Origin of the sequence: Pseudarthrobacter sp. NPDC058362, from assembly GCF_042723515.1 — a bacterium.
In the GTDB taxonomy this organism is placed as follows: domain Bacteria; phylum Actinomycetota; class Actinomycetes; order Actinomycetales; family Micrococcaceae; genus Arthrobacter.
Window position 1 is genome coordinate 396,357 of record NZ_JBHXIW010000001.1, and the last position, 54,267, is coordinate 450,623.

Annotated in this window: 57 protein-coding genes (2 of these 57 running past the window's edge); 25 read left to right on the forward strand and 32 right to left on the reverse strand. The window is 67.3% G+C overall.

The features are described from left to right. The 5 genes from ACFWIX_RS01790 to ccsB form a co-directional block, all read left to right on the forward strand. Positions 1 to 468 carry the 3' portion of a histidine phosphatase family protein gene (locus ACFWIX_RS01790; RefSeq protein ID WP_377214393.1) on the forward strand. It extends 213 nt beyond the left edge of the window, so the window shows 468 of its 681 coding nt (coding positions 214–681); its start codon lies beyond the left edge, outside the window; the stop codon is at positions 466 to 468. A gap of 94 nt (positions 469 to 562) precedes the next feature. Then, positions 563 to 1,141, forward strand: coding sequence for a TlpA family protein disulfide reductase (locus ACFWIX_RS01795; RefSeq protein ID WP_377214914.1), 579 nt, complete (start codon positions 563 to 565; stop codon positions 1,139 to 1,141). 6 nt (positions 1,142 to 1,147) lie between these two features. After that, entirely contained in the window at positions 1,148 to 1,903 is a 756-nt protein-coding gene (locus tag ACFWIX_RS01800; RefSeq protein WP_377214394.1) for a cytochrome c biogenesis CcdA family protein, read from the forward strand. Then, complete coding sequence (locus tag ACFWIX_RS01805; RefSeq protein WP_377214395.1) at positions 1,903 to 3,663, forward strand: cytochrome c biogenesis protein ResB; 1,761 nt, start codon at positions 1,903 to 1,905, stop codon at positions 3,661 to 3,663. The genes ACFWIX_RS01800 and ACFWIX_RS01805 overlap by 1 nt, the downstream gene beginning before the upstream one ends. Continuing rightward, on the forward strand, positions 3,663 to 4,775 hold the full coding sequence (ccsB, locus tag ACFWIX_RS01810) for a c-type cytochrome biogenesis protein CcsB (protein ID WP_377214396.1): 1,113 nt from the start codon (positions 3,663 to 3,665) through the stop codon (positions 4,773 to 4,775). Before ACFWIX_RS01805 ends, ccsB begins: the two co-directional genes overlap by 1 nt. A 30-nt stretch (positions 4,776 to 4,805) precedes the next feature. On the opposite strand, the gene ACFWIX_RS01815 is transcribed toward ccsB, so the two are convergent. Next, complete coding sequence (locus tag ACFWIX_RS01815) at positions 4,806 to 5,210, reverse strand: PLDc N-terminal domain-containing protein (RefSeq protein WP_377214397.1); 405 nt, start codon at positions 5,208 to 5,210, stop codon at positions 4,806 to 4,808. 61 nt (positions 5,211 to 5,271) lie between these two features. On the opposite strand from ACFWIX_RS01815, the gene ACFWIX_RS01820 reads away from it, so the two are divergent. Next, positions 5,272 to 5,583, forward strand: a complete 312-nt coding sequence (locus ACFWIX_RS01820; protein ID WP_377214398.1) for a DUF4229 domain-containing protein — start codon at positions 5,272 to 5,274, stop codon at positions 5,581 to 5,583. 44 nt (positions 5,584 to 5,627) lie between these two features. Here ACFWIX_RS01820 and ACFWIX_RS01825 read toward each other — a convergent pair whose 3' ends face one another. From ACFWIX_RS01825 to ACFWIX_RS01845, 5 genes are all read right to left on the reverse strand, one after another. Beyond that, a complete protein-coding gene (locus ACFWIX_RS01825) occupies positions 5,628 to 6,509 on the reverse strand; it encodes a 1,4-dihydroxy-2-naphthoate polyprenyltransferase (RefSeq protein ID WP_377214915.1) in 882 nt (293 codons plus the stop codon). A 76-nt stretch (positions 6,510 to 6,585) separates the two neighbouring features. Further along, positions 6,586 to 7,797 (reverse strand): AMP-binding protein, encoded by a 1,212-nt coding sequence (locus ACFWIX_RS01830; RefSeq protein WP_377214399.1) that lies wholly within the window; start codon positions 7,795 to 7,797, stop codon positions 6,586 to 6,588. 14 nt (positions 7,798 to 7,811) lie between these two features. Then, entirely contained in the window at positions 7,812 to 8,765 is a 954-nt protein-coding gene (locus tag ACFWIX_RS01835; protein ID WP_377214400.1) for a 1,4-dihydroxy-2-naphthoyl-CoA synthase, read from the reverse strand. A gap of 22 nt (positions 8,766 to 8,787) precedes the next feature. Further along, positions 8,788 to 9,228 (reverse strand): VOC family protein, encoded by a 441-nt coding sequence (locus ACFWIX_RS01840; RefSeq protein ID WP_377214401.1) that lies wholly within the window; start codon positions 9,226 to 9,228, stop codon positions 8,788 to 8,790. A 71-nt stretch (positions 9,229 to 9,299) separates the two neighbouring features. Continuing rightward, positions 9,300 to 10,061, reverse strand: a complete 762-nt coding sequence (locus ACFWIX_RS01845) for a CPBP family intramembrane glutamic endopeptidase (RefSeq protein WP_377214402.1) — start codon at positions 10,059 to 10,061, stop codon at positions 9,300 to 9,302. 131 nt (positions 10,062 to 10,192) lie between these two features. On the opposite strand from ACFWIX_RS01845, the gene ACFWIX_RS01850 reads away from it, so the two are divergent. The 4 genes from ACFWIX_RS01850 (at position 10,193) to ACFWIX_RS01865 (ending at position 14,462) form a co-directional block, all read left to right on the forward strand. Next, positions 10,193 to 11,179 (forward strand): metal ABC transporter substrate-binding protein, encoded by a 987-nt coding sequence (locus ACFWIX_RS01850; RefSeq protein WP_377214403.1) that lies wholly within the window; start codon positions 10,193 to 10,195, stop codon positions 11,177 to 11,179. Continuing rightward, a complete protein-coding gene (locus tag ACFWIX_RS01855) occupies positions 11,176 to 11,937 on the forward strand; it encodes a metal ABC transporter ATP-binding protein (protein WP_377214404.1) in 762 nt (253 codons plus the stop codon). Before ACFWIX_RS01850 ends, ACFWIX_RS01855 begins: the two co-directional genes overlap by 4 nt. Next, on the forward strand, positions 11,937 to 12,809 hold the full coding sequence (locus ACFWIX_RS01860; RefSeq protein ID WP_377214405.1) for a metal ABC transporter permease: 873 nt from the start codon (positions 11,937 to 11,939) through the stop codon (positions 12,807 to 12,809). The genes ACFWIX_RS01855 and ACFWIX_RS01860 overlap by 1 nt, the downstream gene beginning before the upstream one ends. A 189-nt stretch (positions 12,810 to 12,998) precedes the next feature. Next, complete coding sequence (locus ACFWIX_RS01865; RefSeq protein ID WP_377214916.1) at positions 12,999 to 14,462, forward strand: amino acid permease; 1,464 nt, start codon at positions 12,999 to 13,001, stop codon at positions 14,460 to 14,462. Positions 14,463 to 14,541: 79 nt separating this feature from the next. On the opposite strand, the gene ACFWIX_RS01870 is transcribed toward ACFWIX_RS01865, so the two are convergent. Next, positions 14,542 to 15,096 (reverse strand): YceI family protein, encoded by a 555-nt coding sequence (locus ACFWIX_RS01870; RefSeq protein WP_377214406.1) that lies wholly within the window; start codon positions 15,094 to 15,096, stop codon positions 14,542 to 14,544. A gap of 264 nt (positions 15,097 to 15,360) precedes the next feature. Further along, positions 15,361 to 15,537 carry a CsbD family protein gene (locus ACFWIX_RS01875; RefSeq protein WP_377214407.1) on the reverse strand — a complete coding sequence of 59 codons (177 nt, stop codon included), beginning with the start codon at positions 15,535 to 15,537 and terminating at the stop codon, positions 15,361 to 15,363. A gap of 110 nt (positions 15,538 to 15,647) precedes the next feature. Between ACFWIX_RS01875 and ACFWIX_RS01880 the strand changes: the two genes are divergently transcribed. The 4 genes from ACFWIX_RS01880 to ACFWIX_RS01895 all read left to right on the forward strand — a co-directional run bounded on the left by ACFWIX_RS01880 (position 15,648) and on the right by ACFWIX_RS01895 (position 19,119). Continuing rightward, a complete protein-coding gene (locus ACFWIX_RS01880) occupies positions 15,648 to 16,106 on the forward strand; it encodes an SRPBCC family protein (RefSeq protein ID WP_377214408.1) in 459 nt (152 codons plus the stop codon). A 126-nt stretch (positions 16,107 to 16,232) separates the two neighbouring features. After that, positions 16,233 to 17,459: a thiolase family protein gene (locus ACFWIX_RS01885; protein WP_377214409.1), complete on the forward strand. Its 1,227-nt coding sequence runs from the start codon at positions 16,233 to 16,235 to the stop codon at positions 17,457 to 17,459. Beyond that, a complete protein-coding gene (locus tag ACFWIX_RS01890; protein ID WP_377214410.1) occupies positions 17,459 to 18,241 on the forward strand; it encodes an enoyl-CoA hydratase/isomerase family protein in 783 nt (260 codons plus the stop codon). The genes ACFWIX_RS01885 and ACFWIX_RS01890 overlap by 1 nt, the downstream gene beginning before the upstream one ends. Beyond that, positions 18,238 to 19,119: a 3-hydroxyacyl-CoA dehydrogenase family protein gene (locus ACFWIX_RS01895; RefSeq protein ID WP_377214411.1), complete on the forward strand. Its 882-nt coding sequence runs from the start codon at positions 18,238 to 18,240 to the stop codon at positions 19,117 to 19,119. Before ACFWIX_RS01890 ends, ACFWIX_RS01895 begins: the two co-directional genes overlap by 4 nt. Here ACFWIX_RS01895 and ACFWIX_RS01900 read toward each other — a convergent pair. From ACFWIX_RS01900 to ACFWIX_RS01910, 3 genes are all read right to left on the reverse strand, one after another. Further along, a complete protein-coding gene (locus ACFWIX_RS01900; RefSeq protein ID WP_377214412.1) occupies positions 19,116 to 19,349 on the reverse strand; it encodes a DUF6480 family protein in 234 nt (77 codons plus the stop codon). The genes ACFWIX_RS01895 and ACFWIX_RS01900 overlap by 4 nt on opposite strands. Before the next feature lie 73 nt (positions 19,350 to 19,422). Further along, positions 19,423 to 20,304, reverse strand: coding sequence for an SGNH/GDSL hydrolase family protein (locus ACFWIX_RS01905; RefSeq protein ID WP_377214413.1), 882 nt, complete (start codon positions 20,302 to 20,304; stop codon positions 19,423 to 19,425). Between the two features lie 88 nt (positions 20,305 to 20,392). Next, positions 20,393 to 20,824, reverse strand: a complete 432-nt coding sequence (locus ACFWIX_RS01910) for a PaaI family thioesterase (protein ID WP_377214414.1) — start codon at positions 20,822 to 20,824, stop codon at positions 20,393 to 20,395. A gap of 150 nt (positions 20,825 to 20,974) precedes the next feature. Here ACFWIX_RS01910 and paaZ point away from each other — a divergent pair, with 150 nt between their 5' ends. Both paaZ and ACFWIX_RS01920 read left to right on the forward strand, forming a co-directional pair. Next, positions 20,975 to 23,086 carry a phenylacetic acid degradation bifunctional protein PaaZ gene (gene paaZ / locus ACFWIX_RS01915; protein WP_377214415.1) on the forward strand — a complete coding sequence of 704 codons (2,112 nt, stop codon included), beginning with the start codon at positions 20,975 to 20,977 and terminating at the stop codon, positions 23,084 to 23,086. Between the two features lie 131 nt (positions 23,087 to 23,217). Further along, positions 23,218 to 23,625: a VOC family protein gene (locus ACFWIX_RS01920; RefSeq protein ID WP_377214416.1), complete on the forward strand. Its 408-nt coding sequence runs from the start codon at positions 23,218 to 23,220 to the stop codon at positions 23,623 to 23,625. A gap of 94 nt (positions 23,626 to 23,719) precedes the next feature. On the opposite strand, the gene ACFWIX_RS01925 is transcribed toward ACFWIX_RS01920, so the two are convergent. The 4 genes from ACFWIX_RS01925 to ACFWIX_RS01940 form a co-directional block, all read right to left on the reverse strand. Further along, positions 23,720 to 24,025: a hypothetical protein gene (locus ACFWIX_RS01925; RefSeq protein WP_377214417.1), complete on the reverse strand. Its 306-nt coding sequence runs from the start codon at positions 24,023 to 24,025 to the stop codon at positions 23,720 to 23,722. Between the two features lie 293 nt (positions 24,026 to 24,318). Then, positions 24,319 to 24,945, reverse strand: coding sequence for a TetR/AcrR family transcriptional regulator (locus ACFWIX_RS01930; protein WP_377214418.1), 627 nt, complete (start codon positions 24,943 to 24,945; stop codon positions 24,319 to 24,321). A 31-nt stretch (positions 24,946 to 24,976) separates the two neighbouring features. Beyond that, the gene (paaK, locus tag ACFWIX_RS01935; RefSeq protein WP_377214419.1) at positions 24,977 to 26,350 is read right to left on the reverse strand and encodes a phenylacetate--CoA ligase PaaK; all 1,374 of its coding nucleotides are present in this window, start codon (positions 26,348 to 26,350) and stop codon (positions 24,977 to 24,979) included. 7 nt (positions 26,351 to 26,357) lie between these two features. After that, positions 26,358 to 26,840, reverse strand: coding sequence for a hotdog fold thioesterase (locus ACFWIX_RS01940; RefSeq protein ID WP_377214420.1), 483 nt, complete (start codon positions 26,838 to 26,840; stop codon positions 26,358 to 26,360). Between the two features lie 279 nt (positions 26,841 to 27,119). On the opposite strand from ACFWIX_RS01940, the gene pta reads away from it, so the two are divergent. From pta to ACFWIX_RS01955, 3 genes are all read left to right on the forward strand, one after another. Next, positions 27,120 to 29,183 (forward strand): phosphate acetyltransferase, encoded by a 2,064-nt coding sequence (gene pta, locus ACFWIX_RS01945; protein WP_377214421.1) that lies wholly within the window; start codon positions 27,120 to 27,122, stop codon positions 29,181 to 29,183. A 143-nt stretch (positions 29,184 to 29,326) separates the two neighbouring features. Further along, on the forward strand, positions 29,327 to 30,397 hold the full coding sequence (locus ACFWIX_RS01950; protein WP_377214422.1) for a LacI family DNA-binding transcriptional regulator: 1,071 nt from the start codon (positions 29,327 to 29,329) through the stop codon (positions 30,395 to 30,397). Next, on the forward strand, positions 30,397 to 31,392 hold the full coding sequence (locus ACFWIX_RS01955; protein WP_377214423.1) for an aldo/keto reductase family protein: 996 nt from the start codon (positions 30,397 to 30,399) through the stop codon (positions 31,390 to 31,392). The genes ACFWIX_RS01950 and ACFWIX_RS01955 overlap by 1 nt, the downstream gene beginning before the upstream one ends. Positions 31,393 to 31,443: 51 nt before the next feature. Here ACFWIX_RS01955 and ACFWIX_RS01960 read toward each other — a convergent pair whose 3' ends face one another. Then, on the reverse strand, positions 31,444 to 31,770 hold the full coding sequence (locus ACFWIX_RS01960; protein WP_377214424.1) for a hypothetical protein: 327 nt from the start codon (positions 31,768 to 31,770) through the stop codon (positions 31,444 to 31,446). 208 nt (positions 31,771 to 31,978) lie between these two features. Between ACFWIX_RS01960 and ACFWIX_RS01965 the strand changes: the two genes are divergently transcribed. After that, entirely contained in the window at positions 31,979 to 33,145 is a 1,167-nt protein-coding gene (locus tag ACFWIX_RS01965; RefSeq protein ID WP_377214425.1) for an acetate kinase, read from the forward strand. Positions 33,146 to 33,196: 51 nt separating this feature from the next. On the opposite strand, the gene ACFWIX_RS01970 is transcribed toward ACFWIX_RS01965, so the two are convergent. Next, positions 33,197 to 34,390: an NAD(P)/FAD-dependent oxidoreductase gene (locus ACFWIX_RS01970; RefSeq protein WP_377214426.1), complete on the reverse strand. Its 1,194-nt coding sequence runs from the start codon at positions 34,388 to 34,390 to the stop codon at positions 33,197 to 33,199. Positions 34,391 to 34,435: 45 nt separating this feature from the next. Next, the gene (locus ACFWIX_RS01975) at positions 34,436 to 36,676 is read right to left on the reverse strand and encodes a S9 family peptidase (protein WP_377214427.1); all 2,241 of its coding nucleotides are present in this window, start codon (positions 36,674 to 36,676) and stop codon (positions 34,436 to 34,438) included. Between the two features lie 633 nt (positions 36,677 to 37,309). Here ACFWIX_RS01975 and ACFWIX_RS01980 point away from each other — a divergent pair. Further along, a complete protein-coding gene (locus ACFWIX_RS01980; protein ID WP_377214428.1) occupies positions 37,310 to 37,732 on the forward strand; it encodes an Hsp20/alpha crystallin family protein in 423 nt (140 codons plus the stop codon). 179 nt (positions 37,733 to 37,911) lie between these two features. Here ACFWIX_RS01980 and ACFWIX_RS01985 read toward each other — a convergent pair whose 3' ends face one another. Further along, entirely contained in the window at positions 37,912 to 38,895 is a 984-nt protein-coding gene (locus ACFWIX_RS01985; RefSeq protein ID WP_377214429.1) for an NAD(P)H-hydrate dehydratase, read from the reverse strand. After that, positions 38,873 to 39,658, reverse strand: coding sequence for a histidine phosphatase family protein (locus ACFWIX_RS01990; protein WP_377214430.1), 786 nt, complete (start codon positions 39,656 to 39,658; stop codon positions 38,873 to 38,875). Before ACFWIX_RS01990 ends, ACFWIX_RS01985 begins: the two co-directional genes overlap by 23 nt. Before the next feature lie 133 nt (positions 39,659 to 39,791). Here ACFWIX_RS01990 and ACFWIX_RS01995 point away from each other — a divergent pair, with 133 nt between their 5' ends. After that, entirely contained in the window at positions 39,792 to 40,136 is a 345-nt protein-coding gene (locus ACFWIX_RS01995) for a PadR family transcriptional regulator (RefSeq protein WP_377214431.1), read from the forward strand. A 3-nt stretch (positions 40,137 to 40,139) separates the two neighbouring features. After that, positions 40,140 to 40,526, forward strand: a complete 387-nt coding sequence (locus tag ACFWIX_RS02000) for an HAAS signaling domain-containing protein (protein ID WP_377214432.1) — start codon at positions 40,140 to 40,142, stop codon at positions 40,524 to 40,526. Between the two features lie 103 nt (positions 40,527 to 40,629). On the opposite strand, the gene ACFWIX_RS02005 is transcribed toward ACFWIX_RS02000, so the two are convergent. The 8 genes from ACFWIX_RS02005 to ACFWIX_RS02040 all read right to left on the reverse strand — a co-directional run bounded on the left by ACFWIX_RS02005 (position 40,630) and on the right by ACFWIX_RS02040 (position 49,682). Further along, positions 40,630 to 42,366 (reverse strand): alkaline phosphatase D family protein, encoded by a 1,737-nt coding sequence (locus tag ACFWIX_RS02005; RefSeq protein WP_377214433.1) that lies wholly within the window; start codon positions 42,364 to 42,366, stop codon positions 40,630 to 40,632. 192 nt (positions 42,367 to 42,558) lie between these two features. Then, complete coding sequence (locus tag ACFWIX_RS02010; protein WP_377214434.1) at positions 42,559 to 43,659, reverse strand: LCP family protein; 1,101 nt, start codon at positions 43,657 to 43,659, stop codon at positions 42,559 to 42,561. A gap of 31 nt (positions 43,660 to 43,690) precedes the next feature. Continuing rightward, entirely contained in the window at positions 43,691 to 44,863 is a 1,173-nt protein-coding gene (locus ACFWIX_RS02015) for an LCP family protein (protein WP_377214435.1), read from the reverse strand. Between the two features lie 138 nt (positions 44,864 to 45,001). After that, positions 45,002 to 45,685 (reverse strand): low molecular weight phosphatase family protein, encoded by a 684-nt coding sequence (locus ACFWIX_RS02020; RefSeq protein WP_377214436.1) that lies wholly within the window; start codon positions 45,683 to 45,685, stop codon positions 45,002 to 45,004. A 177-nt stretch (positions 45,686 to 45,862) separates the two neighbouring features. Next, positions 45,863 to 46,486: a DUF305 domain-containing protein gene (locus ACFWIX_RS02025; protein WP_377214437.1), complete on the reverse strand. Its 624-nt coding sequence runs from the start codon at positions 46,484 to 46,486 to the stop codon at positions 45,863 to 45,865. 53 nt (positions 46,487 to 46,539) lie between these two features. Next, a complete protein-coding gene (locus ACFWIX_RS02030) occupies positions 46,540 to 46,941 on the reverse strand; it encodes a hypothetical protein (RefSeq protein ID WP_377214438.1) in 402 nt (133 codons plus the stop codon). A gap of 94 nt (positions 46,942 to 47,035) precedes the next feature. Further along, positions 47,036 to 49,192 (reverse strand): heavy metal translocating P-type ATPase, encoded by a 2,157-nt coding sequence (locus tag ACFWIX_RS02035; RefSeq protein ID WP_377214439.1) that lies wholly within the window; start codon positions 49,190 to 49,192, stop codon positions 47,036 to 47,038. A 52-nt stretch (positions 49,193 to 49,244) separates the two neighbouring features. Next, positions 49,245 to 49,682: a heavy-metal-associated domain-containing protein gene (locus ACFWIX_RS02040; RefSeq protein ID WP_377214440.1), complete on the reverse strand. Its 438-nt coding sequence runs from the start codon at positions 49,680 to 49,682 to the stop codon at positions 49,245 to 49,247. 99 nt (positions 49,683 to 49,781) lie between these two features. Here ACFWIX_RS02040 and ACFWIX_RS02045 point away from each other — a divergent pair, with 99 nt between their 5' ends. After that, positions 49,782 to 50,198, forward strand: a complete 417-nt coding sequence (locus ACFWIX_RS02045) for a four-helix bundle copper-binding protein (RefSeq protein ID WP_377214441.1) — start codon at positions 49,782 to 49,784, stop codon at positions 50,196 to 50,198. Between the two features lie 7 nt (positions 50,199 to 50,205). Here the strand turns inward: ACFWIX_RS02045 and ACFWIX_RS02050 are convergent, their stop codons facing one another. From ACFWIX_RS02050 to ACFWIX_RS02060, 3 genes are read right to left on the reverse strand one after another with little or no spacing between them, the layout of a single operon-like run. Then, positions 50,206 to 50,817: a hypothetical protein gene (locus ACFWIX_RS02050; RefSeq protein ID WP_377214442.1), complete on the reverse strand. Its 612-nt coding sequence runs from the start codon at positions 50,815 to 50,817 to the stop codon at positions 50,206 to 50,208. 19 nt (positions 50,818 to 50,836) lie between these two features. Continuing rightward, positions 50,837 to 51,520 carry a class F sortase gene (locus ACFWIX_RS02055; protein ID WP_377214443.1) on the reverse strand — a complete coding sequence of 228 codons (684 nt, stop codon included), beginning with the start codon at positions 51,518 to 51,520 and terminating at the stop codon, positions 50,837 to 50,839. 27 nt (positions 51,521 to 51,547) lie between these two features. Then, on the reverse strand, positions 51,548 to 52,327 hold the full coding sequence (locus ACFWIX_RS02060; RefSeq protein ID WP_377214444.1) for a hypothetical protein: 780 nt from the start codon (positions 52,325 to 52,327) through the stop codon (positions 51,548 to 51,550). A gap of 293 nt (positions 52,328 to 52,620) precedes the next feature. Here ACFWIX_RS02060 and nhaA point away from each other — a divergent pair, with 293 nt between their 5' ends. Then, positions 52,621 to 53,958, forward strand: coding sequence for a Na+/H+ antiporter NhaA (nhaA, locus tag ACFWIX_RS02065; protein ID WP_377214445.1), 1,338 nt, complete (start codon positions 52,621 to 52,623; stop codon positions 53,956 to 53,958). A 171-nt stretch (positions 53,959 to 54,129) separates the two neighbouring features. On the opposite strand, the gene ACFWIX_RS02070 is transcribed toward nhaA, so the two are convergent. Beyond that, positions 54,130 to 54,267, reverse strand: the final stretch of a protein-coding gene (locus ACFWIX_RS02070) for a DUF1540 domain-containing protein (protein ID WP_377214446.1). The gene runs 147 nt beyond the window's last position; only the last 138 of its 285 coding nucleotides appear in the window; its start codon lies beyond the right edge, outside the window — the gene reads right to left on this strand; its stop codon occupies positions 54,130 to 54,132.

Here is a 54,267-nt window from a genome sequence, read left to right on the forward strand (position 1 = left end):
CCCACGGCGGAGGCGCTGGGCCTGGAGATCCACACGGACGGACGGATCATCGAGGCGGAAAATTACTTCGAGGGCCTGAAGGTCACCAAGGCCGAGCTGCGCAAGCCCAAGCACTGGCCCCACCTCGTCAACCCCCTCCGCCCGTCCTGGGGTGAACCGTACAAGGAGCAGGCGGCCCGGGTCATGGCCGCGGTCCAGGAAGCACGGCTTCGTGCCATCGACCTGGCCGGCAGCGATTACGGCGCGGCGGGTCCCGAAGCCATCATGGTCAGCCACCAGCTCCCCATCTGGGCTACCCGGCTCAGCGCTGAGGGCAAGCCCCTCTGGCATGATCCGCGCAAGCGCGAGTGCACGCTGACCTCCATCACCTCGTTGGTGTTCGACGACGGCGGCTCGCTTCTGCGCGTCGAGTACACCGAGCCGGCAGCCTCCCTTCTTCCCGGTGCGGCCAGCACGCCGGGAGCCTGATCGTGATGACTGAGGGTAAGTAGTGAGCGAGACGAACAACGGCAATCACGGCACCGGGCGCGCGCCTTCGGCGCCGGCCGCCTCCCGGCGCAGCATCCTGGCTGCCGGCGGCCTCACGCTCGCGGCCCTGAGCCTGGGCCTGTCCGCCTGTGCGCAGGAAGACGCGCTGGCCAAGCAGGCCCGTGCCGGGGACAACAAGAACTACGTGGCCGGAGATGGCTCCGTCACCGAATTCGCTGCGACGGACCGCAAGGCCCCGGTACAGGTGACCGGAACGCTCTTCAACGGCACGGCAGTCACCCCCGCGGATTTCCAGGGCAAAGTCACCGTGCTGAACTTCTGGTTCGCAGCCTGCGCCCCCTGCCGGGTGGAAGCCCCCATCCTTGAAGACCTGCACCAGGAGTTCAAGGATCAGGGCGTCCAGTTCTTTGGCGTGAACCTGCGCGATGAGAAGGCCACCGCCGAAGCGTTCGACAAGACGTTCGGCCTGACCTACCCCAGCTTCGACGACAAGGACGGCGGCGTGCTGCTGGCCGTCTCCGGCATCGTCCCGCCCGGAGCTGTTCCCACCACCCTGGTCCTGGACAAGCAGGGCCGCGTGTCCGCCCGCGTGCTTGGCGAGATCGAGCGCGGCACCCTGAAGGCCCTCATCGCCGCGGCCGTGGCAGAGTAGCCAGCCGTGAACAGTCCATTCGCCGAAGCAATCCTCAACGGTTCGCTGCTGCTGGCCATCCCGGTGGCGCTGTTGGCCGGGCTGGTCTCTTTCCTGTCCCCCTGCGTGCTGCCGCTGGTTCCCGGATACCTGGGCTACGTCACGGGCCTGAGCGGCGTTGACCTCCAGAAGCAGAAGCGCGGCCGGATGCTGGCCGGGATCGGCCTGTTCGTCCTGGGGTTCTCCGTCATTTTCGTGCTGTTGGGCGGCGCGTTCGGGCAACTGGGGACGCTGATCACGGGCAGCCAGAACGCCTGGATCACGCAGGTCCTTGGCATCCTGGTCATAGTGATGGGCGTGGTGTTCATGGGCGGCTTCGGCTGGCTCCAGCGGGACGCCAAAATCCATGCCAAACCGCCGGCGGGGCTGTGGGGCGCGCCGCTGCTGGGCCTGACGTTTGGCTTGGGCTGGGCGCCGTGCATCGGCCCCACCTATTCCGCCGTTCAGCTCCTGAGTCTCTCGGGCGGGTCCTCCGCGGCCAAGGGTGCGTTCCTCGCCTTCGTGTACAGCCTGGGCCTGGGCATTCCGTTCCTCCTGATCGCCCTGGGTCTCCGCCGCGGCATGGGCGTGATGGCATTCTTCCGTGAACACCGCGTGGCCATCCAGCGCACCGGCGGCGGCATCCTGGTGCTGCTGGGCCTGCTGATGGCCAGCGGCGTGTGGGGCGCCTGGGTCACCGAGCTGCAGTACTGGTTCCAAACCGACGTGAAGTTGCCGATCTGATGAGCGAGCGTGTGAACGAAGAAGCGAAATCCGCCGTGACAGAGGCGAAACCCGAGTCCAAGGCCAGCGGCAACGCCGGCGCGAAGGCCGAGGCCGCCCTGCCGGTACTGGGTCCCCGGGAGATGCTCCGCTGGGCCTGGACCCAGCTGACCAGCATGCGCACGGCGCTGTTCCTGCTGCTCCTGCTGGCCGTGGCCGCCGTGCCGGGTTCCCTGTTCCCGCAACGGCCCGCCAACCCCTCCGTGGTGACCCAATACATCAAGGACAACCCGGACTACGGCAAGATCCTGGATTCGCTGCAGCTGTACGACGTCTACTCGTCCGTCTGGTTCTCCGCCATCTACCTGCTGCTCTTCACCTCGCTGATCGGCTGTGTGGTGCCCCGCGCCATAGCCCATTACAAGGCGATGCGCTCCCAGCCGCCGCGCACCCCCAAGCGCCTCTCCCGCCTGCCCGAGTACGGCACGCTGGCCATTCCCGCACGTGCCGGGATCCCGGCGTCGGACGCCATCAACGGTGCCGCCGCACTGCTGAGGAAGCGCGGCTACCGCGTTGAGGTGAGGGACGACGGCGGCGCGGAGCCATCTTTAGGGGCCGAGCGCGGCTTCCTGAAGGAAGTGGGCAACCTGGTGTTCCACACGTCGCTGATCGGCGTGCTGGTGTCCGTGGCCGCTGGCGGCCTGTTCGGCTACAGCGGCCAGCGCATCCTGGTGGAGGGTGACACGTTCGTCAACACCCTGGTGGGTTACGACCAGTTCACGCCGGGCACCAACTTCCAGTCCAGCCAGCTGGAGCCGTACTCGGTCCAGCTGGACAAGTTCGACATCACGTTCGACCGTGAATCGCAGGGGAAGTTCGGCCAGCCCATCGACTTCTCCGCCGCGGTGACCACCAGGGAAAGCCCGGAAGCCCCTGCCAGGCAGGAAATCCTGAAGGTCAACGATCCGGTCACCCTGGGCGGCACCAGCATCTACCTGACCGGCAACGGCTACGCGCCCGTGGTGACCATCCGCGATGGTGAGGGCAACGTGGCCATGCAGGGGCCCGTGGTGGCCAAGCTGCAGGGCGACAACTACTACTCCTCCGTGGTCATCAAGGTCCCGGACGCGAAGCCCGACCAACTGGGTTTCGTGGGCTTCTTCCTGCCGACGGCGTTCGTCACCGATGAAGGCGTGTCCTTCAGCGGCGACCCGGACCTGTTCAACCCGCAGCTGACCCTGAACTCGTTCTACGGCGACCTCGGCCTGGACGCCGGCGCCCCGCAGAACGTCTTCGAGCTGGACGTGGCGGACCTGACACCGCTCAACGCCCGCAACCTGGACGCCGGCGGCATCACCCTGGCTCCGGGCACCAGCTACACCCTGCCGGACGGCAAGGGCAGCATCAGCTTCGACGGCGTGAAGCGGTACATCGGCGTGGACATCCACCACAACCCCGGCCAGCTGTATGCGCTGATCTTCGCGCTGCTGGCCGTGGCCGGCCTGGTCGCCTCGCTGTACATCAACCGTCGCCGCGCCTGGGTACGCACCGGAACCTCCGACGACGGCAGCACCACGGTGGAGTACGGCCTCCTCGCCCGCGGCGAAGACCACCGCCTGGCCGGCGAGGCCGCCGCCATCCGCCGGCTCCTGACCACCGAATGGCAGCTGGACAACGACTCCGACGCTCCGCAATCCCAGCAAACCCCCAGCAGCCCCAGCGCTAATGACGCAGGCAGCCCCACCCCAGCAAGCCCCGCCGGGCCCGAAAAGGACCACTAATGCCGTACGGAATCAACGAAACCATGGGCCAGTACAGCGAGCTCTTCATGCTGCTCGCGGCAGGCACCTACACCGTTGCCTTCATCGCCTTCGCCTGGGACCTGGCCAAGAGCAGCAAGGCCCTGCGCGCCATCGACCTCAAGGCGGCACAGGCGGGGGGACAGGTGGCTGTTCCGGCCGTCGTGGGCGCCGGCGCGTCCGGTGAGCCGGCAGCCGCCGGTGACCCGGACTCAGGCGCGTCCCGCCTGGACGGGCCCGCGGGGCGGGCCGAACGTCCGTCGTCGTCCGCGGCCAAGGCGTCCGGGACGGGCGGGGCGGTAATGGCCGACGCCGATATGAAGTACGCGGGTGAACGCCGCGCCCCGGCGCGGGTCGCCGTCGCCCTGACCATCCTGGGCGCCGTCATCCACGGCGCCGGCGTGGTCACCCGGGCGCTCGGTGCCGGCCGCGTGCCGTGGGGCAACATGTACGAGTTCCTTACCACCGGCGCGTTCGTGGCCATCGCCGTTTTCCTGCTGGTGCTGATCCGCCGCGACCTGCGCTTCCTGGGCACCTTCGTGGTGGGCCTGGGCATCATCATGCTGGTAGCCGCCTCCGTGGCGTACTGGACCCCCGTGGGACACCTCGTTCCGGCTCTGCAGAGCTACTGGCTGATCATCCACGTGTCCATCGCGGTGCTCTCGTCCGCCCTGTTCACGCTGGCATTCGCCATGTCCGCACTGCAGCTGGTCCAGGCGCACCGGCAGAAGACCGTGGCCGCGGGCGGCCCCGACAAACTCGGCTTCATGCGCCTGGTCCCCTCCGCACTGAGCCTGGAGAACCTCTCCTACCGCATCAACGCCATCGCCTTCATCGGGTGGACGTTCACGCTGATGTTCGGCGCCATCTGGGCCGAGAAGGCCTGGGGCCGGTTCTGGGGCTGGGACACCAAGGAGGTCTGGACGTTCGTCATCTGGGTGGTATACGCGGGCTACCTGCACGCCCGCGCCACGCGCGGCTGGACGGGGACCAGGGCGGCCTGGCTGTCGATCGTGGGCTACCTGTGCGTGATCTTCAACTTCACCATCGTGAACCAGTTCTTCAACGGGCTGCACTCGTACTCAGGGCTCTAAAGCTCCTGCGGACTTAGGGCTCCTGCAGGTTTAGGGCTCCTGGGGGCCCGGCGTGCCGGTGTCGCGGCCGCCCGTGTCGCGGGGGTCGTGGCCGTTGCGCTGTTCCCGCGCCTTCGCTTCCAGCTCATCCTTCAGCTTCTGCAGCCGGGCCGCCTCGGCCTGGTTGCGGCGGCGGGCCTCAAGGTTGCGGAGGAAATCGGGGTCGTCATCGGGCGCCGTCGGGTGCCGGTAGGTCTGCGGCTGGGCCGAACCGCCGCGGGGCCGGCCCATCAGCAGCCACAGGATTGCGCCCAGTACGGGCAACACGATCATGACCACGATCCAGGCGGGCTTGGAGATGCCCCGGGTGAGGCGGGCATCAGTGCGGATCACGTCCACCAGGCCATACACGAAGATGACGAGGACTGCGACGGCCAGAGCCACACGGAGGAGCATGCCATCAAGTCTATAGCCCGCGGGAGCAGGGGCTTCCGGCGGGGGCGGCTAAACTTGAATAGTGGCCGTTTTGAAATATTCCCTGATCCGTTTGGCACTCTTTGTGCCCCTGTTCGTGCTCTTCCTGTTCCTGCAGCTGGGCGCATTGATGTCTGTGGTGGCGGCTGCACTCATCGCCTTCGCCGTAAGCTACCTGTTCTTCCAGAAGCAGCGGGATGAAGCTGCTGCCGCCCTGCACCACCGCTTCTCCGGCAAGGCCAAGCCCATACGCTCCGCCGGCGAGGTTCAGGATGCAGACGCCGAAGATACTTTGCTGGACGCCAACCCGGACGCCACCATCCGCAACGACGCCACGGAGCGCAAGAACCCGTAGCGCCCGGTTCCGTGGCTGGACCCGTACTGCTGGATCCCGTACCGCTAGAGCCCGTGGCTGAGCACAAGTCCCGCTGAGAACAGCACGCTGTACCCGAGGTTGATCAGGCCCGTCTGCTTCAGGACGGGGATCAGGCTCTTGCGCTTGCGGCCGTTGATCATGAGCCAGGCCGGCATCAGGCAGGCGGGGATGAGCAGCAGGACGATCAGCATCCACGGCCGTCCCGGAGCCAGCACCACCACCAGCAGGATGGCCACGGCGAGCATCAGGACGTAGCTCTCGCGGGCGTGCTTGTCGCCCAGACGGACGGCCAGGGTCTTTTTGCCGGCCTGGATGTCCGTGGGAATGTCACGGACGTTGTTGGCCATCAGCAGCGCTGTGGCAATCAGGCCGGTGCCCACCGCACCGATGATGGCGGGCAGGTTGATCTGGCCGGCCTGCGTGTAGGTGGTGCCCAAGGTGGCCACCAGGCCAAAGAAAACGAACACGAAGACGTCGCCCAGTCCCAGGTAGCCGTAAGGGTTCTTGCCACCGGTATAGCCCCAGGCGGCCATGACGCAGCCCAGCCCCACCAGGATCAGCCACCAGCTCTGGGTGATGACAACGAGGATGAGCCCGCAGGCCATCGCCGCGGCGAAGGCGCCGAACGCGGCATATTTGACGTGGTCGGGTTCGGCGGCGCCCGAGCCCACCAGCCGCAGCGGGCCCACCCGGTCGTCGTCGGTTCCGCGGATGCCGTCCGAGTAATCATTCGCGAAGTTCACGCCCACCTGCAGCAGGAGCGCCACCAGCGCCGCCAGGATTGCATTCAGCAGAAGGAATGAATCCATCTCATAGGCTGCGGCGGAACCGATCAGCACCGGCGCGATCGCCGCCGGAAGCGTGCGAAGGCGGGCGCCCTTGATCCATTGTGCGGCTGTGGCCACGGTCAGTACCTCGTGTTGGCTCGGAAGTGCGGCAGGACGGGGGATGGTGCTTCCGCCGCTATGGTGCAGATCCACTTTACTTTCCCCGGTGCAGTGCATTCAGTTTCGCGGTCATGGCCAGGCGGTCCGGCTTCCCGTTCGGGAGCATGAGCAGCTCCGGCGCGGGCAGGACGGTCTTAGGGGCCAGGAGACCCAGCGTGCGGTGCCACTGCTCCTCCAGCGCGGCACCACGCTCTGCCAAACCTGCGCTCTGCAGCTCCGGTCCGGTTCCCGGCTGTTCCGGGACGGCGCCCGGCGCCAGCGCCACATAGGCAGTCACGGCCTGGCCCCATTCGGCGGACGGTACGCCGGCCACGAAAGCTGCGCTCACGCCGTCGGACTTTTCAAGCTCTTCCTGGACCCGCGCCGCGGACACCTTGATGCCTCCGGTGATGATCACGTCGTCGGCGCGGCCCAGCACGGTGAGCCGGCCGTCGTCGTCCAGGCGGCCCAGATCACTGGTGCGGTACCAGCGGACGCCGCCCTCCTCGAAGAAGATGCCCGTTTCCAGGTCCGGCGCCTCCAAGTAACCGGCAGCGATGGTGTCGCCGCCCAGGAGGATCCGGCCGTCCGGGTCCACGCGCACGGAGACGCCCTCCAGCGGGTAGCCGTCATAGACGCAGCCGCCGCAGGTTTCCGCGGAGCCGTAGGTGCTGATGACCCGCACACCGGCATCGCGGGCGGCCGCCATGAGCGGTGCCGGTGCCGGGGCTCCGCCCAGCAGCACCGCGTTGAAGCGGCGCAGTACGGCGAGCGTGTCCGGCGCAGGGTCCTGCAGGAGTCGCTGGAGCTGGGTGGGGACCAGCGAGGTGAAACGGATGGTGTCCGTCAGTTCCAGTGCCGCCGCCGTGAAGGCCTGTGGGGTGAACCCGCCGGACATGTCCATCACCCAGGGCCGGGTCCCTGCAAAAAGCGACCTGACCAGCACCTGGACGCCGGCCACATACTGGATAGGCAGCGCGAGCAGCCACTGGCCCTCGCCCTTGAGTGCGATCGCGGTGGCCATCGAGGACGCGGCCAGCGACTCCACGGTGAGCACGGCGGCTTTGGGCGCGCCTGTGGAACCGGAGGTGCGGACCACCACCACGGCGTCGTCGCAACCGGGCGTCTCCACATGCCCCACCATCAGTTCCCCGGTGGCATCGACCGAGAGTTCGACGGCGGGACCCTCACCGTGGAGGGCGGCCGAGAGAGCCTTCAGCGCGGGTTCGACATTGAGGGGGACCCCGGCGGACGGTTCGCTGTTCATATGCCGCTCCTGACTTAGAAGTAGTGCGGGAAGCTGGACCAGTCTGGGTCGCGCTTCTGCAGGAAGGCCTCCTTGCCCTCCACGGCCTCATCCGTCATGTAGGCCAGGCGGGTGGCTTCGCCGGCGAAAACCTGCTGGCCGGCCAGTCCGTCGTCGGCCAGGTTGAAGGCAAATTTAAGCATCCGGATGGCCTGCGGCGACTGGCGGGCGATGTCCGCCGCATACTCCAGAGCGACCTCTTCGAGCCGGTCGTGGTCCACGGATTCGTTCACGGCACCCATCCGGACCATGTCCTCGGCGGAATATTCGCGGGCCAGGAAGAAGATCTCGCGGGCGGCCTTCTGGCCGATCTGCCGGGCGAGCAGGGCCGAGCCGTAGCCAGCGTCAAAGCTGCCCACCGTGGCATCAGTCTGCTTGAATTTACCGTGCTCGCGGGATGCGATGGTCAGGTCGCTGACCACGTGCAGCGAGTGTCCGCCGCCGGCGGCCCAGCCGTTGACGACGGCGATGACCACCTTGGGCATGGTGCGCATCAGCCGCTGGACTTCCAGGATGTGTAGGCGACCGGCACGGGCCGGGTCGATGGTCTCCTGGGTTTCGCCGTCTGCGTAGCGGTAGCCATCCCGGCCGCGGATCCGCTGGTCGCCGCCGGAGCAGAACGAGTGGCCGCCGTCCTTGGGGGAGGGGCCGTTGCCGGTGAGCAGCACGGTGGCAACGTCCGGCGTCATGCGGGCGTGGTCCATGGCGCGGTAGAGCTCGTCCACGGTTCCCGGCCGGAAGGCGTTCCGGACTTCGGGCCGGTTGAAGGCGATCCGGACCGTGGGCAGGTCCCGGACCCATTGGCCATCGCTGTCCCGTTCCACCTGGCGGTGGTAGGTCATGTCCTGGAAGTCCTCAAATCCGGACACCAGGCGCCAGCGGGTGGGATCGAAAATGTCGGACACTTTGGACGGGATTTGGTTGCTCACCGTCCAAGTCTAGTAATCGGCCTCAACTGATGCAGAACTCGTTCCCTTCGGGGTCTGCCATCGTGTGCCACGAATGCGGCCCCTGGCTGGCGGACCAGAGGTACGTGGCGCCTCGGGCTTCGAGCTCCCGCCGGGCTTCGTCCTTGTCCCGGCCTGCGAGATTGACGTCCCAGTGCACCCGGTTCTTGACGGACTTCTCCTCCACGCCGGACTGGAAGAGGATGCGCCGGGCGGGGGCTTTGGCGTCGATTTCCTCCGGCGGACGGATGGCCGCACCGTCCTTCCACACCAGGTTGCCGCGATGGGTCATGGTCTGGTCCTCCGTGGCGTACCCCTGGCTGACCATGGAGCGAATGAAGGCCTCATCCTGCGGCTCCACCGACCACTGCAGCGTCTCCGCCCACCAGTCCGCGAGCTGGTGCGGCTGCCGGCAGTCAACGACGATCTGGATAGTGAGTCCCATGTGCCCACGCTACGGCCGCCCAGCCCGGCGCGGAACCCTTTCGGCACCCTCATGTTGGGCGTGAGCCTGGCTTAGGGCTGGACCTGCTGCAGCTGGTCGAAGACCTCCGGCGGGATGGCATAGAGGAAGACCACGGCCAGCAGGTTCTTCGCGGCGTGCACGAAGTAGGAGAACATCAGGTTCTTTCCGGTCCAGACATACACGAAAACCAGTGTGGCCCCCATGGCGATATACGGCATGAGTGCTGTCAGGGTGATGGCTTCCTGGCCGGCGATGTGGATGCCTGCGAACAGGATGACGGACAGGGCGCAGCAGAGCCAGGTGTTCAGGCGCCGGCTCAGCTTGCCGATCAGCAGGTGCCGGAAGATGTATTCCTCCACGAACGGACCCACCACCACCAGCAGCGGCACCATGAGCCAGGCCGGGACCTGCTGCATGAGCTCCTGCAGGCCTTCCTGGTTGGCGGACGTCTGGCTTTCGCCTACCCAGGAAACCAGGAGGGCAGTCAGGATGAGCATTCCGACGACGGCGGCGGGCACCATCAGCAGCGTGAACCAGGGGCGGGTGGCCAGGACCTGAAGGTCACGGTGCACTACCTTCCGGGCTGCGAGCAGGGCCAATATTCCCACGGAGGCATAAAAGAACAGGTTCACGACGTAGGAGAGGGCCGCGGGGGACGGGGCCAGGCTGCGCAGGAACGGTTCCAATAGTCCCGCCGCGATCCCGAACACTACCCCGATGGCGACATAAGCACCGAGTGCCGAGTAATCCAGGCGCGAGAAACGGTACATCCGGGGATCGGGTGCCGGCGGAAGCCGGCGGGCGGTACGCATATGTCCACCCTATCTCCCAACCAGGTCGCGCTAAGTGCCGTTTTGAGGGTCCAAAGCGGCACTTGGCGCTACCTGGTTGGGAGGCGGTGGAGCGTTGCAGGGCGAATCGGACATCCACTAGAATATTCGGTATGCCTAAAAATTTGTTTCGGTGCGCCAAAGTAGCTGCTCCGAATCCTGCGCCCCACGCTCGCCCTCGTCCGAGGGTTCTCCTGCGCGCCGCAGCCGCTGCCGCCGTCGCGCTTTCCCTCTTCCTCACCGCCTGCGGCGGGGGCCCCGAGGTGGGCGGGAGCGGCAAGCCGGTGGTCCTCACCACCTTCACCGTGCTGGCCGACGTCGCCCGTAACGTTGCGGGGGACAAGCTGACGGTGGAATCGATCACCAAGGTGGGCGCGGAAATCCACGGCTACGAACCTACCCCCGGCGACATCCGGAAGGCTTCCAAGGCTGACCTGATCCTGGACAACGGGCTGAACCTGGAAGCCTGGTTCGCCCAGTTCGTGGAGGGCCTGGACGTGCCCCACGCGGTGGTCAGCGATGGTGTGGAAGTGATGGACATCAGCGAGGACTCTTACGAGGGCAAGCCGAACCCGCACGCGTGGATGTCGCCGCTGAACGTGCAGATCTACGTGGACAACATGGTCAAGGCGTTCTCCGACCTGGACCCGGAGAATGCGGATACCTTCAAAGCCAACGGGGAGGCATACAAGGCCGAGCTGCAGGCTGTGCAGGACCAGTTGACCACCAGGCTCTCGGCCCTGCCCAAAGCGCAGCGCGCACTGGTCACCTGTGAGGGTGCCTTCTCCTACCTGGCGCGGGACGCCGGGCTCAAAGAGGTGTATATCTGGGCTGTGAACGCCGAGCAGCAGGCTACGCCGCAGCAGATCGCCCGAGCCATTGAATACGTCAAGGCGCACCGGGTTCCGGCCGTCTTCTGTGAGTCCACGGTTTCCGACGCGCCCATGCAGCAGGTAGTGGGCGCCACCGACGCGGCATTCGGCGGCACGCTCTACGTCGACTCGCTGTCCGAAGCGGACGGGCCCGTTCCCACCTATCTCGACCTCATCCGCCATGATGCGGACGTAATCGTCCGGGCACTGACCGGGGCGGCATCATGACCTCCCCCGCCATCCTGGTCGACCGCGTCACCGTCCATTACGGCGATGTCCTGGCGCTGGACTCGGCATCGCTCTCCCTGGAACCGGCGCGGGTCTGCGGGCTGGTGGGGATGAACGGCTCCGGCAAGTCCACTCTCTTCAAGGCCATCATGGGAATGGTGAAGCCCGACGCCGGCACGGTCCGGATCCACGGACAGCCGCCCTCCGCGGCGCGCAGGGAAGGGGGGATCGGCTACGTGCCGCAGAGCGAGGACGTGGACTGGCAGTTCCCGCTGTCCGTCCGGGACGTGGTGATGATGGGCCGATACGGGCATCAGGGCTTCACCCGCCGCGCGTCCAAGGCGGACCGGGAGGCGGTGGACGACGCGTTGGAGCGGGTGGAACTGCAGGACTTTGCAGGGCGGCAGATCGGGCAGCTCTCCGGCGGCCAGAAGAAGCGCGCCTTCGTGGCCCGCGGGATCGCCCAGGGCGCCACGACCATGCTGTTGGACGAACCCTTCGCCGGCGTGGACAAGCGCTCCGAAGCCACCATCACCCGGCTGCTGCGCGAGCTTGCGGCGGACGGCTGCACCATCCTGGTGTCCACCCACGACCTCCATGCACTGCCGCGGCTGTGCGACGAGGCGGTGCTGCTGATGCACCGGGTCCTCATGCACGGCCCGCCCGAAGAGGTGCTCCAGCCCGAAAACCTCGCCATGGCGTTTGGACTTGATGTCCTGGACCAGGAAGCCCACCGCACGGAAGGTCGGACTGCCTGATGGAACTGCTCCTGGAACCACTTGGCTACGACTTTATGGTCCGGGCCCTGCTGACCACGGTGCTTGCCGCCGTTGTCTCCGCTGTCCTGAGTTGCTGGCTGGTGCTGATCGGCTGGTCCCTGATGGGCGACGCTGTGTCCCATGCGGTCCTCCCCGGCGTAGTCCTCGCCTACATTGTGGGCGCACCGTTCGCGCTGGGGGCGCTGGTGTTCGCACTGGTGGCCGTGACGCTGATCGGGGTGGTCCGCAATACCTCCAGGGTCAAGGAGGACGCTGCGATTGGGATCGTGTTCTCCTCGTTGTTCGCGCTGGGCCTGGTGCTGATCTCCGTCACGCCAAGCCAGACGGACCTGAACCACATCATCTTCGGCAACCTGCTGGGCGTGAGCGTCCCGGACCTCATCCAGGTGCTGGTGCTGGGTGCTGTGGCCCTGGTCATCCTCATCCTGAAGCGCCGCGACCTCACCCTGTATGCGTTCGACCCCACGCACGCACACGCCATCGGGCTCTCGCCCCGGCGGCTTGGTGCGCTCCTGCTGGGCCTGCTGGCGCTCACCTCCGTAGTGGCACTGCAGACCGTGGGCGTGGTGCTGGTGGTGGCCATGCTGATTATTCCCGGTGCCACGGCATATCTGCTGACGCACAGGTTCTCAGGGATGCTGCTGATCGCGCCCTCGATTTCCGCAGTGTGTTCGGTGGCGGGCATTTATCTCAGCTACTACCTGGATACCGCATCCGGCGCCATGGTGGTGCTCGCGCAGGGCACGGTGTTCGCGCTGGTGTACCTTTTCAGCCCCCGCCAGGGGCTGATCGGGACCCGGATTGCCAAAGCGAAGCGGCGCCGGCAGGCGGTTCCGGCACGCGCCGCGTGAGCCCAGCCACCGCAGGCTGTAGCCCCGGTCACGGTGGCATACGAAATTTCTTGTAGGATGGATAGGCCGCTCGAGCTTCGGCGGTGTGCCCAATTGCGCTTATAAACGGATGCCTCACGAGCAAAATTCCGAATATGTGAGCCAGGTCATACTATCACCGAATGCGGCGAAAATCCCAACCCACAAGGAATAGTTGTGTCCCAAACTCCAACAGAACTCAAGAACGCCGCGGCGCCATCCACAGCCCTCGATTCTTCCCTCAGCGCTGAGGGCTACGCGAAGGCCCTGAGCGGCCGCCAGGTCACCATGATCGCCATGGGCGGCGCAATCGGCGTCGGACTCTTCATGGGTGCAGGCGGCCGGCTGGCCTCCACCGGCCCCGCGCTGATCTTCTCCTACGCCATTGCGGGCGTCATCGCCTACCTCCTGATGCGCGCCCTCGGCGAGCTCATCATGTACCGCCAGACCTCCGGGTCCTTCGTCAGCTACGCCGGCGAAATGTTCGGCAAGAAGGGCGCGTACCTGTCGGGCTGGATGTACTTCATCAACTGGGCCATGACCGGCATCGCCGAGCTCATCGCCATCGGCCTGTACTTCCAGTTCTTCTTCCCCAACGTGCCGGTTGAAATGTCTGCGATCGCGGCGCTGCTCCTCCTGGTGGGCGTGAACCTCCTGAGTGTCAAGGCGTTTGGCGAGTTCGAATTCTGGGCCTCCTGCCTCAAGGTGGGCGCCATCGTCATCTTCCTGGCCGTGGGTAGCTTCATGGTCATCACCAACGCCCAGGTGGGTGACGGCAACGCCTCGGTGGCCAACCTCTTCGCTGCCGAAGGCGGCATGTTCCCCAAGGGCGCACTGGTCATGATCCTGGTGCTCAATGCGGTGATCTTCGCCTACAACGGCATCGAGCTCGTCGGCATCACCGCCGGCGAAATGCAGGATCCGGCGAAGGAAGTGCCCAAGGCGATCCGCGCCGTCGTGCTCCGCATTGTGGTGTTCTACGTTGGTTCCGTCACCCTGCTGGCGATGCTGCTGCCCTCTGACCAGTACGTGGCCGGCACCTCGCCGTTCGTCACCGTGTTCGGCCAGATGGGCCTGGCGTGGATGGGTGATGTCATGAACATGATCGTCATCACCGCCGCGCTCTCCTCCTGCAACTCGGGCCTGTACTCGATCGGCCGGATCTTCCGCACCATGGCCAATAACGGCCACGCGCCGGTATGGCTGACCCGCATGTCCAAGAACCACGTGCCGTATGCCGCCATCCTGGCCATCGGCGCTGTGTACCTGGTGGGCATCATGCTGAACATCTGGCTGGGCGGTTCCCACGCGTTCGATCTCGCCCTCAACTCCGCGTCGATCGGCGTGATCTTCACCTGGGGTGCCATCTTCGCGAGCCAGATCGCGCTGCGCACCAAGAAGGGCAAGGTTTCTGCCCTGCCCGCACCGGGCGGTGTGTGGAGCAGTTGGGTGGGCCTGGCCTCCCTGCTGGTGATCACCATCCTGATCGGGTTCGACACGATGACCAGCAAGTCCGGCGAGGTCTTCCACCTCGGCCTCTGGACCCTGGCCACCATTCCGCTGTTCTCGCTGCTGCTGTGGCTGGGCTGGCAGAAGGTCAGGAACAACGAACCGAAGTCGGAGCTGTTCAGCTAACGCTTTCGGCAATGACGACGAACGGCGGGCCGCCCTTCCCGGGTGGCCCGCCGTTGGCGTTTGTACAGGTTGGCGGTGGCTAGGATTCGACCTTGATCGCGGAGATTTCAAACTCGAGCGTGATCTTGTCCGAGACCATGAGCCCGCCGGAGTCCAGTGCGGTGTTCCACCGGACGCCGAACTGCTGGCGGTCGATCCGGCGCGAACCCTCGAAACCGGCGCGCAGGGAACCGAAGGCGTCCCGCTCCACACCGAGGAATTCGATGGGGAGGCTGACTTCCTGAGTGACGCCGCGGATGGTCAGGTCGCCGCTGACGATGAAGTTGCCCTCTTCGATCTGGTCCACCCGGTTGCTCTCGAACGTGATTTCGGGGTGGGTGGGCGCATCGAAGAAATCATTGGTCCGGAGGTGCTCGTCGCGCTGGGCGTTACGCGTGTCGATGCTGTCTACCTTGACGGTGACCTTCGCCGACGACTTAAGGGGATTCTCGGCGTCGGCCATGATGGTTCCGTCGATCTCATTGAAGGCGCCGCGGACCTTGGTGACCATGGCGTGGCGGGTGGAAAACCCGATGCGCGAGTGGTCGGGGTCGATGCGCCATTCCCCGGAGAGGGCGGGTGTGAGTTCCGGCATGCGGAGGGCCTCCTGTAGCTGTTGCCAGGCACCGTCAAGGGGGAGTGGCGGGTGCTTGGGCGTTTTGCCCTGCGGCCGCGGATCATCGCTGCTCAGGGCTTGGGTGTAGGGAAGATCCTACCTTCCATGCCCGTTCCGTGCCGGATGCGCGGTGTCCCGGGCGGAGCCCCTCCTGCCGCCCTGCCAACGAAAATCGGCGGGCACCCCCGCAGGGGTGCCCGCCGTGCTGCCTTCATAGCGGCCGCAGCCGCTGGCGGGAAGGCCTTAGTCTCGTTTGAACTCGTCCTTGACGTCCTCGCCGATCTTCTTGGCGTCCGCCTTGACCTGGTCGGCCTGGCCCTCTGCCCTCAGGCGGTCGTTGTCCGTTGCGTTGCCAGCAGCTTCCTTGGCCTTGCCGCCGAGGTCTTCTGCTTCGTTACCGATCTTGTCTCCGAGGCCCATGGTGGTGGCCTCCTTTCGTTTCCGGTGATCAAACAATGCGGTTTCACCATAACACGAAGCTTGCTTACTATTTCAAGCCCGCCAGGCGGAATCAGACTAGGCTCAAAGCTATGGAACATGCCACCACCCTCACCCAGCACATTCAGGCGTCGCCGGAGAGCGTATGGGCCGTGATCACCGACATTCCAGGCTCCGCCGCGACGCTCAGCGGTGTGGAATCGGTGCAGCTGCTCACCGATGGCCCCTACGGCGAGGGCACTCGCTGGCGCGAGACCCGGAGAATGTTCGGCCGTTCTGAAACCATGGAGATGTGGGTGGCATCGGCGGAACCCGCCCGCAGTACGGTGGTCAAGGCTGTGCAGGGCGGCGCCGATTACACCACCCGGTTCAGCCTGTCCCCGCGCGACGGCGGCACCGACCTGACGCTGACCTTCGGGGCGGAGATCATTAAGCCCACTGCCGCCAGCCGCATCCTGATGGCACTCTTCGGCAAGCTGGGCATGGCCGCAACGCGCAAGGCGCTGGCCAGGGACCTGGCGGACATAGCGGCCAAGGCCGAATCAGCCTAGCCTGCGGCCGGGGTGTCTTGCGGCGGCGGGGCGTGTACTATTTACAGAACGAACGGTCGGTAAGTGGGTCATGCCCGCGGTGCCGCCCGCCGAGACAGTGCTGTTGATCGCGTGAAGGGTGTTTCCATGGCTGCAACCGCAGGGCCGCAGGCTTTCCTTGTTGGCGGAGTACGTACTCCGGTGGGCCGGTACGGAGGGGCGCTCTCGTCCGTCCGACCCGATGACCTCGCCGCCCTGGTGGTCCGCGAGGCCGTCACCCGGGCAGGGCTGGATCCGGACAGCATCGACGAGGTGGTCCTCGGAAACGCCAACGGAGCCGGCGAGGAAAACCGCAACGTCGCCCGCATGGCCATCCTTCTTGCCGGACTTCCCCTCCACATCCCGGGTATCACCGTGAACCGGCTGTGTGCCTCCGGCCTCAGCGCCATCATCCAGGCCAGCCAGATGATCAAGGCAGGCGCCGCGGACATCGTCATCGCCGGCGGCGTCGAGTCCATGAGCCGCGCGCCTTGGGTCCAGGAAAAGCCCGCCACCGCCTTCGCCAAGCCCGGCCAGATCTTCGACACCTCCATCGGCTGGCGCTTCGTCAACCCGAAGTTCCAGAAGGGCGAACTCGCCCGCGACGGCAAGATGACCTACTCCATGCCGGAAACCGCCGAGGAGGTGGCACGGGTGGACAACATCTCCCGCGAGGATGCCGACGCGTTCGCCGTCCGCTCCCACGAGCGTGCGCTGGCGGCCATCGAAGCCGGACGCTTCAGGGACGAGATCGTCCCCGTGACCGTGAAGACCCGGAAGTCCGAGACCCTGGTGGACACCGACGAAGGTCCGCGCCAGGGCACCACCATGGACGTCCTCGCCGGGCTCCGCCCCGTCATTCCGGGCGGCTCCGTAGTTACCGCAGGCAATTCGTCCACCCTGAACGACGGCGCCTCGGCGATTATCGTCGCCTCCGAAGCTGCCATCGAGCGACTGGGCCTGGTGCCGCGGGCCCGCATCATCGACGGTGCCTCCGCCGGCTGCGAGCCCGAAATCATGGGTATCGGCCCGGTTCCGGCCACGCAGAAAGTGCTCAAGCGGAGCGGCTACAGCGTTGGCGACCTTGCCGCCGTCGAACTTAACGAAGCTTTCGCCACCCAGTCGCTGGCGAGCATGCGGCGCCTGGGCCTGGATCCGGAGATCGTGAATAACGACGGCGGCGCGATCGCCCTGGGGCACCCGCTGGGTTCCAGCGGGGCCCGGATCGCGATCACGCTGCTGGGGCGGATGGAGCGCGAGGATGCCCGCATCGGCCTGGCCACCATGTGCATCGGCGTGGGCCAGGGCACGGCCATGCTGTTGGAGAAGGTCTGATGGCCGGCGCCGTGGACCTGGCCGCGGAAAAGTTTGAGGCGCTGCTGGTCGAAGAGCGCCCGGACCGGGTGGTGGTGCTGCTGAACCGCCCGCAGGTGCGCAACGCGATCGACCAGCAGATGGTGGATGAACTCCATACTGTTTGCGCCGCGCTGGAGCAGGACCCGAAGGTCCTGATCATCGCCGGTGTTGAAGGGGTCTTCGCCTCGGGCGCGGACATCGCCCAGCTCCGCGAACGCCGGCGCGATGACGCGCTGCAGGGAATCAACTCCACCATCTTCGTGCGGATCGCGAAGCTGCCCATGCCCGTGATCGCGGCCCTGGACGGCTACTGTCTCGGCGGCGGCGCCGAGCTGGCCTACGCCGCGGACTTCCGGATCGGCACGCCCTCGGTCAAGATCGGCAACCCCGAGACCGGCCTGGGCATCCTGGCCGCGGCAGGCGCGAGCTGGCGGCTCAAGGAACTTGTGGGGGAGCCGGTGGCCAAGCAGATCCTGCTGGCCGGCCGGATCCTCGGCGCCGAGGATGCCCTCGCGGTCAACCTCATCACCGAAATCCATGACGCGGACGGACTCATGGCCGCTGCCCATAGCCTGGCCGACCGGATTGGCCGGCAGGACCCGCTGGCCGTGCGGATTACCAAGTCCGTGTTCCACGCCCCCGCGGAGGCCCACCCGCTGATCGACCAGCTGGCCCAGGGAATCCTTTTTGAGTCCCAGGCCAAGTTCGACCGCATGCAGGCGTTCCTGGACAAGAAATCACAGAAGAAGGACCAGCAATGACCAACTCGGAATTCCCCGCAGGCCTGCCCCACGCCGTCGGCGTCCTCGGCGGCGGCCGGATGGGGGCCGGCATCGCGCATGCGTTCCTCATCAAGGGCGCGGCGGTGCTGGTAGTGGAACGCGACGAGCAGTCCGCCGAAGCCGCACGCGAGCGGGTGGAGTCCGCCGCTGCCAGAAGCATCGAGCGCGGCGCCACGGATGCCAACCTCGACGAGATGGTGTCCCGGCTGGCCGTCGGCGTGGACTACGACGCCTTCAAGGACCGGCAGCTGGTCGTGGAAGCCGTTCCCGAGGACTGGGACCTGAAGGTCGCCTCGCTGCGCGGCATCGAGGAGCGGCTGGCCGCGGATGCGTACCTGGCCTCCAACACCTCGTCGCTGTCCGTCAACGGCCTCGCCGCGGAACTGGCCCGGCCGCAGAACTTCCTGGGCCTGCACTTCTTCAACCCAGTCCCCGCGTCCACCCTAATCGAGGTGGTGCTGGGCGAGCGCACGTCTCCCGAACTCGCTGCCGCGGCAAAGGGGTGGGTCGGGGCGCTCGGCAAGACCGCCGTCGTCGTCAATGACGCTCCCGGCTTTGCCTCCTCGCGACTTGGCGTTGCCATTGCGCTGGAGGCGATGCGGATGGTGGAGGAAGGCGTGGCATCCGCCGAGGACATCGACAACGCCATGGTGCTGGGCTACAAACACCCCACCGGGCCACTGAAGACCACCGATATCGTAGGGCTGGATGTCCGCCTCGGTATCGCTGAATACCTGCACTCCACCCTGGGCGAGCGGTTCGCCCCGCCGCAGATCCTGAGGGACAAGGTGGCCCGAGGCGAACTCGGGCGCAAAACCGGCAAGGGGTTCTTCGACTGGCCGGCGGCCGGCAGCTAGCCGAACAGCCCCACGATGTAGCCGATAAAGAACAGCAGGAACAACAGCACTCCGCCGCCGATGGCGGCTATCCAGAACACCTGCTGGCCCTTCCCGGAACCGGGCTGGCGCGGCTCCTGGGTGCCCGCCACAGAGCCTTCACCCGGGGGTGTTTCGCCCGGCGGCACTCCGCCGCCGGGTTCCAGGCCGGTAATCTTGTCGTCGTCCGGGTCCGGGTTGGTACCTGACATCTGAACTCCCTTGGCTCGCGCTGCTGGTGTTGTGCCCAGCGTAGCCGGGGATGGCGTTCCCTCCTAGGACCGGCTACGCCCGGGCCAGCTGCTTCAGGCTGACTGAGGCCAGCAGTGCGTCTGCATACCCGTTATGTCCCGCCACGTTCGGATGGAAATTTCGGGGATCGAACAGGTTTCCGCTGTCGAGGAAGATCCACGGATCCGCTGAGTTGACGGCGTGGCCTGCAAACCGGGCTGTGACGTCGACGTATTGGACCTGCGTGCCGAACAGGTTCTTGGCGGTTGCCGCAGCGGACGCGATGGTCAGGTTGAGCCCGGCCGTTCCGCTGTTGACCAGGGTTTGTGCCGCCGGAGAAATGAGCGGCGCCCTCGATGCATCAAAAAGCATCGGGTAGCCCAGCACCGCGATCCTTGCCCGGGGTGCGTAGCTCTGGATGGCGGCGAAGGTTTGGACCAGGTTGGCGTGGACGGCGGGGAGGGCAGCCGCCGCAGCGGAAGTGGCAGCGGTGCAGGCCTCCGGAGTTGAGGTGGCGCAGGCGTAGAGGATGGTGCTGACCCCGATGTCGTTGGCGCCGGCGGTGACGCTGACCAGCTCGGTGTCCCTGGAGAGCCGGCCGCTCGCCACCAGGCCGCCGAGCTGGGCCTGGACGCTGGTAACGCCGTTCGACGAATCCACGAGCAGTGCGCCGTGGCAGGCCGCGTTTCCGGCGAGGGAAACCGGGTCCACGGCGTCGAGAAGGTCGACGTAGCCGCCGGCCGTCTGCGTGCACGGCGCCGACGGGACAAAGGCGCCCGCACCCGTCCCTGCTGTATAGGAATCGCCGAGGGCCACATAATCCACGTCCTTCGGCGGGGGTGCCGCTTCCGCCGGAATGGCCGTGGAGCCAAGTGCCATGGCCAGGATGGCGAGGAAGGCCGCTAAGGCCGGGCGCCGCCGTCGTACGTTGTCCATCGGGTTCTCCTTTGACGTCTGGGGGGACAAGGGGGTGTCCGATGTAGGCTACGCCTGCCCGGCGCGGCCGTCACGAGTACTAAGTACCCTACTTTTTGGGCGTGCGCCTCTCCATCAGGAGGTTGGTGATGCGGAGCGTGCAGAGGCGCTGGCCGGCTTCGTTGGTGATGAGCACCTCGTGCGTGGTGAGGGTGCCGCCCAGGTGGATGGGGGTGGCGGTGATGGTGATCTGGCCTTCGCGCGCGGACCGGTGGTGGGTGGCCGAAACGTCCACGCCCACGGCGGTCTTGCCGAGGGTGCTGGCGTGGATGACGGCGGCCCAGGAGCCCACTGCCTCGCCCACGGCGAGGGACGCCCCGCCGTGCAGCAGGCCGAACGACTGCCGGTTCCCCGCCACCGGCATGGTGGCCACCACCCGCTGGACGGATTCCTCGACGATCTTCACGCCCATCTTCTCGTCGAGCTCGCCGAGGGTAATTTTCCACAGCTCGGCGTCTGTGGGGGAGTGGTGCGCGGTCATGGGTTCTCCTCGGCCTTGGCGGAACGTCCGGTGTGCGAATTCCTAGTGTGCACCACGGCGCATTCATGTACTGTAGATATATTACCGAACGGCCGGTCAGTAATGATCGTCCGTCTTCGTCTGCCCCCATGTTGGAAGGACCCGTCAACGATGACCACCACTGCCACAGCTCCCCAGGCCACGGTCGACACCGTCGAGACCGTCCCCAGTTTCGTCCAGGACCGCTGGTGGACGCCCGACGCCGGTTCGGCAGCTTCCGCTGTCCCCGTCCGTGACGCCAGCACGGGTGAGCTCCTGGCCCGGGTCAGCACGGAAGGCCTGGACCTTGCCGCCGTTGTAGAGCACGGCCGCACCGTCGGCCAGGCCGAACTTGGCAAGCTGACCTTCCACCAGCGCGCGCTCAAACTCAAGGAGCTGGCGCAGTACCTCAACGCCCGCCGCGAGCACTTCTACGCTTTTTCGGCGCAGACCGGCGCCACCAAGATCGATTCCATGATCGACATCGACGGCGGCATCGGCGTCCTCTTCACCTTCGGCTCCAAGGGCCGCCGCGAGCTCCCTAATGCGCAGGTGGTGGTGGACGGCCCCATGGAGGTCCTGTCCAAGGACGGTTCGTTCGCCGGCGAGCACATCTACACGCGCATCCCCGGCGTTGCCGTACAGATCAACGCGTTCAACTTCCCGGTCTGGGGCATGCTCGAGAAGCTGGCGCCCGCCTTCATCGCCGGCGTCCCCACCATCGTCAAGCCCGCCACCCCCACCGGCTACGTTGCCGCCGCTGTGGTGAAGGCCATCATCGAATCCAACATCCTGCCGAAGGGCTCGCTGCAGCTGGTCTCCGGCTCCGTTCGTGGCCTGCTGGACGTCCTGGACTACCGCGACCTCGTGGCCTTCACCGGCTCCGCGTCCACCGCGCAGTCGCTGAAGTCGCACCGCAACGTGGTGGAGGGCGGTGTCCGCTTCACCTCCGAGACCGACTCCCTGAACGCCGCCATCCTTGGCCCGGACGCGGTCGAAGGGACGCCGGAGTTCGACGCCTTCGTGAAGTCGGTTGTCACGGAAATGACGGCCAAGGCCGGGCAGAAATGCACCGCCATCCGCCGCGCCATCGTGCCGCAGGAGCTCGTCCCGGCCGTGTCCGCGGCCATCGGCAAGCGGATCTCCGAGCGCGTTGTCCTGGGCGATCCGCGGGCCGAGGGCGTCACCATGGGCGCGCTCGCCTCGGTGGAGCAGCTTAACGATGTCCGCGCGGCCGTGCAATCCATGCTCGACGCCGGCGGTGAGCTTGCGTACGGAACGCTCGATTCGCCGTCGGTCACCTCCGCTGACGGTGCCACGGGCGTTGTGGAGGAAGGCGCCTTTATGTCCCCGGTGGTACTGAACTGGCAGGACCCCGAGGCGGAAGCGATCCACTCGCTGGAGGCCTTCGGGCCGGTTTCATCGGTGATCGGCTACGAGGACCTTTCCGACGCCGTCCGCCTCGCCGCCCGGGGCGGCGGCTCCCTGGTGGCGTCCGTGTGCACGAACGACCCAGATGTGGCGCGTGAACTGGTCACCGGCATCGCAGCGCACCACGGCCGCGTGCTGATGCTCAACCGCGAGGACGCCCGCACCTCCACCGGCCACGGCTCACCCGTGCCGCACCTGGTCCATGGCGGCCCCGGGCGTGCCGGCGGCGGTGAAGAGCTCGGCGGCATCCGCTCCGTCATGCACCACATGCAGCGCACCGCCATCCAGGGTTCGCCCAACATGCTCACCGCCGTTACCGGCATCTGGCACACCGGGGCGGACCGAAACTTCACTGTGGAAACCGAGGGCACGCACCCGTTCCGGAAGCACCTGTCCACGCTCCGCATCGGCGACGCCGTCCGGTCCGAGCTGCGCCAGGTGACCCTGGAGGACATCACAGCGTTCGCCAACTCGACCGGAGACACCTTCTACGCCCACACCAACCAGGAAGCGGCGGAAGCCAACCCGTTCTTCCCGGGCATCGTGGCGCACGGGTACCTGCTGCTCAGCTGGGCCGCGGGGCTGTTCGTGGAGCCCGCTCCGGGCCCCGTCCTGGCCAACTACGGGCTGGAGAACCTGCGGTTCATCACGCCGGTGGCCGCGGGCGACTCCATCCGGGTCACGCTCACCGCCAAGAAGATCACCCCGCGCGAGACGGATGAGTACGGCGAGGTCTCTTGGGATGCCGTCCTGACCAACCAGAACGACGAAATCGTGGCCACCTACGACGTCCTGACCCTTGTGGAAAAGTAACCCACCCCCGCCCCCCTCGCTCTATCACTTATGGTCCCTAACACCCGGTGTTAGGGACCATAAGTGATAGAGCATCCCGGGGGTTTTTGGGGGCGGACGGGCGTAAAATTTTGCCCGTAGGAGGTGGCCACATGACATTGAGATTGAACACAGCCACTACCATCCTGCCAGTCGATGATGCAGCCCGCGCCCACAGTTTCTACACGGAGAAACTTGGACTCCCGCACCGCGGTATGACAGACGATGGAAGCGAATTGCTCGGCACTGACGGCGGCCCGATGCTGCAGTTGATGCCGGTTACGGACGGCAAGCATTCGGAGCACACGGCTCTCAGCTTCGAGGTGACGGACATTGAACGGACCGTCCGTGAGATGGAAGACAGGGGAGTGCAGTTTCAGGACTACGATCTGCCCGACCTGAGGACTGAAAATCACATCTGCACCACGGACTCCGAGAAGTGCGCCTGGTTCATGGATACCGAGCACAACATCCTCTGCGTCCACGAAACCCTGGGGACGCAGGCGGAGTACCAACTCTGACCGGACGGAGCTGATCCGGGCCGGCAAACCAACAAAATAGCCTAGGGGGTGCCCTGGAAGATTCCAGGGCACCCCCTAGGCGTTTAAGGGATGGTCAGGACTCGGCTCCGGCGTGCAGTCCGTCATCGCTGCTGTCGTCCTCGGGGCCCGTACCGTGGCCGGTGCTGCTCTGGTCAGAGAGGTCCATGTTGCCGCGGGCCTCCTCCATGGTGGGGCCTCCGGACGGAACGCTGTAGGTGTCCGGGCGGAGCCCGTGGGACTGCTCCTCGATCAGCGCCTGCTCTTCGCTGAACCGGATTGCGTTGGCTTCGTCGCCGGCGTCGCCGGGGATGTCCTCGCGCAGCTTGGACGGGTCCGGGACGATGAAGCCTGCGTCTGCGTCTTCCTTGGGGTGGCTCATGTTCTGACCTTCCTATCGGGTGGTTCTACTGGTGGGCCGTTCCGCGAGGTCCGCCTGGATGTCCAGGCTCTGGTCCCCGCGTTTGATCTTGAAGCCTACGGTATCGCCGGGGTTTCGGCCGCGCAGTTCAGCCAGGAGCTTTCCTGCGCCGTCAGCTGCACGCCTTCCCTGGACTCCAGCGGCGGCAACCTCCTGCGTAAGTGGTCTTTGTCCCACCGTAACCGGCAGAGGCATTGATACCAAGTACGCTTAGTATTCTCGTGGGAGAGGACGTAGGAATGCGCCGGTCCGTGCTAGGAGTGCCCGTGCAATCCGTCGAACGCCATGGTGATGACGTCGTCCGCCAGCTTGTCCGGGGACAGCGAACCGCCCGGCTTGTACCACTCGACAATCGAGTTGATCATGCCGAAAAGCAGCCGGGTGACGGTGCGCGGATCGATGTCCTGGCGCAGCGTGCCTTCATCGCGGGCAGCCGAGATCAGGGCGGCGACCTTGTGGTCGAAGGTGCGCCGCCGTTCCAGCGCATCCCGCTCGATCTCCGTGTTGCCGCGCAGGCGCAGCAGCAGCGTGACAAACGGAAGCCGGTCCACCAGGACCGCCACCGTCTGCCGCAGCACAAATTCCAGCCGGGCGTCCGCCGCGCCGGAGGTGGCCTGCGGCTGCTCCAGGATGGACTCCAGTCCGCCCAGTGCGTGGTCCAGGGCGAGCTTGAGCAGGTCGCCCTTGGACGGCACGTGGTGGTAGATCGCGGACTTGGAGATGCCAAGGTTCTCCGCCAGAATGCCCATCGAGGTGGCGTCATAACCGTGCCGGTTAAAGACGTCCACCGCGATGCGGAGCACCGACTGCTGGTCGTAGCCTGGCCGGCCCCGCTTGGTACCCGCGGGGGCGGCGGCTGCTGTGCTTGCTGTGCTGGGCATAGAGGCTAGTTTCTCACGAACGGTCGGTCGTTTATCCCTTGGGGCGCAGGTCGTAAATGCGGCGCAGCTTCCCGTTGGACCGCTCAAGCGATCCCGGATCCACCACGTCCACGGCGCACGAAGAACCCACGTGGATCTTGATCTGCTCCTTCAAAACGCGCGCCGCCGTCGCGCACTGCTCGGGCGTGACGGCGTCCCGCCGCTCGATCCGCACGGTCAGCTGGTCCATCCGCTGGCCTTCGGGGCGGGTCAGCTCGAGCTGGAAGTGCGGGCTCAGTTCGGGGATGCGCAGGGCGATCTCCTCGATCTGGGACGGGAAGAGGTTCACGCCGCGGAGGATGATCATGTCGTCGCTGCGGCCGGTGATGCGGCCCATGCGGCGGTGCGCGGGGCGGGCCGTGCCGGGAAGCAGGCGGGTGAGGTCCTTGGTGCGGTAGCGGATGATGGGCAGCGCTTCCTTGGTGAGCGAGGTGAACACGAGTTCGCCGTGTTCGCCGTCGCGCAGGACGTTCTCCTTGCCCACCACGGGGTTGTAGGCGTCGATGATCTCCGGGCGGAAGTGGTCCTCCCAGATGTGGCTGCCGTCCTGGGTTTCCACCGCTTCTCCGGCAACGCCCGGGCCCATGACCTCGGACAGGCCGTAGATGTCGCAGGCCTTGATATCCATGGTGACCTCGAGCTCGTGCCGCATCTCTTCGGTCCACGGCTCGGCGCCCAGGACCGCGTACTTCAATGAGGTGGAGCGCGGGTCGATGCCCATGTGCGCCATGGCGTCGGCGATGGTCAGCAGGTAGGTGGGCGTGGCCAGGATGGCGTCCGGCTGGAAATCCTGGATCAGCTGGATCTGGCGTTCGGTCTGGCCGCCGGACATCGGGATGACGGTGCAGCCCAGCGCTTCGGCGCCTGCATGGGCGCCCAGGCCGCCGGTGAACAGGCCGTAACCGTAGGCGTTGTGGACCTTCATGCCGGGCCGGACGCCTGAGGCACGGAGGGAGCGGGCCACCAGTTTGGCCCAGTCCGCCAGGTCCTGCTTGGTGTAGCCGACGACGGTGGGCCGGCCTGTGGTGCCCGAGCTGGCGTGGATGCGGGCTACTTCAGCCTGCGGGACGGCGAACATGCCGAAGGGGTACTCCTCGCGGAGGTCCTCCTTGGTGGTGAAGGGGAAGTTGCCCAGGTCGCTGAGTTCCCGGAGGTCGCGCGGGTGGATGCCGGCGTCGTCGAACTTCCGTTTGTACAGGGGGACGCGGTCGTAGGCGTACTGAACGGTGTGCTGCAGGCGGCTCAGCTGGAGCGCTTCGAGCTCGTCGCGGGAGATGGTCTCCTCGCGGTCCAGGACGGCGTCCGAGCCTGTGGCGTCCGCTGACGCGGTGGAGGTGACGGGGGTTTCGGGGGCATGCAGGGACATGGTTTTCCTACTTCTTGGGGATGGTGCGGCTGCGTCCGCGGAACTCGGCGATGAGCTGGCCGTACTGGGGCGCGGAAGGGTCTGCGGAGGAATCAGAAGCCGGGGTGCCGGCGTCGGCGGCGAAAATCTGGATGTCGTACAGTCCGCTGCGGCCCGCGCTGGAGCGCCGGTCCGCCACTGCCGTGAGCACCTGGCCGCGGAAGGCGGGCTTGAGGAAATTGATGTCGACGCCGGAGGCCACGGTGATGCTGTTCTCTTCCCCGGGTGCCGGAACGGCCGGGTTGCATGCGAGGGCGAAGGCCGTATCACCGAAGGCGAAGATCATTCCGCCGTGGGCCATGCCGAAGCCGTTGAGCATCTCCTGCCGGAGGGTCATCCGGATGGTGGCGTGCCCGTCGCTGAGCGCAATGACGTCAATGCCCATCCACTCGGAGGCGTAGTCGTTCTCCAGGATTTGGTGCGGTGGGCCCGAGAGGGTTGTTCCAGCCATGCGTCATTGCCTCCAGCTTTATTTACCGAATGTTCATTAGGTAATCCCATGAAGGGGGTCGGTGTCAAGAGTTGGGCGTCGAGCCAGCCCTTCGTGCCCAGTTGCTTTGGCGAGGAGTCCGCTTTTCGAGGGAACACGCCGTCGGGCACGGCGCGCCGCGTCCATGCCGCGCGGAGCAACCGGGCGGGAACGCACGACGGCGGCGGGCGCTTTGCCACTTGGGGTGCCCCGGGTGAAAGACTGGGGTGGACCTGCATCACCACTACCTAAGGGCGGACCATGGCCAAGGGGATCTACGTCAGCGCAACCACACCCGGATCGGGCAAGTCACTCGTGGCTTTGGGCCTGGCGGACACCCTCCACCGGCATGCGGACCGGATCGGATTCTTCAAGCCGGTGGTCCAGGGCCCCGGGGACGACCCCATGGTGGCGCTGATGAAGAGCCGGTTCGAGCTCGACGACGAGCGCTGCCGCGGCGGCCTGACGTTCCAGGAGGTCCGCGAGCTGCTGGCCGAGGGCAACCGGGCCGAGATCGATGCCCGTTGCGTGGAAATTTTCGCCGAAATCTCCCGCCACTGCGACGTGGTGATCGTGGAGGGGACGGACCTGACCGGCCAGGACGCCGCCGTCGAATTCGACCTGAACGCCCGGCTGGCCAACAACCTCGCCGCCTCCGTGGTAGCCGTGGTCGGCGCGAAGGGACGGACCGTCGAGGAGGCGACGGCCGCCGTCGAGGTTGCCCGCAAGGAGCTTTCCGCGGAGAAGTGCTCGCTGCTGGCCATCATGGTCAACCGCGCAAATCCGGACGACGTCGGTGCTATTGCCGCCGCTGTGAAGCCCGGCGCCTCCGGGCGTCCCGTCTACGTTTTCCCCGAGCTGGAGGACATCGCCCGGCCCACCACCGGCGAGGTGGCGGCGGCGCTGGGCGTGCGGCAGATCGCCGGCCGGGCGGACATGGAGCGCGACGTGAAGGACGTCAAAGTCGCGGCCATGAGTGTGGGCAATTTCCTGAATGTGCTGGACGAGGGTGCGCTGGTGATCGTTCCCGGGGACCGGGCGGACGTGATGGTCGCGTGCCTGGCCTCCTCCTTCTCGCCGGAATTCCCGGTGCCGTCCGGGCTGATCCTGACCGGCGGCCTGGCCCCGGATGCCAACATCTATCCGCTCCTGGCGCAGGCCCCGTTCCCGGTTTTTGCCGCCGAGGAGGACACCTACGGTACCGCCAAGCGCATCTCCGAGGTCCGCAGCGAAATCTGGTCCGGGCACCGCCGCAAGGTGGCCTCCGCTCTGGGCCTGTGGTCCCGCAGCGTGGACGAGGCTGAACTGGTGGAACGGCTGCATCTGCCGCGGGCCGAGCGCATGACGCCGCTGCGGTTCCTGCACGACCTGATCGAGCGGGCCCGGTCGCAGCGCCGCCATGTGGTCCTGCCCGAGGGTACGGACGTCCGGATCCTGCGCGCCGCGGAAATCCTGCACCGCCGCGATGTCTGCGACCTCACCGTCCTGGGCCCGGAACCGGACGTGCGCGAACTGGCATCCGCCAGCGGCATCGACCTGACCGGGATCAACATCGTGGACCCCGCCACCTCGGACCTGCGGCAGAAGTTCGCGGAGAAGTACTCGGAGCTGCGCGCGCACAGGGGCGTGGATCTGCCCAAGGCCCTGGAAATCATGCAGGACGTCAGCTACTTCGGCACCATGATGGTCCAGCTGGGCGTCGTGGACGGGATGGTCTCCGGTGCCGCGCACACCACCGCCCACACCATCCGGCCGGCCCTGGAATTCGTTAAGACGCGCGAGGGCGTGAAGATCGTGTCTTCCGTGTTCCTGATGCTGATGCCGGACCGCGTGCTGGTCTACGGCGACTGTGCCGTGAACCCGGATCCCAACGTGGAGCAGCTCGCGGACATCGCCTTGGCGTCCGCCGAGACCGCGGCGCAGTTCGGTGTGGAGCCGCGGGTGGCCATGCTTTCCTACTCCACCGGCGGATCCGGCTCCGGCGAAGCCGTGGACCGGGTGCGGCAGGCCACGGACCTGGTCCGCGAACGCCGCCCGGATCTCGCCGTCGAAGGCCCCATCCAGTACGACGCGGCCGTGGACGCCTCCATTGCCGAGTCCAAGATGCCGGGTTCGTCCGTGGCAGGTCAGGCGACCGTCTTCATCTTCCCCGACCTGAACACCGGCAACAACACGTACAAGGCCGTGCAGCAAAGCTCCGGCGCGGTCGCCGTCGGGCCTGTCCTGCAGGGGCTCCGGAAGCCGGTGAATGACCTGTCGCGCGGCTGCACGGTGGAGGACATCGTGAACACCGTGGCCATCACGGCGATCCAGGCGCAGGGTTAGAACTGGCGCCCGCCGTCCTGCCCATCGTCAAGCTCGACGGCGACGCCGGGTCTGAGGGTGGCCCTGGATGACGCGGACTGGCCGCGCACCCCTGTTACGCAAGCGCTTGCGTAAGCGCCGTCCGGGGCATACCGTGGTTTCCCGTGGGTGCCGGAATAGACGAGGTCGCTGAACGCGCGGGCGTGGCGGCCTCCACAGTGTCGCGAGCGCTGCGCGGGCTGCCAGGAGTTTCGGAAGGGACCCGTGAACGCATCCGCCAGCTGGCTTCCGAGCTTGGATATCAGCCGTTGCCCAGTGCTGCCCGGCTTGCCACGGGCGTGACGGGCACAGTGGCCGTGGTGGTGCCCGACGCCACCAAATGGTTCTTCGGGCAGGTGGTTTCCGGTGCCGCCGGGGCCGTCCGCGCGGCAGGGCGGGACGTCCTGCTCTTCGAACTCGGCGACGGCGAGGGCCGCCGCAGGTTCTTCATCGGCGGGGTTCTGCGGGGCCGCGCGGACGCCGTGCTGGTTCTGTCGCTGAAACTGTCCCAGGCAGAGGTGGGAATGCTGCGCGCCCTGGACCTGCCCGTCGTCGTCCTGGGCCAGTCCTCTGAATTCTTCGGCAGCGTCAGGGTGGATGAACGTGCGGCGGCCAGGGCGGCGGTGCGGCACCTGCTGGACCTGGGGCACCGAAGCATTGCGATGATCGGCATCGACGACGAAGCCGAAGTGACCGCGGGAAGTGCCGCGCCGCCGTCGCGCGTTGCCGGATACCGCCAGGCGCTGCTCGCGGCGGGCATTACGCCGGCGGCGGACTGCGAGCAGTCCGCCCCGAACAGCGTGGCAGGGGGCCGGACGGCAATGCGGCGGCTCCTTGCAGCGCCGGTCCCGCCCACGGCTGTGTTCGTCGGCTCGGACGAAATGGCGTTCGGTGCCATGCGGGAAGCAGAGGCGGCCGGGCTGGAGATCCCGCGGGATATCTCGTTCGTAGGCTTCGACAACCACGACTTCGCGCCGGTCATGGACCTGACCACGGTGGACCAGGATGTGCGGGGCCAGGGGGCGGCCGCCGCGGAACTGCTGGTCGCTGCCCTCGAGCGCCGCGTGGCCGGGGCACCCGGCTCGGAATCCGCGCGGGGCACCCGGACGGTAAAGACCCGCCTGGTGGTGCGCGGCAGCACAGCCGCCGCGGCCAGGACCACCACCAATCCAACAACAGCAAAGGCAGGCAACTGATGGAATACCGCAAACTTGGCTCATCGGGGATGTACATCAGCGCCCTCGCGTACGGCAACTGGGTCACGCACGGCGAACAGATCGACCAGGAGGCGGCCACCGCGTGCGTCCGGAAGGCGCTCGACCTGGGGATCACCACGTTCGACACGGCGGACGCCTATGCCGGAACCCGTGCGGAGACCGCGCTGGGCGAGGCGCTGGCCGGAATCCGCCGCGAGAGCATTGAAGTGTTCACCAAGGTCTACTTTCCCACCGGGGAAGGAAAGAACGACCGCGGCCTGTCCCGGAAGCACGTGATGGAATCCATCAACGGTTCGCTGCGCCGGCTGCAGACCGACTATGTGGACCTCTACCAAGCCCACCGCTACGACTACGAAACGCCGCTGGAAGAGACGATGCAGGCTTTCGCTGACATCGTCCGGGCGGGCAAGGCGCTGTACATCGGCGTATCCGAGTGGACCGTGGACGAGATCCGTGCCGGGGCCGCCCTGGCCAAGGACCTGGGGATCCAGCTGATCTCCAACCAGCCCCAGTATTCGATGCTGTGGCGGGTCATCGAGGAGGAGATCGTCCCCGTCAGCGAGGAACTGGGCATCGGCCAAATCTGCTGGTCTCCGCTGGCACAGGGCGTGCTCACCGGCAAGTACCTGCCGGGCCAGACCGCCCCGGCGGATTCACGATTCGCCGCGGACGACGGCTCGTTGAAGGAAAACCGCTACCTGACCGAGGACATCCTCACGCGGGTGCAGCAGCTCAAGCCGCTGGCTGACGAGGCCGGGCTCTCTCTGGCCGGGCTCGCCGTCGCATGGGTCCTGCAGAACCCGAACGTCTCGGCCGCGATCGTGGGTGCGTCGCGGCCCGAGCAGCTGGAGGACAACGTCAGGGCCGCCGGGGTGAAGCTTGATTCTTCGCTCATGGCACGCATCGACGAGCTCATGCTTCCCGTCGCGGAGCGCGATCCGGCCAAGGTGGAGTCCTTCAAGGAGCGCGTCTGACCCTCCCGGCTTAACCGCCTCCAGCCCGGGGCACTGCGACGCAGCCCCCTGTTAGCTGTTGTCCGGTTTGGCCAGGCTTTCAGGGTCTTCCTCTTTGGCGGGCTCGTCGGACAGTCCCTGGGGGCTGAGGTCCAGGCCTTCGGTGTCTTCCGGGGCTTCGGGGGCCTCACCGGTTTCCTTGGCCTTGAGGGCGCCGGTGTCGTCGAGCGCCGGGTTGGCACCCTCGACGCCGGTGGGATCCTTGGTGCCGGAGCCGCCAGAGCCGGCGCCAGCTCCGCCGTCGTGCGTTCCGCCTGTACCTTCGGGGAGCGGGGCAGTGCTGCTGGATCCGGTGTTGGTGGGGTCGTTGTCCTCGGCGGGCGTGGGCTCGTTGGTCATGCGATGTCCTCTCGGCGTGGTCCGGCCTGTCCGCTGACTGTAGGCACAGCGCCCAGGGATCCGCAAGAATCCCGCCCCCGCACCCACCCGCGAGGTGGCACTCAACGGCACTCCCGGCGTCGGGCATTGGCGTTAAGTGCCGTCTCGCGGAGGGGCCAGCCGATAGGGTGGAACTGAACCGCGGAAGCTCAGGCTCAGGAGGCCCTTCATGCTCGTGCTCGTCATCAACTCCGGCTCGTCCTCGCTCAAGTACCAGGTGCGCGACGTCGCCGCCGGATCCGTGCTGACCGAGGGGCTGATCGAGAAGATCGGCATGGGCAACGGCGGGGATGGCGACGGCGAGATCGAAGGCCCGCGCGACCATGCCGAGGCGCTGGAGCAGGTGGATGCCGCCATCCACGAGGACCTGGGCGACCTGCAGCTCGGCGCCGTGGGGCACCGGGTGGTGCATGGTGGTGAACGCTTCGCGGAGCCCGTGCTCATTGACAACGAAATCACCCGCGCCATCGAACGGCTCAACCCGCTGGCACCGCTGCACAACCCCGCCAATGTGCTGGGCATCCGCGCCATCACCAGGAAATGGCCGGACCTGCCGCAGGTAGCCGTCTTCGATACCGCCTTCCACCGCAGCATCCCCGAGCACGCCTGGCGCTACGCCGTCCCGGACGAGCTCTACACAAACCACGGCATCCGGCGCTACGGGTTCCACGGGACCTCGCACGAGTACGTCACCCGGCAGGCCGCCGCGCTGCTGGACATCCCGGCGGAAGAGTTCGACGGCGTCATCGCCCACCTGGGGAACGGCGCCTCAGTCACGGCGATCCAGGGCGGCCGGTCGATGGACACTTCGATGGGGTTCACGCCGCTCGAGGGCCTGGTGATGGGCACGCGCTCCGGCGACCTGGACCCCTCGATCCTCGTTTTCCTCGGCCGGGCCGGCTGGACGCCCGAGGACCTGGACACCATGCTCAACCGCGAATCCGGACTCAAGGGACTGGCCGGCAACAACGACATGCGCTCCGTCGTGGAAGCCGCGGAGTCCGGCGACGGCCGGGCTGCCATGGCGCTCGCCGTCACGTCGTATCGCCTGGCCAAGTACATCGGCGGGTACCACGTGGCTGTCGGCGGGGCAAAGGCCCTGGTGTTCACTGCCGGCATCGGCGAGAACTCCCACCAGTTCCGGGCGCTCGTCGCCGACCGCCTGGGTGCGCTGGGCGTGGAGCTCGACGGCGGCCTGAACCGTCAGCGGTCCAAGGAACCACGCGTCATTTCCACGCCGCAGTCCGGGTTGCCCGTCCTGGTGGTGCCCACCGACGAGGAGCGCGCCATTGCGGAGGCGACGGCCGCCGTCGTTTCTTCATCGATTGCTCCGTAGATGCCGTTTAGCGGCAGCAAAACGGCATCGGAGCAATCGATCGGGGTTGTCCTAGGCGCGGCCCTTGAGGATGAGGTTCCAGTAGATCTTCGGGAAGATGTCCCGGTCCACCACCCATGAGAGCCGGCTTTCGTTCCACGTGGGCACGCGCGGGATGGTGGGCACGGGGCGATAACGGTCGTCGAACTCGGCGAAGACCACGGTGTCGCGCGAGACCGTAAAGGGGCACACGGAGTAGCCGTTGTACTTGGCGGAAAGGCGCTTGCCCTTCCGCGCGGCCACCAGGTTTCTTGCCAGGACCTTGGTCTGCTTGCGCAGGGCGCCGCCGGACTTGGAGTTGGTGGTGCCTGCGGCGTCGCCCAGCGACCAGACGTTGGGGTACCGGAGATGCCGCAGCGTCTGCCGGTCCACCTCCACGAAGCCGCCGTCGTCCCCGGCGGCCGGGAGGTCCGTTGCCTTCAGCCAGTCCGGTGCTGACTGCGGCGGGACTCCGTTGAGCACGTCGTAGCGGAGCTGTTCCTCGTTGCCGGTCTCCAGGTTGCGGATAGTGGCGGTCTGGGCAGCCGGATCCACGGCTACGAGTTCGCTGTTCGTGCGCAGTTCGATGCCGTACTCCGCGATCTTCCGGTCCAGTTCCCGGTCCACCTCCGGCACGCCGAACACAGTGGGATAGGGCTGGACCATGACCACGCGGATCTTGTCCAGTACGCCCTGTTGGCGCCAATAATCGCAGGCGAGGTACATGGGTTTCTGGCTCGCACCTCCGCACTTGATGGGCCCGGCCGGCATGGTGAACACCGCGGTGCCGGAGGTCATCCCGCTGAGCAGGGTCCACGCCTTGGGCGCCAGGTCGAACTCGTAGTGCGAGGCGCCATGGGGGGAGTGGACGGCCTCGGCCAGCCCCGGCACGGTGTCCCAGTCGTACTGCAGGCCGGGGCAGACCACCAGTTGCCCGTAGGCCACCGTTGACCCGGACGCGAGCGTGACGGTGTTGGCGTTGGCATCCACATCCACGGCGCTGTCCCGGATCCAGGTGACACCGGCGGGGGTCACGGACTCCTGCGTGCGGACCGCCTCCTGGGCCGTCGACCGCCCGCCGGCGATGTGCGAAAAGAGTGGCTGGTAAAGGTGGTGGTCCTTCGGCTCGATGAGCGCCACGTCTTTGACCCCGTACCGCTGCAGCCGGGCCGCCAGCGACACGCCCGCGTTGCCGCCGCCGATGACCACCACTTCGAAGCTTTTCATGGCTCTCCTTCGCCTACGGTTTCGTACGCTCAGCTGCCGCCGATCTTACTTCAGCCCGGCGCCCGGCAGCAGTTCGGTAGCGCCCAGGGCATCGGCGATGAACGCGTAGTCCCAGGCACGCTCCCGCCACTGCACGTACCGGCCTGACGCACCGCCATGCCCGCCGTCCATCTCGATCTTCATGACGATCGGCTCGGACCCGGTGGTCCTGTTCCGGAGTTCCTGCACCCATTTGGCCGGCTCCACGTAGAGGACCCGGGTGTCGTTGAAAGAGGTAACGGCAGCGATCTTGGGGTAAGCCGCGGCGCGGACGTTTTCGTAGGGGGAGTAGGACTTCATGTAGCCGTACACGTCCGGGTCCGTGATGGGATTGCCCCATTCCTCCCACTCCAGCGCGGACAGCGGCAGGTCCGGGTCCAGGATGCTGGTCAGCGGATCCACGAACGGTACCTGCGCCACAATGGCGGCGTACTTCTCCGGCGCCAGGTTGGCCACCGCACCCATCAGCAGGCCGCCCGCCGAGCCGCCCAGCGCCGCGATCCGCGCCGGATTCACCCAGCCAGAGGCCGCCAGCCAGTCGGTGGCGTCGATGAAGTCAGTGAAGGTGTTCTTCTTGGCGAGCTTCTTGCCGTTGTCGTACCACTTCCGGCCCAGCTCACCGCCGCCGCGCACGTGCGCAATCACGAACACCACGCCGCGGTCCAGCAGCGACAGCCGGGCGATGCCAAACCCCGGGTCCATGCTCATCTCGTAGGACCCGTAGCCGTAGACCAGGCCCGCCGCCGTAGAATCCTGCCGCACACTCTTGTGCCGCAAAACGGACAGCGGAATGCGCGTGCCGTCCGCCGCCGTCGCCCATTCCCTGGTGGCGACGTAATCGCTGCCGTCGTAGCCGCCCAGCACCGGGCTTTCCTTGCGCAGCAGCAGCTCCCCGGCGGGACGTTCCGCGATGGGCAACACAAAATCGTAAACGCGCGACGGGGTGAAGTAGGACGTGTAGCCCAGCCGGATCACCGGGGCGTCGTAGTCCGATCCGCCCACGCCGGCCGTGTAGAGCTCCTCGTCGAACGCCGGCTCGACGGGCTCTTCCTGCGCCGGCGTCCCCAGGCCGGTCAGCCCCATCACCTGGACCCGCTCAATGGTGTCCTTGCGGATGGACACGACCAGGTGCGTGACGGTGACGCCCGCGCCGTTGACGCGCACGTCCTCGGAATGCCCGACGACGGTCTGCCAGTTCTGCTCGGCCAGCGGCTTTTCCAGCTCGGCCGGGTCAGCCAGGGAGACCATGGAGTTCACGGCACCGCGGTTGTGGGTGAGGAGGATGCGCTCTGTCTTCTGCCCGTCCGGGCCGTCCAGCAGGAAGGGCTCGGCCTCGTAGAGGATGCGTTCATCGCGGGAAATCACGGTGGTCAGGGCGCCGGAAGGGTCGTCGAAGCGGAGCAGGCGCGTCTCGCTGTACTCGGAGCAGCCGATGCCCAGCACCAGGTAACGCCGGTCCGAGGAGAGCTCAAAGCCCAGCCACATGGCCGCGTCGTCCTCCTGGTAAATGACCAAGTCGTCGGCGACAGGCGTGCCGAGGACGTGCGCCTTCACCTGATAGGGGCGCCACGTCTCGTCCACCACGGTGTAGAAGATGCGCGTGCCGTCGGGGGAGAAGGCAACCCCGTAGAAGATGTTCTCGATGACGTCCGGGAGCAGTTCGCCGGTGCGCAGGTCCTTGATGCGGAGGGTGAACCGCTCGTCGCCGGAGTTGTCCACAGCGTAGGCATAGAGGTTGCCGTCCACGGTCACGGCCGAACCGCCCACGGAGAAGAAGGGCTTGCCCTCCGCCTCCACGTTGCCGTCCAGCAGGACTTCCTCGCCGGGGATTTCGGTCCCGGGCTCCACCGCCGGAGGGGTCCAGTCGGCGATCTTGTCCTCGGTATCGCTGGCCCGGACGCGGCACTGGATGCCGTACTCCTTGCCCTCCACCGACCGGCTGAAGTACCACCAGCCGTCCTTCCGGTGGGGGACGGACAGATCGGTTTCCTGGGTCCGGCCCTTGATCTCCTGGAAGATCGCCTCCCGCAGCGGTTCCTGGTGCGCGGTGATGGCTTCCTGGTATGCGTTTTCGGCCTTCAGGTGCGCCACGACCTCCGGCGATTCCTTGTCCCGCAGCCACTCGTAGTTGTCCACGAAGGTGTCTCCGTGATGCGTCCGCTCCACGGGATTCCGCTTGGCGACAGGCGGCGTGGGCGCCGCGGCGGGGGCAGTGCTGGCGGGATCCTGCAGGGGAGTGGAGGTCATGCCTTCAATATATAGACCCCCTCGGAAAATAGGGCGCCGCGTTCGCTACCGGGAAACCCACCCCCCGATGCTCTCTCACTTCCCGCAGGATTCTCCCCAATGCTCTATCACCTATGGTCCCTATCCAGGGGGTTTAGGAGCTACAACTGATAGAGCCTCGGGGGGCGGCGTACCGATGCCCAAGGCGGGGGCGTATTCTGACACTTCAGGCACATCCGCCCAGCGTGAGAGGGGAAGTTCCATGACCATCCCGCCAGTGCACGAACCCGAGCCGTTCCCCGAACCGGGGCCGGACCCCACCCAGCCGGATCCCACGCAGCCGCATCCGCCCGGGCCGCCGTCGCCATTCCCTACCCCGGAACCTCCCGGACCGTTGCCTGTTCCGGACCCGGGCCCGGCGCCGCTCCGCCCGGACCCGACCAGAAGCTAGCGACAGCGCGAAGGGGGCTCTTGCCTGGCTGAACCGATCCAGGCAGGGAAGGGCCCTTGCCGCATGCGTCGACAGCCCAAAAAACGTTCAAAAAATCTCTTTCGAACCGCTTGAAGATCTCCCCTCACAGTGCTAAAAAATCTATATCAGCCACCACAGATCGGCTGAAAAAAAGAAGACTGTTTCTTTCGAGGAGGGAAGCCATGTTGATGCGAACCGATCCGTTCCGCGAGCTGGACAGGCTGGCCCAGCAGGTCCTCGGTACGACAGCGCGCCCGGCTGCGATGCCCATGGACGCGTGGCGGGAGGACAAGGAATTCGTCGTCGCCTTTGACCTGCCTGGGGTTGCGGTGGATTCTGTGGACCTGGATGTGGAACGGAATGTCCTGACCGTTCGGGCCGAACGCCCCGAACCGGCCGGAAAGGACACCGAGTTGATCGCCTCCGAGCGGCCGCGCGGCGTATTCAGCCGCCAGCTGATCCTCGGGGATACCCTCGACGCGGAAAACATCAAGGCCAATTACGACGGCGGCGTCCTCACCTTGCGGATCCCCGTCGCCGAAAAGGCGCAGCCGCGCAAGATCGAAATCGAAACCAAGGGGTCGAAGCAAGAGATCGCCGCATAGTTCCACAGGATAATTCCATAGGACCGGGAGGCCGCGCTCCTTCTGTTGGCTGCCTTTTTGGGGCGACTCGCCATTCTGTGCACGCCACAGCGCCAGACAGCGCACCGGCAGCGTATGCGCGGCCTTCCCGTACGGTGGCCCCCGGCTCCAGCCGGGGGCCATCCACTTCCCCCGTTGGGTCAGGAGCCGAGTTCCAGCATCAGCGCCGGAAGTTCGTCGGCGAGCTCGCGGGCCAGGAATCCGAGCGGGCCCATCCTGCTGGCCAGTCGGTCCGCTGCCGCGGCGTGAAGATGCGTTCCCCAGCAGGCGGCCTGCGGGCCGGTGGTCCCGCGCGCCCGCAGCCCCGCAATCGCCCCGGCCAGCACATCACCGCTGCCCGACGTCCCCAAACCCCCGTACCCGGTCGTGATCTTCCACAGATCCGGTTCGCCGCGGCCGTTCCCCGGCGGACGTGCAATTACCCCCTGGCAGCTCACCACCGCGTCATACCGGGCAGCCACCTCGGTCACGGCAGCTTCAAGGGCGTCGGCACCAAGATCGCCGGCATCCCGGCCCAGCAGGACCGCTGCCTCGTTCGGGTTCGGGGTGAGGATCAGCCGCCCGCGCCAAGGGTCCAGCTTGTTTTCCAACCGCACCAGGGCGCCCAAAGCGTAGGCATCGAGTACGACGGCGGGGCCCCCGTCCCGCCCGGCGTCACCATCAGGTTCCTCCCGCGCGGCCGAATCCCGCTCCAGCATTGCCGCCAGCAGATCCTCGGCGAGGTCCAGGTCGTCCAGGCCGGGTCCCACCAGGACCGCGTCGGCCCGCTCCAGGTAGCTGGAAATGCGGTCCAGGCCGCTGGCCAGGACTGACCCATCAGAGTTCTCGGGCAGCCCGATCGACCCGCACTCCGGCAGGGCCACTCCCACGTGGACAGCCGCCGACTCGGCCACGGCCAGCGTGAGTTTCCCGGCCCCGGCCCGCAAAGCCGCAGTCCCGGCCAGCAGCGCCGCACCGGGGGTTGCCCGCGCCCCGCCCACCACCAGCACCGAGCCGCGCGAGTACTTGTCCTCACCGGCGGCCGGCAGCGGCCAGTCGCGGAGGAAGGAGGGCGTGACCAGGGTGGGCTGTGCTTCGGAAGCCGCGGCGCCGCCGTCGTAATTACCGGGGGTGGACACTGGCATCCCCGGCGTGCTCCGTGACCTCGACGCCCTGCTCGGTCAGGTGGTCCGCCACGTTGAAGCTCTCCAGCGTCCACGGACCCGCGCCGGACGGGCGGACGTAGCGGGTGATGGAGGCGTTCAGGACGGACGTGCTGGCGGCCAGGTCGAGCAGTTCCTCTTCGGAGAGGCCCTCCATGACGTAGCGGAACAGCATGATCACGGCGTCGTGGCACACCAGCATGACCCGGTGGCCCGTGCCCAGGTTGTTCAGCTCGCCCAGCACGGACCGCAGCCGGAGCGCGACGTCGGCCCATGACTCCCCGCCCGGCGGACGGTAGTACAGCTTGCCCAGCCAGAGCCGCCGCTCCGCCTCCTCGGGGAACCGGTTGTCCACGCCGAGGCGGGTCAACCGGTCCAGGATGCCGAGTTCCCGGTCGCGGAGCCGTTCGTCGGTGACCACCTTGGCCGGCCAGCCCGCCGTTTCCACGGCGATTTCCGCCGTCTGCCGGGCGCGCGCGTAGGGCGAGGAAACTACAGCGTCGGCGCGGAACTCCTCAGCGATCCGGGCCAGGGCAGTCCCCAGTGCCCTGGCCTGCTCCTGCCCTGTCGTGGAAAGCTTCACGTCCGCGTCCCGCGCCGGCACATCGATGACTTCCGCCCCGGCCAGCCGCGCCTCCGTGGCCGCAACGTTGCCCTCACTCTCGCCGTGCCGGACCAGGAGCAGTTCCACCGCCCCGGCCTCCTGCACAGCCTCCGTCAGTCCGTCGTCGTTCAAGACAATCACTCCCGTCCGCGTTCGGTGCCGAATGCAGGAACACTATCAGCGCCCTTACCCACCGGACGGCCAAAATAACGCACGACGGCGGCACGGGCCCGCGTGCGTTGCCTCACCACTTAGGTTGTGACACTATCTAGTTATGAGTATCGAGAAGCGGTGGCCGAGCGACTGGGTCAGGGCCGTCCTTCCCGTTGGCATCCTCCGCGCGATCGCCGTGGGCGGCGAGGCCTATGGGTACCAGATTATCCAGCTGCTGCGGGCGTCCGGTTTCGAGGGGTTGAGCGGCGGAACCGTCTATCCGGCGCTGAACCGGCTGGAGTCGGACGGGCTTGTCAGCTCCCAGTGGCGCCAGGGAGACGCCGGGCCGGGGAAGAAGTTCTATGTACTGACCCCGGAAGGGCGGGACCGGCTGCAGGAATCAACCCGGGACTGGACCGAATTTACCGAACTGATCACGAACCTGCTTCACGAGAGACAAGGCTAAGCGATGACCACGCAGGAATACCTTCAGGCTCTGGCCTACGAACTGCGCCAGCGGAAGCAGGACGAACAGATGGTCCGCAGCACGCTGCGGGAAGTAAGCAGCCACCTGGCCGAGAGCGGGGAAAGCGGCGTCGAGGCCTTCGGGCAACCGCGCGACTACGCCGCCTCACTCGGTGCAGGCACAACCACGTCTAGGGGCTCCCGGGTGGGAACCCTTGCCGGGCTTGTTGTCATCGTGACACTCGCTGCGTATTTGGTCCTTCGGGGGACCTTCGACATAAGCTTCGGCATACTCGGAACGCTCAGCTATTTTGGCGCTGTGGTTGCCGCCACAGCTGCCCTGATAGTGACCGGCCAGCACCTGGACAGACGCCTGCCGGATCTCCGCTAGGACCACAACTGCTAACTTTCCCGACAGCCGCTGCGGATCCGGACAAGCGCAGCCCGGGTCCGAGGGGCGCTTGTCCGAATCCGCAGCGGAAGTCCGGCGGCGGTCAGCGTTCCGGGGTCAACACCTTGGAGAACACCGTTGTGCCGTTGGCATTGCGCAGGCTCACCGTGAACGTGTCCGAATCAAGCTGGACGTGACCGAAGAACTGGTTCTCGCCGTCGCGCGGTGATTCGCCGGGGAAGCGCCCGGCCTTGGAGAACACCACCTCGGGCCCGAACGTGCCGTCCATCTTGTTCGGTCCAAAGGATCCAGCGGCAATCGGCCCGGCCACGAACTCCCAGAACGGGTCGAAGTCCGTGAATGCCGCCCGCTCAGGGGAGTAGTGGTGTGCCGCGCAGTAGTGCACGTCGGCCGTCAGCCACACCACGTTCTTCACCCCGTTGCGCTTGAAGGCACTCAGCACCCCGGCGATCTCGAGTTCGCGGCCCAGCGGAGCGCCGGGGTCGCGGTTTGAAACGCTTTCCTGGTTCACCGGGCCGTCCGGCACGATCACGCCCAGGGGCATGTCCGCGGCGATCACCTTCCACGTCGCCTTGGATTTGCTGACCTCGCGGATCAGCCAGTCCACCTGCTCCTGGCCCAGGATGTTGGTGGTGTAGGCCTCCTTGCCGTCCGTATTGGGCGACTTGAACGTGCGCATATCCAGGCTGAAGATGTCCAGCTGCGGGCCGCGGGAAATCTTCCGGTAGATGCGCGCCGGCTGGTACTGCCCGGCGTCGTCAAACGTTCCTGGCCGCCACAGGGCAGACGAATCAGCGATGGGCATGTTCTCCTGCCATGCCTGCCGGCCCCGGGCTGCGAGCGTGTTGACGTCGCGGACCGTGTAGCGGGGGTCCTCCAGGATCTCGCCGGGGTACCAGTTGTTGGTGGTTTCGTGGTCGTCCCACTGGGCGATCACGGGAACGTCGGCGAACATGGCGCGCATGTTGGCGTCCAGCTGGTTGTACCGGTGGCGGCCGCGGAACTCGGTGAGCGTTTCGGCTACCTTGGACACCTCCTCCGTGACCAGGTTCCGCCACACCTGCCCGTCCTTCTCCACCACGGTCTCGGCGATGGGCCCGTCGGCGTACACGGTGTCCCCGGCGTGGATGAAGAAGTCCGGCCGCGTCTGGTGCATGGCACGGTAGCCGCGCATGCCGCCGATCTCTTCGTTGATGCCCCAGCCCTGCCCGGCCGTGTCGCCGGTCCACACGAAGCTCTGTGCGGACGACGGCGGGACCTCGCCTCCGTTGCTCGTCCCGCCGGTGCGTCCCTCGCCTCCGTTGCTCGTCCCGCCGGTGCGTCCCTCGCCGTTGTACGTCCCGGTGTCGGGGGCGGTGCGGAAGGTGCCGTGGACGCTCTCGCCGGCTGCGCCGCCGTCGTCCTCGAAGCTGATCTCCAGCGCAAACCGGGTGTTGGAGGGCAGGTTGCCGGCGTGGATCTTGGCGGTGAAGTCGGACGCCTGGGTGGCGCGCGGGCCGCGGAGGACGCGTTCAAAGGCGCCGCGCCCGCGGAGGATGTCGCCGCCGTCGTCCACGGCCCGCAGGACCGCGGTCATCCGCCCGGTGCCGGAAGAACGCGACCACAGGACCGCCGAGTCAGCGGTGACGTCGCCGGTGGCGATGCCGCTGGGCAGGGTGAGGCGGTTCCGGACCAGCGCGACCCCGGCAGGAGACGTCGCGGGGCCCGCATTGGCCGCGGCCGGGACGGAAGCCATTGCGGCCGCGAGGACTGAGCCGCGGACCATCGTGCGGCGGGAAAGTGTGCGGCGGGAAAGGTCAAGGCGTGAGGTGTCAGTCATGGGTTCAGGATGCCGCGGTGCGGGGCACGGCCGTTGACAGAACGGTGAACGCCGGGTGAGGGCCCGCTGAACCCTGCCACAAGCTCGGCTGGACCAGTCCTGTATCCGCACCAGCGGCCGCGACCCGCATAAGCGTGGTTGGGCAGCAGCGGTCAAGCGGGCCAGGGCCGCTCATGCGGGCGGGGCGGGGCCCTAGCCGGCGAGCTGCGCCACCCGCCCGGACCGCAGCGCCGCCCCGACCCTGGCGATGGCGTTGTAGTCCGGGAAGATCACGGACTGTTCGCCCACGTACCCCATCCCGGCGTTGGGCAACGTCATGCTCCGGACCGCCTTCACGTCGAGGTTGCGCAGGCTGTAGGCCAGGATCGCCACCTGGGCCGGGTCGAAGCCCTTGTTTACGGTGAGGCAGCAGCTGGCCATGTCCACGAGCGCGCGTACGGCCGTGACGTTGTTCAGCGCGCCGCGGGCGGTCAGCCGGGCCAGGATGGCGCTGAGCAGGGTCTGCTGGTTGCGCACCCGCTGGAAGTCGCCGTCGGCAAAGGCGTAGCGCTCGCGGGCGAACTCCAGCGCCGCCTGCCCATTGAGGTGGTTCACCCCGGCCTTAAAGACGTGGCGGGTCTCATGGGTGGATTGGAACGGCGTGGCCACGTTGACGTCGATCCCGCCCAGCCGGTCTGTGAGCACCCTGAACCCGTGGAAGTCCATCATCAACGTGTGCGCGATCCTGATTCCCAGCAGCTGCTCCACCGTCCGCTGCACCAGGTCGATGCCGCCGCGTTCCAGGCTCGCGTTGATTTTCGCGCCGCCGACCCCAGGCACTTCCACCCAGGTGTCCCGGTTGATCGAAATCAGGGTCAACGAGCGCCGGTCCGCCGGGACATGGACCACCATCAGTGTGTCCGCCCGCTGGTCCGACGCCTCACCGGTGGCCGCCGTGTGCGCCGCCTGCTTGCGTGCGTTCGCCCGGCTGTCGCTGCCGATCACCAGCACGTTCATGGGTACGGCCCGCAGCTCCGGGATAGGTGCAGGGGCGGGCGGCTTGGTCTTGGTGGGGGTCGCCGACGGCGTGGCGCTGGGCGTAGCCGTCGCGGTGGGGCTGGCGGCCGGTGCGGCCCCGGTGCCGGCGCGGTTCAGGTTGAAGATGACGACGACGGCGGTGGCCACGAGTGCCACGGCCAGCAGTGCCGCAATCCAGCGCCTCCGCCCGTGGAACATTTGGTGCCAGGCGTCGCCATGCGGGTGGGACTCCGGGCTTGGCTGGGATTCCGGGCCGGGGCCAGCGGGATCGCTCATGTCTGCCTCCACCTCATCGTGCTTGGTGGGATCAGTCTCCGCCCGCCAGTCCCCTGTTGGCTACGAACGTATCCAAACTGTCACCTGCCAGTGCCTGCCCCATGGCGGCAACGGCGTCCCAGTCCGGCAGCACGATCGACTGGCCGTCCGAGGACGTGCCGGTTCCCGTCGTCGGAAGCGTGAAAAAGACCAGGTCGCCGGGACCCACTCCACGCAGATCCAGGGCAAGCCGGGCCAGGGCCGCCGCGTTTAGCCCGCTGTCGACGCTGATGAACGGCGATATGGCTGACAGCGCCTCGCTGACCTTAAAGGGGTTGAGCAGCGTGCCGGCGCTGAGGTTTTTGGCCAGGAGGGCTTTGACGAAGGCCTGCTGATTCCGCACGCGCTGATAGTCGCCGTCGATGAACGCGTACCGCTCGCGGACAAACGCCAGGGCGTGCTCGCCGTCCAGAACCGCCGGGCCCTCGGTGAACGTGAACTTCCCATGCAGTGACACGAAGGGCTGGGTGATAGTGACTTCCACCCCGTCAAGGGCATCGGTCAGATCCTTGAAGCCCTCGAAGTCGATCATCGCCACATGGTCGATGCGCTGGTGGAACAGCGACTCGACGGTCTGCACCATGAGGGGTACACCGCCGTAGGCCAGGGCTGCATTGATCTTGGCCGTCCCGTATCCCGGGATTCCAACCCAAAGGTCGCGCATCAGGGAGACGGCATAGATCCGGGACCGGTCGGCGGGGATGTGGACCAGCATCAGGGTGTCCGCCCGCTGGTTGGAGTTGGTGCCGGACAACGCTTCGCCGGGGGTCGCCCCACGGCTGTCGCTGCCCATCACCAGGATGTTGAGTGCCCCGGCCGCTGCCGGCCCGCCCTCCGGAGTGCCGCCCTCAGCGGTGGTCCCACCGGCCGCCGGACCGGAACCGGGTGCCGCGCCTGTCACGTCCCCCGGAGCCCCGCCGGCCAACGGCTGGGCAGGCCGGGCGTTGGGGAGCGGACGCAGGGATTCATCGGGGAACGGGTTGTCGATGGTGGTGCTCTGGCTGTCAAAGTTCCGGCCCAGCGAGAACAGGAACGCCCCTCCGGCGGCCGGAATCAGGACCGCCACAGCCAGCAGCACGAGGAGGATCCGCCGCAGCCGGTGCCGGGGAGGCTTCCCGGGAGGGCCGGGAGCGGCGTTGCCTGGATAGGTCTGCTGGGTGCCCATCGCCGAAAATTACTGCGGCATGGGAGAGGTTTCATCGGGGGAATCCGCAGGAAGCCCGCACAAAAATCCACACTCTACGGGCCTGCACCAGCCCTGCCGCGGGTCCGGGCCCGCGGCCGGGCTGCTTCGCGGGCGGTGCTAGGCGGAGGGTGCGTTCAGCCGGGCGTGGCGCAGGATGGACACGATGGCCGGGGCGAGCTGGTCCTCCATCTGCCGGTACACCGCGGGGTCGCGCCGGTACGGGTCCACGATGTCGTTCTCGCTCGGATCCGCCGGCAGGGACAGATGCCGGACCCCGGCCGCACGGGCCGGCAACCCGCGCCAATAGGCGGCGTTGGCAGCGAAGGGGGTGCCGCCGTCGTCCGCGTCTGCAGTGGAACGCCCGACGCCGGCCCCTCCTCCCGCGGCAGGCCCGCCGGCGTGCGGGTCAGCACCGGCGGAAGCGCGTTCGTCCAGCACGTCCAGCATCCGCGCGAACTCCCGGATGGTGAACGTTCGCTTCAAGAGGGAAGCATCCAGTTGGAGGACTTCGCCGCGATGGCCGGAGGTCATGGTGAGCACCAGGTCCACGCCGCGGAGGATCTTCGGCGTGAGCTGGCGGGCGGCGAAGTGGTCCGGGCTGCCGCCGAAAGTGCGCACGATGTCGACCGAGATGGGCTGCATCGGGTCGCCCACCATGGCCCGCGTGCCGGCGCTGGCCACCTCGAACCCGCCCGGCACCACCTGGTCCAGCCCTGCCTGCAGCAGCCTCTCGGCCACGGGCGACCTGCAGATGTTGCCCGTGCAGACGGTGAGGATTCTTACTGGTGCGGACGTGTCCAAGGAGTTCTCTTTCCAGCCGGCGCGCGGACCGTGCAGTCCGCGCATTTCAACTTAACACGGCCGCCCCGCGACCCTCTCTCACTTAACGCACCCCCTCCCGCGTTGCTCTATCAGTTGTGGTCCTTAAAACCCGGGTTTAGCGACCAAATCTGATAGAGCAACGGGAGGGAGGAGAAGCTAAAGCTTGGCCAACAGCTGCTTCATTTCCGCGATCTCAGCCTGCTGCGCGGCGACGATGTCGCGGCCCAACTGCACGGCGTCGGCGTTCTTGCCCGCGCCGATCTCCTGCTGGGCCATCTCCACGGCGCCCTCGTGGTGCATGATCATCTGCTCGAGGAATAGCTTGGCGGCTTCGGGACCGGGGGCGGCCTTCAGCTGCTCCATACCGTCCGCGTCCACCATGCCGGACATGCCGTGGCCGGAATCGGTGGGCATCGTGGTGGGCTGGCCCCAGCTCTCCAGCCACCCCGTCATCTTCTCGATCTCGGGGCCCTGGGCGTCCTTGATCTTCGTGGCCAGCGCGGTGACCTCGGCGGGCACGTCCTGCTTGCCCAGCACGATGTCGCTCATCTCCACTGCCTGGGCATGGTGCGGGATCATCATCTGCGCGAACATGGCGTCCGCCGCGTTGTGGTCGGCGTTGGCGTCGGGCATCATGCTGGCCGGGCTGGAGCCATGGTCCATGCCGGACATGCTGCTGCCGCCGGTGGGCGCGGAGCCCGAGCCGGAGGCGCAGCCGGCCAGGCCCAGGCTGGCGGCGAGGGCAGCGGTGACGGTCAGGGTCTTCAGTGCGGTGTTCATGCGGAAATCGTCCTTAAAGTTGAACCGGTTGCGGGCGGGAACCTCGGTTCGGTTTACGTCCGGCTGATGGACAGGTCGCAGGGCGTGGGGCTGGACGGAATGTAGGAGTAGACGGGGGCGGCAGCGTCAACCGGCGGGGCCATCCTGACGGCGGCCACCGGAGGCGTCACCACGGCCAGCGCTCCCGAGCTCGGCGAGGGAACACACGACGCCGACGGCTCCCCGGCCCCCGGGCAGGTGTCTGCGCAGGCAGCACCGGCGTAAAGTACGACGACGGCGACCCCGCCCGGGTGCACCGGGTCGCCTGAGTGGGTGGTGCTGGAGTGGGTGGTGCTGGAGTGGGCAACATGGCCAGCCCCCGCGTGCGACGCATGGCTCCCCGTCATCACGTGCATCCCGAAGATCCCCACGATGACGGCCAGGACCCCAAGGAACCCGGCGGCGCGCATCAGCACCAGCTGAGAGAGGGTCGCCCAAAAACCCGCAGGACCTGCGAGAGGGTCGCGGAAAAACCCGCGGGATGTGAGAGAGCGTCGGGGCATGGTGTGTTTAACGTACCTCGGCCGGGTTGAGTTTCACGCGGCGCAGCAGCTGGGCGTTCAGTGCCACCACGATCGTCGATGCGGACATCAGCACGGCCCCGGCCGCGGGCGAGAGCACTACTCCGGCGAACGCCAGCACGCCGGCGGCCAGCGGCACGGACAGGATGTTGTACCCCGTGGCCCAGACCAGGTTCTGCCACATCTTGCGGTAGCTGGCGCGGGAGAGGTCCACCATGGACAGCACGGCGCGGGGGTCGTTCCCGGCCAGCACAACGCCTGCAGATTCCATCGCCACGTCCGTGCCGGCCCCGATCGCGATCCCCACCTCGGCGCGTGCCAGGGCGGGGGAGTCGTTGACGCCGTCGCCCACCATGGCCACCTTGAGGCCGCGGGCCTGCAGCTCGGCCACCTTCTTGTCCTTGTCCGCGGGCAGGACGTCGGCAAACACCTCGTCGATGTTCAGGTCCTCGGCCACGGCCTGGGCCACTTGGCGGGCGTCGCCGGTGATCATGCCTACCTTCACGCCGCGGTTTTGCAGCGCGGCCACGGCTTGCCGGGATTCGGCGCGGACGGCGTCCTCCAGGCTGATGGCGCCCAGCACGCGGCCTTCGTCAACCACGTGCAGCACGGCAGCCCCGCGGTCCATCCACGCACGGGTGGATTCGGCCAGGGTGGAAGGCTCGACGACGGCCAGCTCGCGGAGCAGAGCCGGCCCGCCCACGTGGACAGTGCGGCCGTCCACGGTGGCACGCACGCCGCGGCCGGTCATGGAGGTGAAGCCGGAGACCGCAGGCAGGGTGAGGCCGCGCTCGCGGGCAGCCCGGACGATCGCCCGGGCCACGGGGTGTTCGCTGTCGGACTCCACCGCGGCGGCCAGGGCCAGGAGCCGGTCAGGGTCCACGCCCTCCGCGGCGGCCACGTCCTTCAGGTCCGGCTCGCCGGTGGTCAGGGTGCCGGTCTTGTCGAACATCACCACGTCGATGGTGCGCATCCGTTCCAGCGCCATCCGGTTCTTGATGAGCACTCCGGCCCGGGCGGCCTGCTCGGTGGAGATGGCAATGACCAGCGGGATGGCCAGACCCAGGGCGTGGGGGCAGGCGATGACCAGGACGGTCACGGTGCGGGTGACGGCGTCCGGGACGCTGCCCAGCAGGGTCCATGCGATGAACGTGATCACGCCGGCGCCGGCAGCGAAGTAGAAGAGGAAGGCGGCCGCCCGGTCGGCCAGGGCCTGGGCCCGTGACGAGGACGCCTGCGCCTCGGCGACCAGACGCTGGATGCCTGCCAGCGCGGTCTGGTCGCCCACGGCCGTGACCTGCACGCGGACAGTATTGTCCGTGGCGACGGTTCCGGCCACGACGGCGTCGCCCGGCCCGCGGGGCACGGTCTTGGACTCGCCGGTGATCATGGATTCGTCGAACTCGGCCTGGCCGTCCACCACGGTCCCGTCGGCCGGCATCCGCGCGCCGGACCGGACCAGGACGACGTCTCCCTCGCGGAGGTCCGCCACCGGCACTGTCTCCGTGCCGCCGTCGTCCGTGATGCGGTCCGCCTCGTCCGGAAGGAGGGCGGCCAGCGCGTCCAGGGCGCCCTGGGCGGAGCCGAGTGCGCGCATCTCGATCCAGTGGCCCAGCAGCATGATGGCCACCAGGAGGGCCAGCTCCCACCAGAAGTCGAGATCGAACCCGGCGATGCCCAGGCTGGTGACCCACGATGCCCCGAACGCCACGGTGATGGCCATGCCGATCAGCAGCATCATGCCGGGCTTGCGGTTCCTGATCTCCTGTACGGCGCCCTTGAGGAAGGGCTGGCCGCCGTAAAGGAAAATCACGGTGCCCAGGACGGGCGGAATCAGCGTGGAGCCGGGGAACATCGGGGCCATGTAGCCGAAGATGTGGCCCACCATGGGGCTGAAGTACACCACCGGGATGGACAGGGCGAGGGTCAGCCAGAACCGGTTCCTGAACATCGCGGTGCTGTGCCCGGCGTGCTGTCCGTGGGTGTGGACGGCGTGGTCGTCATCTGGCATGTGGCCGGCGTGGCCCGAAGGTGCGCCGCGGCCCGCGTGCCCCGAAACGCCGTGCGCGCCGTGCCCCACGTGCTCGGTGACAGTGGGCGCGAAAGGGGTGGCGCCGTCGTCGTGATGGTGGTTGTGGTCCTGCATGGTGCCGCCTTAGGAAAGGAGGGTGCCCGGGGCGCGCTGCCCCGGGCCGGAGTCAGAGCGCTGCGTAACCGGCCGCGGCCACCGCCTGGCGCAGGTCCGCGTCCGCGGCGGAGCCGGTCACCGTGAGCCGCGACCGCCCGCGGGGCACTAGTTCCACCTTCGCCGCGTCCACCCCTGCCAGGGCGCCCAGGGCCTTCTCCACCGTCTGTGCGCAGTGCCCGCAGGTGAGACCCTCCAGGGCAAATTCGCGGGGCGCGCCAGATGCCGGGGAAGGTACGACGGCGGGACGCGCCTGGGCGCCGGCGTCAGCCTTCGTGGCGCCCTCGGCAGGGCCGCAGCAGCTGCAGCCGCCCGCGGAGGCGAGGGGGAGGGTTGTCCGGATTTCAGTTCCACACATGTCAGTTTCCATTCCGTCGAGGGAGTGATGGCTGCTGGGGTTGAACGGCTGTGAGAGGCGGCGCGGGGCGCCTGCCGGGACATACCACGTCACTGACAACACCTTGAAGATACCCCTAGGGGGTATACAAGTCAAGGGTCTTAAGGCATAGCGTGGGGCGGGTTAGTGCACCTCACCAGAACGGAGAAGGACATGACACACCACATCAGCGCAATGCTCGGCTCGCACCCCGGAGCCGCAGGAACCCCTGCCGTCGACAAGGAAAAACTTGCCGCCTGCATCGCCGCCTGTTTCCAGTGCGCCCAGGCCTGCTCGTCCTGCGCGGACGCCTGCCTGGCCGAGGACATGGTGAAGGACCTGGCCAGCTGCATCCGCACGGACCTGGACTGCGCGGACGTCTGTGCCGCCACTGGCAGCGTCCTCAGCAGGCAGACCGGCACCAACGTGGAGATCGTGCGCTCGCTGCTGGAAGCATGCCGCACCGCATGTTCGGTCTGCGCCACGGAATGCGAGCAGCACGCGGGCATGCACGAGCACTGCCGGATCTGCGCCGAAGCCTGCCGCCGGTGCGAGGCCGCATGTGCGGAGCTGCTCGGCTCGCTCGGCTAACTCAGCCTCACCCGTGCTCCACCCAGCAGGCCAGGATGGTCGTGGCCAGCTGGTACGCCAGGGCGTTGCGGGTCACGGCATCCGGGCCAACGGCGGCGGGCAGGCCGGACGCGTCCACGGTCAGCACGAAGCTGTCCTTCTGGAACACCGCCTTGCCATCCGCTGTTTCGTAGGCAGGGAAGCCCAGGTTGGCCAGGCCGTCGATCGGGGTGGCGTCAGGGGCGAGGGCCTGCATGGCGTCGAAGTATTCCAGTGCGGTGGCTTCATCCCGGGCTTCCTGTACCGAGATGTCCAGCGATCCCGGCACCGCGGGCGACGCCTGGTCCAGGTGGTACGTGCAGGTGAACGTGCTGTCTGCCCAGTCGTTCACGGTGTGCGGGGGTGCGTCCAGTTTCAGGATGGCGACCAGGCGGTCCATCGGCTGGTCGCCGCACACCATTTTCGCGGCGTCGCTGGGGCCCTCGGCAGCCGCGCGGGCGGGGACGCCCGTGCTCTGGTGGTGGCCGCCGTCGTGCGTTCCCTGGCCGCCCGCCGGGTGGGTCGCAGCTGCAGCGGAGCAGCCGGTGAGCAGGACGGCGGACAGCATGACCGAGGCCACCAGTGGTGTGCGGTTTTTCATGGCAGATCCGTTCCGGCCGTCAGGCCTTGAGCTTGGCGTAAATAACGTAGTTGTCGTCGAAGAGTCCGGTGGCGGGGTCGTAGCCGTCGCAGGTAATGAGGCGCAGTTCGGAGCCGTCCGTGTTGCCGTACACCTCCAGCGTGGGGAAGTTGTCCTTCTCGTAGAGGGCGCCGCGTTCCACGGTGAACACCGCGGTGCTGCCGTCGGCGCGGGTCACGTTGATGTCTGCGCCGGGCTTGAGCCGGCGCAGGTCCGCGAAAACTCCCTTATTGCCGCCCAGCGCGTTCACGTGGCCCAGGATGACCGACGGGCCGCGTTCGCCGGGGGTGGGGGAGCCGGTGTACCAGCTGGCGGGGGCGCCGTTGCCGGTGTCCTCCGGAACCTCGAGCGAGCCGTTCGGGCGCAGGCCCAGGTGGATCAGTTCCGTCCGCAGGTCCACCGACGGGATGTCCAGCGCCTTCGGTTCGGACCGGGGGAGGACAGGACGTACGACGGCGGCAGGGGCCTTGGGTGCGGCGGCTGAGGTGGCCGGAGCATTCGGGGCGGTGCTGGAAGGTGGGGCGGAAGCGGCGGGCGGGGTGCCGGCGTCGGACGTTCCGTTGTTGGCTGGACCGGCAGGGGTGCTGCACCCTGCCAGCGCGAGGGCCAGGAGAAGCCCGGCCGCCGCGGGGGCACGGAAGCCCCTGCGGCGGCCGGAATCCATGGATTTCACCTGTAGTGTCCGGCGGGCCTAGGCTGCGGACCCGTTGCGGCGGCGGACTACGTAGGTGCCGGCCGCGGCTGCGGCGAGCACCAGGCCGCCGCCCAGGGCGAGTGCTCCGGCGTCGTTGGTGGTTCCCTCGGTGAAGCCCGTGTCAGCGCCGCCCACCGGCATGGCCATCTGGCCCGCCTGCAGGGTTCCGCACAGTGCTGGTGAAGTTGCTGCGAGCGGGAGGCTCGGGACGAGGTCGGACTTGGCGGCCTGGGCCTCCTTGCTGAGGGTGGCGGGATCCAGTCCGTGGACCACCACCACTGCGGTGCCCGCCTCGAGCGCCGCCTTGGTCTCGGGGTTGAGTTCGAAGGTGCGGTCAACCGTGTAGCTGGCACCCTGGCCAGCCACCTTGAGGTCCAGACCGGCGGCTGGGCTGGTGTCGCCGCTGGTGGACAGCGTGGTCACGATCTCGCCGTAGCTGGGGTTGCCCTCGGTGGTGGAGATGACGCCGTCGCCGTTGGCGTCCGCACCCGGCGCAGGGCAGACTCCCTCAGCTCCGCCGTGGATGTGCTGGACGTGCGGGTAGGGCGCGTCGTTGAAGGTGGGGGCCAGGCCGGAGACCTTGAGGACCGCGTGGGCCTGGTTGCCGGTGACATCGACCGTGATGGTGCCGGAAGCGGAGCTGCCGTTGATCTGGCCCAGCGTTGACTGGTAATGCTCTGCGCCGTCGTGCGCCATGGCGGACGTGGCGGACAGTGCCAGGGCGCCGAGCGCCAGGGTGGGAACGGCCAGGAAGCGAAGTGTCTTGTTCTTGTTCATCGGAATGCGGTCTCCTCATACAAGTAATGGCGGTGCCCCGGATCGGGGCGGTCTCCCGGGTGGGGACGTGTCCCGGACAGGGGACACAGGCAATTCGGAGCCGTTCCCGTGACGGATGGGAAAATTGTGAATCGGGCCACTTTTTCCGCTGTGCTATGGCCGGCGGTTTGCCTTTCCGCAGCCGACCCCGGTTTGCGGCAGTGTGACCCGCGCCCCATAGAATGGGTTCCAGGTGCGCCGGGAAGTCTGGTCGGCAACAGCTTTGTCGAACCCGAAAATCAGAAGGATCCTTCATGAATTCAACGCCGCCACCCACCCCGCCGCGCGCCGGGTCAACCATCCTCGGACGCGGCAGTTACGCCGAAGCCCTCCGTATCGGCGAGATCCTCCGGAAGGAAACCGTAGGCGGTGCCCTGCTGGTTGTCGCTGCGGTGATCGCGCTCATCTGGGCCAACTCGCCGGCGTCGGACTCCTACTTTGCCCTGCGCGACTTCAAGGTGGGCTACGAGCCCTGGCACCTGGAGCTCAGCCTCGGCGCCTGGGCTGCCGACGGACTCCTGGCCATTTTCTTCTTCCTGGTCGGCCTGGAATTGAAACGTGAGTTCGTGGCCGGGGACCTGCGCCAGATCAACAAGTCGATCGTGCCTGTCGCCGCGGCCGCCGGCGGTGTCCTGGTGCCTGCGCTGATCTATGTGGCCATCAACCTTGGCAGCCCGGGAACCCTGCGCGGCTGGGCCATTCCCACGGCTACGGATATCGCCTTTGCCGTGGCCGTGCTGGCCATTATCGGCTCGCATCTGCCCAGTGCGCTGAGGATCTTCCTGCTCACGCTCGCCGTGGTGGATGACCTGATCGCCATCACCATCATCGCTTTCTTCTACACCAGCGACCTGCACTTTGAACCGCTGCTGCTGGCGCTCATCCCGCTGGCCATCTACACGTTCCTGGCGCAGAAGTACCGGCACTTCTTCGGCCGGAAGGTCTTCGCTGCCTGGCTGATCCTGTTGCCCCTGGGCGTCGTGGTTTGGGCCCTGGTCCACGCTTCCGGCATCCACGCCACCGTGGCCGGCGTGCTGCTCGGCTTCGCGGTCCCCGTGATCAAGTCCCGGGCGCTCGGTCCGGAAGGCGGCCCCGGGCTGGCCGAGATCTTTGAACACCGCTTCCGGCCGATCTCCGCCGGTGTGGCCGTACCGATCTTCGCCTTCTTCTCCGCCGGCGTGGCCGTTGGCGGCTGGGACGGGCTGCTCTCGGCCCTGTCCGATCCCGTGGCGCTGGGCATCATCGTGGCGCTGGTCCTGGGCAAGCCGATCGGCATCCTGGGCACCACGTGGGTCCTGACCAAGGCCACTAAGGCGCGGCTGGACGATTCATTCAAGTGGATCGACATCTTCGGTGTCGCCCTGCTGGCCGGCATCGGGTTCACGGTGTCGCTGCTGGTGGCCGAGCTGAGTTTCGGCCTGGGCAGCCCGCATGACGACCACGCCAAGGTGGGCATCCTGACTGCCTCGCTGCTGGCCGCACTGCTGGCGACGGCCGTGCTGCGGACCCGCAACCGGCAGTACCGGGCCGAGGAGGAACGGGAAAAGGTGGACGCGGACCAGGACGGCATCCCGGACGTCTACCAGAAGTAACCCGCGCTGTTTGGGGAGCGTACGACGGCGGCGCGCGGCCGGGTGGTACAGCTTCGGTTTCGGTGGTGCCCGCCTGAGGTTGGCAGCGCCGGAGCACGGCAGCACCGGAGCACCGCAGCACCGGAGCACCCGGGGCCTGGCCGCGCCGGGTGCTCCGGGGTTTGAGGGCCTCTACTTGTGGGAGTAGGTGAGGCAGTCGGCGTTGTCGGCGCCGGGGCCGACATGCACCTCGGGGGCCTTGCACATCAGGTGGTCGTTGTGGATGCATTCGCCGCGCTGGCATGCTCCGACGTCGGCGAGTACCTTGGG

Excerpts from the sequence above, each read along its gene's own strand:
- ACFWIX_RS01805 (WP_377214395.1), top strand. The coding sequence starts at position 1,903 with ATGAGCGAGCGTGTGAACGAAGAAGCGAAATCCGCCGTGACAGAGGCG.
- ccsB (WP_377214396.1), top strand. The coding sequence starts at position 3,663 with ATGCCGTACGGAATCAACGAAACCATGGGCCAGTACAGCGAGCTCTTC.
- ACFWIX_RS01815 (WP_377214397.1), bottom strand. The coding sequence starts at position 5,210 with ATGCTCCTCCGTGTGGCTCTGGCCGTCGCAGTCCTCGTCATCTTCGTG.
- ACFWIX_RS01830 (WP_377214399.1), bottom strand. The coding sequence starts at position 7,797 with ATGAACAGCGAACCGTCCGCCGGGGTCCCCCTCAATGTCGAACCCGCG.
- ACFWIX_RS01840 (WP_377214401.1), bottom strand. The coding sequence starts at position 9,228 with ATGGGACTCACTATCCAGATCGTCGTTGACTGCCGGCAGCCGCACCAG.
- ACFWIX_RS01845 (WP_377214402.1), bottom strand. The coding sequence starts at position 10,061 with ATGCGTACCGCCCGCCGGCTTCCGCCGGCACCCGATCCCCGGATGTAC.
- ACFWIX_RS01850 (WP_377214403.1), top strand. The coding sequence starts at position 10,193 with ATGCCTAAAAATTTGTTTCGGTGCGCCAAAGTAGCTGCTCCGAATCCT.
- ACFWIX_RS01855 (WP_377214404.1), top strand. The coding sequence starts at position 11,176 with ATGACCTCCCCCGCCATCCTGGTCGACCGCGTCACCGTCCATTACGGC.
- ACFWIX_RS01860 (WP_377214405.1), top strand. The coding sequence starts at position 11,937 with ATGGAACTGCTCCTGGAACCACTTGGCTACGACTTTATGGTCCGGGCC.
- ACFWIX_RS01870 (WP_377214406.1), bottom strand. The coding sequence starts at position 15,096 with ATGCCGGAACTCACACCCGCCCTCTCCGGGGAATGGCGCATCGACCCC.
- ACFWIX_RS01875 (WP_377214407.1), bottom strand. The coding sequence starts at position 15,537 with ATGGGCCTCGGAGACAAGATCGGTAACGAAGCAGAAGACCTCGGCGGC.
- ACFWIX_RS01880 (WP_377214408.1), top strand. The coding sequence starts at position 15,648 with ATGGAACATGCCACCACCCTCACCCAGCACATTCAGGCGTCGCCGGAG.
- ACFWIX_RS01885 (WP_377214409.1), top strand. The coding sequence starts at position 16,233 with ATGGCTGCAACCGCAGGGCCGCAGGCTTTCCTTGTTGGCGGAGTACGT.
- ACFWIX_RS01890 (WP_377214410.1), top strand. The coding sequence starts at position 17,459 with ATGGCCGGCGCCGTGGACCTGGCCGCGGAAAAGTTTGAGGCGCTGCTG.
- ACFWIX_RS01895 (WP_377214411.1), top strand. The coding sequence starts at position 18,238 with ATGACCAACTCGGAATTCCCCGCAGGCCTGCCCCACGCCGTCGGCGTC.
- ACFWIX_RS01900 (WP_377214412.1), bottom strand. The coding sequence starts at position 19,349 with ATGTCAGGTACCAACCCGGACCCGGACGACGACAAGATTACCGGCCTG.
- ACFWIX_RS01905 (WP_377214413.1), bottom strand. The coding sequence starts at position 20,304 with ATGGACAACGTACGACGGCGGCGCCCGGCCTTAGCGGCCTTCCTCGCC.
- ACFWIX_RS01910 (WP_377214414.1), bottom strand. The coding sequence starts at position 20,824 with ATGACCGCGCACCACTCCCCCACAGACGCCGAGCTGTGGAAAATTACC.
- paaZ (WP_377214415.1), top strand. The coding sequence starts at position 20,975 with ATGACCACCACTGCCACAGCTCCCCAGGCCACGGTCGACACCGTCGAG.
- ACFWIX_RS01920 (WP_377214416.1), top strand. The coding sequence starts at position 23,218 with ATGACATTGAGATTGAACACAGCCACTACCATCCTGCCAGTCGATGAT.
- ACFWIX_RS01925 (WP_377214417.1), bottom strand. The coding sequence starts at position 24,025 with ATGAGCCACCCCAAGGAAGACGCAGACGCAGGCTTCATCGTCCCGGAC.
- ACFWIX_RS01930 (WP_377214418.1), bottom strand. The coding sequence starts at position 24,945 with ATGCCCAGCACAGCAAGCACAGCAGCCGCCGCCCCCGCGGGTACCAAG.
- paaK (WP_377214419.1), bottom strand. The coding sequence starts at position 26,350 with ATGTCCCTGCATGCCCCCGAAACCCCCGTCACCTCCACCGCGTCAGCG.
- ACFWIX_RS01940 (WP_377214420.1), bottom strand. The coding sequence starts at position 26,840 with ATGGCTGGAACAACCCTCTCGGGCCCACCGCACCAAATCCTGGAGAAC.
- pta (WP_377214421.1), top strand. The coding sequence starts at position 27,120 with ATGGCCAAGGGGATCTACGTCAGCGCAACCACACCCGGATCGGGCAAG.
- ACFWIX_RS01955 (WP_377214423.1), top strand. The coding sequence starts at position 30,397 with ATGGAATACCGCAAACTTGGCTCATCGGGGATGTACATCAGCGCCCTC.
- ACFWIX_RS01960 (WP_377214424.1), bottom strand. The coding sequence starts at position 31,770 with ATGACCAACGAGCCCACGCCCGCCGAGGACAACGACCCCACCAACACC.
- ACFWIX_RS01965 (WP_377214425.1), top strand. The coding sequence starts at position 31,979 with ATGCTCGTGCTCGTCATCAACTCCGGCTCGTCCTCGCTCAAGTACCAG.
- ACFWIX_RS01970 (WP_377214426.1), bottom strand. The coding sequence starts at position 34,390 with ATGAAAAGCTTCGAAGTGGTGGTCATCGGCGGCGGCAACGCGGGCGTG.
- ACFWIX_RS01975 (WP_377214427.1), bottom strand. The coding sequence starts at position 36,676 with ATGACCTCCACTCCCCTGCAGGATCCCGCCAGCACTGCCCCCGCCGCG.
- ACFWIX_RS01980 (WP_377214428.1), top strand. The coding sequence starts at position 37,310 with ATGTTGATGCGAACCGATCCGTTCCGCGAGCTGGACAGGCTGGCCCAG.
- ACFWIX_RS01985 (WP_377214429.1), bottom strand. The coding sequence starts at position 38,895 with ATGCCAGTGTCCACCCCCGGTAATTACGACGGCGGCGCCGCGGCTTCC.
- ACFWIX_RS01995 (WP_377214431.1), top strand. The coding sequence starts at position 39,792 with ATGAGTATCGAGAAGCGGTGGCCGAGCGACTGGGTCAGGGCCGTCCTT.
- ACFWIX_RS02000 (WP_377214432.1), top strand. The coding sequence starts at position 40,140 with ATGACCACGCAGGAATACCTTCAGGCTCTGGCCTACGAACTGCGCCAG.
- ACFWIX_RS02005 (WP_377214433.1), bottom strand. The coding sequence starts at position 42,366 with ATGACTGACACCTCACGCCTTGACCTTTCCCGCCGCACACTTTCCCGC.
- ACFWIX_RS02010 (WP_377214434.1), bottom strand. The coding sequence starts at position 43,659 with ATGAGCGATCCCGCTGGCCCCGGCCCGGAATCCCAGCCAAGCCCGGAG.
- ACFWIX_RS02015 (WP_377214435.1), bottom strand. The coding sequence starts at position 44,863 with ATGGGCACCCAGCAGACCTATCCAGGCAACGCCGCTCCCGGCCCTCCC.
- ACFWIX_RS02025 (WP_377214437.1), bottom strand. The coding sequence starts at position 46,486 with ATGAACACCGCACTGAAGACCCTGACCGTCACCGCTGCCCTCGCCGCC.
- ACFWIX_RS02035 (WP_377214439.1), bottom strand. The coding sequence starts at position 49,192 with ATGCAGGACCACAACCACCATCACGACGACGGCGCCACCCCTTTCGCG.
- ACFWIX_RS02045 (WP_377214441.1), top strand. The coding sequence starts at position 49,782 with ATGACACACCACATCAGCGCAATGCTCGGCTCGCACCCCGGAGCCGCA.
- ACFWIX_RS02050 (WP_377214442.1), bottom strand. The coding sequence starts at position 50,817 with ATGAAAAACCGCACACCACTGGTGGCCTCGGTCATGCTGTCCGCCGTC.
- ACFWIX_RS02055 (WP_377214443.1), bottom strand. The coding sequence starts at position 51,520 with ATGGATTCCGGCCGCCGCAGGGGCTTCCGTGCCCCCGCGGCGGCCGGG.
- ACFWIX_RS02060 (WP_377214444.1), bottom strand. The coding sequence starts at position 52,327 with ATGAACAAGAACAAGACACTTCGCTTCCTGGCCGTTCCCACCCTGGCG.
- nhaA (WP_377214445.1), top strand. The coding sequence starts at position 52,621 with ATGAATTCAACGCCGCCACCCACCCCGCCGCGCGCCGGGTCAACCATC.